The sequence below is a fragment of the Klebsiella sp. WP4-W18-ESBL-05 genome (assembly GCF_014169075.1).
Taxonomy (GTDB): Bacteria; Pseudomonadota; Gammaproteobacteria; order Enterobacterales; family Enterobacteriaceae; genus Kluyvera; species Kluyvera ascorbata_B.
The window spans coordinates 57,672-114,669 of sequence record NZ_AP022058.1; the positions used below are offsets into that span (position 1 = coordinate 57,672).

General features: G+C 51.7%; 49 protein-coding genes and 18 pseudogenes (1 of these 67 running past the window's edge). 34 read left to right on the forward strand and 33 right to left on the reverse strand.

The window, feature by feature from the left end:
* Positions 1–397 precede the first annotated feature (397 nt).
* Positions 398–1,312 carry a 4-hydroxybenzoate octaprenyltransferase gene (gene ubiA / locus H7R58_RS24090; RefSeq protein ID WP_035896705.1) on the forward strand — a complete coding sequence of 305 codons (915 nt, stop codon included), beginning with the start codon at positions 398–400 and terminating at the stop codon, positions 1,310–1,312.
* Between the two features lie 171 nt (positions 1,313–1,483).
* On the opposite strand, the gene H7R58_RS25395 is transcribed toward ubiA, so the two are convergent.
* The gene (locus H7R58_RS25395; RefSeq protein ID WP_115075009.1) at positions 1,484–1,708 is read right to left on the reverse strand and encodes a hypothetical protein; all 225 of its coding nucleotides are present in this window, start codon (positions 1,706–1,708) and stop codon (positions 1,484–1,486) included.
* A gap of 271 nt (positions 1,709–1,979) precedes the next feature.
* Between H7R58_RS25395 and H7R58_RS25400 the strand changes: the two are divergent.
* Positions 1,980–2,222 (forward strand): annotated as a pseudogene (locus H7R58_RS25400) (4-hydroxybenzoate octaprenyltransferase); the annotation flags it as partial.
* Positions 2,223–2,227: 5 nt separating this feature from the next.
* Here the strand turns inward: H7R58_RS25400 and H7R58_RS24095 are convergent.
* A protein-coding gene (locus H7R58_RS24095; protein ID WP_227675001.1) for an IS1 family transposase occupies positions 2,228–2,925 on the reverse strand; the annotation gives its coding sequence in 2 pieces (ribosomal slippage) (positions 2,228–2,676 and positions 2,676–2,925; 699 coding nt in all).
* Positions 2,926–3,180: 255 nt separating this feature from the next.
* Positions 3,181–3,327 (reverse strand): hypothetical protein, encoded by a 147-nt coding sequence (locus H7R58_RS24100; RefSeq protein ID WP_227675002.1) that lies wholly within the window; start codon positions 3,325–3,327, stop codon positions 3,181–3,183.
* A 574-nt stretch (positions 3,328–3,901) separates the two neighbouring features.
* Between H7R58_RS24100 and H7R58_RS24105 the strand changes: the two genes are divergently transcribed.
* Complete coding sequence (locus H7R58_RS24105; protein ID WP_035896700.1) at positions 3,902–4,168, forward strand: type II toxin-antitoxin system TacA family antitoxin; 267 nt, start codon at positions 3,902–3,904, stop codon at positions 4,166–4,168.
* The gene (locus H7R58_RS24110) at positions 4,156–4,638 is read left to right on the forward strand and encodes a GNAT family N-acetyltransferase (RefSeq protein ID WP_035896699.1); all 483 of its coding nucleotides are present in this window, start codon (positions 4,156–4,158) and stop codon (positions 4,636–4,638) included. The genes H7R58_RS24105 and H7R58_RS24110 overlap by 13 nt, the downstream gene beginning before the upstream one ends.
* 157 nt (positions 4,639–4,795) lie before the next feature.
* On the opposite strand, the pseudogene H7R58_RS24115 reads toward H7R58_RS24110, so the two are convergent.
* The 9 genes and pseudogenes from H7R58_RS24115 to H7R58_RS24150 form a co-directional block, all read right to left on the reverse strand.
* Positions 4,796–5,982 (reverse strand): annotated as a pseudogene (locus tag H7R58_RS24115) (IS3 family transposase); the annotation flags it as partial.
* 155 nt (positions 5,983–6,137) lie between these two features.
* Positions 6,138–7,100, reverse strand: a complete 963-nt coding sequence (locus H7R58_RS24120; RefSeq protein ID WP_051910814.1) for a zinc metalloprotease HtpX — start codon at positions 7,098–7,100, stop codon at positions 6,138–6,140.
* A complete protein-coding gene (locus H7R58_RS24125; RefSeq protein WP_035896696.1) occupies positions 7,087–7,575 on the reverse strand; it encodes a phosphate-starvation-inducible PsiE family protein in 489 nt (162 codons plus the stop codon). The genes H7R58_RS24120 and H7R58_RS24125 overlap by 14 nt, the downstream gene beginning before the upstream one ends.
* A gap of 114 nt (positions 7,576–7,689) precedes the next feature.
* Positions 7,690–7,836: pseudogene (locus H7R58_RS25405) on the reverse strand (diguanylate cyclase); the annotation flags it as partial.
* Positions 7,837–8,073: 237 nt separating this feature from the next.
* Positions 8,074–8,271, reverse strand: coding sequence for a hypothetical protein (locus H7R58_RS24130; protein WP_035896695.1), 198 nt, complete (start codon positions 8,269–8,271; stop codon positions 8,074–8,076).
* Entirely contained in the window at positions 8,271–11,066 is a 2,796-nt protein-coding gene (gene clpK / locus H7R58_RS24135) for a heat shock survival AAA family ATPase ClpK (RefSeq protein WP_115075007.1), read from the reverse strand. Before clpK ends, H7R58_RS24130 begins: the two co-directional genes overlap by 1 nt.
* Before the next feature lie 105 nt (positions 11,067–11,171).
* Positions 11,172–11,741 (reverse strand): small heat shock protein sHSP20, encoded by a 570-nt coding sequence (gene hsp20, locus H7R58_RS24140; protein WP_115075005.1) that lies wholly within the window; start codon positions 11,739–11,741, stop codon positions 11,172–11,174.
* Positions 11,742–11,775: 34 nt separating this feature from the next.
* Positions 11,776–12,057 carry a helix-turn-helix domain-containing protein gene (locus tag H7R58_RS24145; RefSeq protein WP_013307885.1) on the reverse strand — a complete coding sequence of 94 codons (282 nt, stop codon included), beginning with the start codon at positions 12,055–12,057 and terminating at the stop codon, positions 11,776–11,778.
* Between the two features lie 243 nt (positions 12,058–12,300).
* A complete protein-coding gene (locus H7R58_RS24150) occupies positions 12,301–12,564 on the reverse strand; it encodes a hypothetical protein (RefSeq protein ID WP_004118208.1) in 264 nt (87 codons plus the stop codon).
* 14 nt (positions 12,565–12,578) lie between these two features.
* On the opposite strand from H7R58_RS24150, the gene H7R58_RS24155 reads away from it, so the two are divergent.
* The 3 genes and pseudogenes from H7R58_RS24155 to H7R58_RS24165 all read left to right on the forward strand — a co-directional run bounded on the left by H7R58_RS24155 (position 12,579) and on the right by H7R58_RS24165 (position 13,788).
* Complete coding sequence (locus tag H7R58_RS24155) at positions 12,579–12,842, forward strand: transposase (protein WP_004118209.1); 264 nt, start codon at positions 12,579–12,581, stop codon at positions 12,840–12,842.
* Positions 12,799–12,903, forward strand: a pseudogene (locus H7R58_RS24160) (transposase domain-containing protein); the annotation flags it as partial. The gene H7R58_RS24155 and the pseudogene H7R58_RS24160, both read left to right, overlap by 44 nt.
* A gap of 187 nt (positions 12,904–13,090) precedes the next feature.
* Positions 13,091–13,788 (forward strand): IS1 family transposase gene (locus H7R58_RS24165; protein ID WP_227675003.1). Its coding sequence is split into 2 segments (ribosomal slippage): positions 13,091–13,340 and positions 13,340–13,788, totalling 699 coding nucleotides; the frame shifts between segments, so codons are not numbered across the junction.
* Positions 13,789–14,014: 226 nt separating this feature from the next.
* Here H7R58_RS24165 and H7R58_RS24170 read toward each other — a convergent pair.
* Entirely contained in the window at positions 14,015–15,358 is a 1,344-nt protein-coding gene (locus H7R58_RS24170; protein WP_032192047.1) for an APC family permease, read from the reverse strand.
* A complete protein-coding gene (locus H7R58_RS24175; RefSeq protein ID WP_032192052.1) occupies positions 15,355–16,266 on the reverse strand; it encodes an acetamidase/formamidase family protein in 912 nt (303 codons plus the stop codon). The genes H7R58_RS24170 and H7R58_RS24175 overlap by 4 nt, the downstream gene beginning before the upstream one ends.
* A gap of 413 nt (positions 16,267–16,679) precedes the next feature.
* On the opposite strand from H7R58_RS24175, the gene H7R58_RS24180 reads away from it, so the two are divergent.
* A protein-coding gene (locus tag H7R58_RS24180; RefSeq protein ID WP_115075003.1) for an IS3 family transposase occupies positions 16,680–17,791 on the forward strand; the annotation gives its coding sequence in 2 pieces (ribosomal slippage) (positions 16,680–16,941 and positions 16,941–17,791; 1,113 coding nt in all).
* Here the strand turns inward: H7R58_RS24180 and H7R58_RS24185 are convergent.
* Positions 17,771–18,709, reverse strand: coding sequence for an IS5 family transposase (locus tag H7R58_RS24185; protein ID WP_081918609.1), 939 nt, complete (start codon positions 18,707–18,709; stop codon positions 17,771–17,773). The genes H7R58_RS24180 and H7R58_RS24185 overlap by 21 nt on opposite strands.
* Before the next feature lie 109 nt (positions 18,710–18,818).
* Positions 18,819–18,983: pseudogene (gene relE / locus H7R58_RS24190) on the reverse strand (type II toxin-antitoxin system mRNA interferase RelE); the annotation flags it as partial.
* Positions 18,984–19,075: 92 nt separating this feature from the next.
* Between relE (H7R58_RS24190) and H7R58_RS24195 the strand changes: the two are divergent.
* Positions 19,076–20,304 (forward strand): IS3 family transposase gene (locus H7R58_RS24195; protein WP_094333936.1). Its coding sequence is split into 2 segments (ribosomal slippage): positions 19,076–19,391 and positions 19,391–20,304, totalling 1,230 coding nucleotides; the frame shifts between segments, so codons are not numbered across the junction.
* 11 nt (positions 20,305–20,315) lie between these two features.
* Here H7R58_RS24195 and relE (H7R58_RS24200) read toward each other — a convergent pair.
* Positions 20,316–20,441, reverse strand: a pseudogene (relE, locus tag H7R58_RS24200) (type II toxin-antitoxin system mRNA interferase RelE); the annotation flags it as partial.
* On the reverse strand, positions 20,441–20,680 hold the full coding sequence (relB, locus tag H7R58_RS24205) for a type II toxin-antitoxin system antitoxin RelB (RefSeq protein ID WP_000534858.1): 240 nt from the start codon (positions 20,678–20,680) through the stop codon (positions 20,441–20,443). The gene relB and the pseudogene relE (H7R58_RS24200), both read right to left, overlap by 1 nt.
* 24 nt (positions 20,681–20,704) lie before the next feature.
* Here relB and ydfV point away from each other — a divergent pair.
* Positions 20,705–20,800, forward strand: a pseudogene (gene ydfV / locus H7R58_RS25415) (protein YdfV); the annotation flags it as partial.
* 8 nt (positions 20,801–20,808) lie between these two features.
* Here ydfV and H7R58_RS24210 read toward each other — a convergent pair.
* A pseudogene (locus H7R58_RS24210) lies at positions 20,809–21,864 on the reverse strand (IS30 family transposase); the annotation flags it as partial.
* Between the two features lie 54 nt (positions 21,865–21,918).
* Here H7R58_RS24210 and H7R58_RS24215 point away from each other — a divergent pair.
* From H7R58_RS24215 to H7R58_RS24230, 4 genes and pseudogenes are all read left to right on the forward strand, one after another.
* Positions 21,919–22,616, forward strand: a protein-coding gene (locus tag H7R58_RS24215) for an IS1 family transposase (RefSeq protein WP_227675004.1) whose coding sequence is annotated in 2 segments (ribosomal slippage) — positions 21,919–22,168 and positions 22,168–22,616 — 699 coding nt in all. Because the reading frame shifts where the segments join, the coding sequence is not laid out codon by codon here.
* Positions 22,617–22,639: 23 nt separating this feature from the next.
* Positions 22,640–23,812, forward strand: a pseudogene (locus H7R58_RS24220) (autotransporter outer membrane beta-barrel domain-containing protein); the annotation flags it as partial.
* 262 nt (positions 23,813–24,074) lie between these two features.
* A protein-coding gene (locus tag H7R58_RS24225) for an IS1 family transposase (protein WP_227674953.1) occupies positions 24,075–24,772 on the forward strand; the annotation gives its coding sequence in 2 pieces (ribosomal slippage) (positions 24,075–24,324 and positions 24,324–24,772; 699 coding nt in all).
* A 419-nt stretch (positions 24,773–25,191) separates the two neighbouring features.
* Positions 25,192–25,932: a tyrosine-type recombinase/integrase gene (locus H7R58_RS24230; RefSeq protein WP_001515717.1), complete on the forward strand. Its 741-nt coding sequence runs from the start codon at positions 25,192–25,194 to the stop codon at positions 25,930–25,932.
* 697 nt (positions 25,933–26,629) lie between these two features.
* On the opposite strand, the gene H7R58_RS24235 is transcribed toward H7R58_RS24230, so the two are convergent.
* On the reverse strand, positions 26,630–27,640 hold the full coding sequence (locus H7R58_RS24235) for a RepB family plasmid replication initiator protein (protein WP_000200070.1): 1,011 nt from the start codon (positions 27,638–27,640) through the stop codon (positions 26,630–26,632).
* Positions 27,641–28,390: 750 nt separating this feature from the next.
* Here H7R58_RS24235 and sopA point away from each other — a divergent pair.
* Both sopA and H7R58_RS24245 read left to right on the forward strand, forming a co-directional pair.
* Positions 28,391–29,557: a plasmid-partitioning protein SopA gene (gene sopA / locus H7R58_RS24240; RefSeq protein WP_000523812.1), complete on the forward strand. Its 1,167-nt coding sequence runs from the start codon at positions 28,391–28,393 to the stop codon at positions 29,555–29,557.
* A complete protein-coding gene (locus H7R58_RS24245; RefSeq protein WP_035897591.1) occupies positions 29,557–30,528 on the forward strand; it encodes a ParB/RepB/Spo0J family plasmid partition protein in 972 nt (323 codons plus the stop codon). The genes sopA and H7R58_RS24245 overlap by 1 nt, the downstream gene beginning before the upstream one ends.
* 938 nt (positions 30,529–31,466) lie before the next feature.
* Here H7R58_RS24245 and H7R58_RS24250 read toward each other — a convergent pair.
* The 3 genes and pseudogenes from H7R58_RS24250 to umuC form a co-directional block, all read right to left on the reverse strand.
* Positions 31,467–31,772 (reverse strand): hypothetical protein, encoded by a 306-nt coding sequence (locus H7R58_RS24250; protein WP_016156495.1) that lies wholly within the window; start codon positions 31,770–31,772, stop codon positions 31,467–31,469.
* Positions 31,773–31,825: 53 nt separating this feature from the next.
* Positions 31,826–32,077: a type II toxin-antitoxin system Phd/YefM family antitoxin gene (locus H7R58_RS24255; RefSeq protein WP_004206783.1), complete on the reverse strand. Its 252-nt coding sequence runs from the start codon at positions 32,075–32,077 to the stop codon at positions 31,826–31,828.
* A gap of 78 nt (positions 32,078–32,155) precedes the next feature.
* Positions 32,156–33,196, reverse strand: a pseudogene (umuC, locus tag H7R58_RS24260) (translesion error-prone DNA polymerase V subunit UmuC); the annotation flags it as partial.
* A gap of 180 nt (positions 33,197–33,376) precedes the next feature.
* On the opposite strand from umuC, the pseudogene H7R58_RS24265 reads away from it, so the two are divergent.
* The 3 genes and pseudogenes from H7R58_RS24265 to H7R58_RS24275 all read left to right on the forward strand — a co-directional run.
* A pseudogene (locus H7R58_RS24265) lies at positions 33,377–34,062 on the forward strand (IS3 family transposase); the annotation flags it as partial.
* Positions 34,063–34,734: 672 nt separating this feature from the next.
* Complete coding sequence (gene ltrA / locus H7R58_RS24270; RefSeq protein ID WP_001189123.1) at positions 34,735–36,243, forward strand: group II intron reverse transcriptase/maturase; 1,509 nt, start codon at positions 34,735–34,737, stop codon at positions 36,241–36,243.
* Between the two features lie 80 nt (positions 36,244–36,323).
* Positions 36,324–36,782: pseudogene (locus tag H7R58_RS24275) on the forward strand (IS3 family transposase); the annotation flags it as partial.
* Positions 36,783–36,818: 36 nt separating this feature from the next.
* Here H7R58_RS24275 and H7R58_RS24280 read toward each other — a convergent pair.
* Positions 36,819–37,292 (reverse strand): annotated as a pseudogene (locus tag H7R58_RS24280) (DDE-type integrase/transposase/recombinase); the annotation flags it as partial.
* A 414-nt stretch (positions 37,293–37,706) separates the two neighbouring features.
* Positions 37,707–38,404, reverse strand: a protein-coding gene (locus tag H7R58_RS24285) for an IS1 family transposase (RefSeq protein WP_227674994.1) whose coding sequence is annotated in 2 segments (ribosomal slippage) — positions 37,707–38,155 and positions 38,155–38,404 — 699 coding nt in all. Because the reading frame shifts where the segments join, the coding sequence is not laid out codon by codon here.
* A 66-nt stretch (positions 38,405–38,470) separates the two neighbouring features.
* On the opposite strand from H7R58_RS24285, the gene H7R58_RS24290 reads away from it, so the two are divergent.
* Positions 38,471–38,650: a hypothetical protein gene (locus tag H7R58_RS24290; protein ID WP_072011460.1), complete on the forward strand. Its 180-nt coding sequence runs from the start codon at positions 38,471–38,473 to the stop codon at positions 38,648–38,650.
* Between the two features lie 25 nt (positions 38,651–38,675).
* Positions 38,676–39,497 carry a DUF932 domain-containing protein gene (locus H7R58_RS24295; protein ID WP_182934822.1) on the forward strand — a complete coding sequence of 274 codons (822 nt, stop codon included), beginning with the start codon at positions 38,676–38,678 and terminating at the stop codon, positions 39,495–39,497.
* A gap of 43 nt (positions 39,498–39,540) precedes the next feature.
* Here H7R58_RS24295 and H7R58_RS24300 read toward each other — a convergent pair whose 3' ends face one another.
* Positions 39,541–40,008 (reverse strand): lytic transglycosylase domain-containing protein, encoded by a 468-nt coding sequence (locus H7R58_RS24300; RefSeq protein ID WP_051910836.1) that lies wholly within the window; start codon positions 40,006–40,008, stop codon positions 39,541–39,543.
* 705 nt (positions 40,009–40,713) lie between these two features.
* Here H7R58_RS24300 and H7R58_RS24305 point away from each other — a divergent pair.
* The 3 genes and pseudogenes from H7R58_RS24305 to H7R58_RS25690 all read left to right on the forward strand — a co-directional run bounded on the left by H7R58_RS24305 (position 40,714) and on the right by H7R58_RS25690 (position 44,152).
* A complete protein-coding gene (locus H7R58_RS24305; RefSeq protein WP_072193960.1) occupies positions 40,714–41,682 on the forward strand; it encodes an IS5 family transposase in 969 nt (322 codons plus the stop codon).
* A 48-nt stretch (positions 41,683–41,730) separates the two neighbouring features.
* Positions 41,731–43,365 (forward strand): annotated as a pseudogene (gene mobF, locus H7R58_RS24310) (MobF family relaxase); the annotation flags it as partial.
* A 166-nt stretch (positions 43,366–43,531) separates the two neighbouring features.
* Positions 43,532–44,152, forward strand: coding sequence for a conjugative transfer relaxase/helicase TraI domain-containing protein (locus H7R58_RS25690; RefSeq protein ID WP_413774325.1), 621 nt, complete (start codon positions 43,532–43,534; stop codon positions 44,150–44,152).
* On the opposite strand, the pseudogene H7R58_RS24315 reads toward H7R58_RS25690, so the two are convergent.
* A pseudogene (locus tag H7R58_RS24315) lies at positions 44,109–44,981 on the reverse strand (hypothetical protein); the annotation flags it as partial. The gene H7R58_RS25690 and the pseudogene H7R58_RS24315 overlap by 44 nt on opposite strands.
* 231 nt (positions 44,982–45,212) lie before the next feature.
* Between H7R58_RS24315 and H7R58_RS24320 the strand changes: the two are divergent.
* Both H7R58_RS24320 and H7R58_RS24325 read left to right on the forward strand, forming a co-directional pair.
* The gene (locus H7R58_RS24320; RefSeq protein ID WP_008502208.1) at positions 45,213–45,839 is read left to right on the forward strand and encodes a ParA family plasmid-partitioning AAA ATPase; all 627 of its coding nucleotides are present in this window, start codon (positions 45,213–45,215) and stop codon (positions 45,837–45,839) included.
* Entirely contained in the window at positions 45,836–46,141 is a 306-nt protein-coding gene (locus tag H7R58_RS24325; protein WP_035894350.1) for a ribbon-helix-helix domain-containing protein, read from the forward strand. The genes H7R58_RS24320 and H7R58_RS24325 overlap by 4 nt, the downstream gene beginning before the upstream one ends.
* A 197-nt stretch (positions 46,142–46,338) precedes the next feature.
* Here H7R58_RS24325 and H7R58_RS24330 read toward each other — a convergent pair whose 3' ends face one another.
* The 4 genes and pseudogenes from H7R58_RS24330 to H7R58_RS24345 all read right to left on the reverse strand — a co-directional run bounded on the left by H7R58_RS24330 (position 46,339) and on the right by H7R58_RS24345 (position 48,815).
* A complete protein-coding gene (locus H7R58_RS24330; RefSeq protein WP_035894351.1) occupies positions 46,339–47,121 on the reverse strand; it encodes a site-specific integrase in 783 nt (260 codons plus the stop codon).
* 66 nt (positions 47,122–47,187) lie between these two features.
* Complete coding sequence (locus tag H7R58_RS24335) at positions 47,188–47,796, reverse strand: hypothetical protein (protein ID WP_035894352.1); 609 nt, start codon at positions 47,794–47,796, stop codon at positions 47,188–47,190.
* Between the two features lie 44 nt (positions 47,797–47,840).
* Positions 47,841–48,197 (reverse strand): hypothetical protein, encoded by a 357-nt coding sequence (locus H7R58_RS24340; protein ID WP_035894354.1) that lies wholly within the window; start codon positions 48,195–48,197, stop codon positions 47,841–47,843.
* Between the two features lie 157 nt (positions 48,198–48,354).
* Positions 48,355–48,815, reverse strand: a pseudogene (locus H7R58_RS24345) (hypothetical protein).
* Between H7R58_RS24345 and vapB the strand changes: the two are divergent.
* From vapB to H7R58_RS24370, 5 genes are all read left to right on the forward strand, one after another.
* On the forward strand, positions 48,772–49,002 hold the full coding sequence (gene vapB / locus H7R58_RS24350; RefSeq protein WP_001261282.1) for a type II toxin-antitoxin system VapB family antitoxin: 231 nt from the start codon (positions 48,772–48,774) through the stop codon (positions 49,000–49,002). The pseudogene H7R58_RS24345 and the gene vapB overlap by 44 nt on opposite strands.
* The gene (locus H7R58_RS24355; RefSeq protein ID WP_001044770.1) at positions 48,999–49,415 is read left to right on the forward strand and encodes a type II toxin-antitoxin system VapC family toxin; all 417 of its coding nucleotides are present in this window, start codon (positions 48,999–49,001) and stop codon (positions 49,413–49,415) included. Before vapB ends, H7R58_RS24355 begins: the two co-directional genes overlap by 4 nt.
* Before the next feature lie 73 nt (positions 49,416–49,488).
* Entirely contained in the window at positions 49,489–51,051 is a 1,563-nt protein-coding gene (locus H7R58_RS24360) for an ATP-dependent nuclease (RefSeq protein WP_182934823.1), read from the forward strand.
* Complete coding sequence (locus H7R58_RS24365) at positions 51,036–52,058, forward strand: helicase UvrD (protein WP_000361404.1); 1,023 nt, start codon at positions 51,036–51,038, stop codon at positions 52,056–52,058. Before H7R58_RS24360 ends, H7R58_RS24365 begins: the two co-directional genes overlap by 16 nt.
* Positions 52,059–52,601: 543 nt before the next feature.
* Positions 52,602–53,510: an HNH endonuclease gene (locus tag H7R58_RS24370; protein ID WP_080933653.1), complete on the forward strand. Its 909-nt coding sequence runs from the start codon at positions 52,602–52,604 to the stop codon at positions 53,508–53,510.
* A gap of 185 nt (positions 53,511–53,695) precedes the next feature.
* Here the strand turns inward: H7R58_RS24370 and H7R58_RS24375 are convergent, their stop codons facing one another.
* The gene (locus H7R58_RS24375; protein ID WP_004187110.1) at positions 53,696–54,046 is read right to left on the reverse strand and encodes a CopM family metallochaperone; all 351 of its coding nucleotides are present in this window, start codon (positions 54,044–54,046) and stop codon (positions 53,696–53,698) included.
* A 94-nt stretch (positions 54,047–54,140) separates the two neighbouring features.
* On the opposite strand from H7R58_RS24375, the gene H7R58_RS24380 reads away from it, so the two are divergent.
* The 3 genes and pseudogenes from H7R58_RS24380 to H7R58_RS24390 all read left to right on the forward strand — a co-directional run.
* Entirely contained in the window at positions 54,141–55,109 is a 969-nt protein-coding gene (locus H7R58_RS24380; RefSeq protein ID WP_077255787.1) for an IS5-like element IS903B family transposase, read from the forward strand.
* A gap of 300 nt (positions 55,110–55,409) precedes the next feature.
* A complete protein-coding gene (locus tag H7R58_RS24385; protein ID WP_022631502.1) occupies positions 55,410–55,610 on the forward strand; it encodes a hypothetical protein in 201 nt (66 codons plus the stop codon).
* Positions 55,611–56,172: 562 nt separating this feature from the next.
* A pseudogene (locus tag H7R58_RS24390) lies at positions 56,173–56,661 on the forward strand (substrate-binding domain-containing protein); the annotation flags it as partial.
* Between the two features lie 33 nt (positions 56,662–56,694).
* On the opposite strand, the pseudogene H7R58_RS24395 reads toward H7R58_RS24390, so the two are convergent.
* Positions 56,695–56,998, reverse strand: a pseudogene (locus tag H7R58_RS24395) (Tn3 family transposase); it runs 2,706 nt beyond the window's last position.

The window sequence follows — 56,998 nt, forward strand, 5'->3', positions numbered from 1 at the left end:
GCCACAAGTGGCCAGCCGTTCCCGGTCGCAAGCGACCGGCGCTAACTGCGCCCCCCCGGGGAGGCTTGGTTAGGACAGTTTTTTCTGGAAGTTCATTGAGGTCTGGCAGGGTGGGGGATGGGATTGGTGAAACCTATCAATACGTACCGGCTTCGCCGGGCATCGGCGATTCAGCTATTCACCCTTATTTTACACCTGAATATCGCCTTTTATGCCCTTCGGGCATGACTGACTGGCTGCGCACTGCTTGCCAGTCTAAAAAATTAACTGCAATATGGTCCGCTATGAGCGAGGAGCGGACATTCCGCCAGTGCACTTGAATGAAATCGTATGAGATTGGAAGCAGTAAACTATTGCATGTACAGTAACAGCTTTACGTCTACAAGGTATTAACAGTATGACTTCTCCAGGCTCTCCTGATTTGAGCGACATTAAACACGACGACTGGGTCGATCGTTGGTTTTCCCCTGTCTTCAGGCCTTACCTCAGACTGGCGCGTGTCGATCGCCCTGTAGGTATCTGGCTGGTATTATTCCCGTGTGTGGCAGCTTTGTTTCAGGCTTCGAACGGATGGCCTGCACTGAAAGAAACGCTTGTTTTTTGCCTAGGCGCTTTTCTGATGAGAAGCGCCGGCTCGACAGTCAATGATATTGCAGATCGTAACTTTGATGCGCATGTGGAAAGAACCCGTTACCGTCCTTTGGCAAGCGGACAGATTTCAACACGTAAAGCCCTGTTTTTCTTTGTATCGCAGTTGTTATGTGCCGCATCATTGCTGTATTTCCTGTCACCATTTACACGCATTTTTGCTTTGGCTGTCGTGCCGCTGGTTATCATTTACCCTTTCTGCAAGCGATTTACCTACTGGCCTCAGGCCGTTCTTGGCGCTGCTTTCAACTGGGGCATGCTGATGGCATGGGCAGAGATTCAGGGAGAAATACCTTTCGCCGCGGTTTTAATTTGGCTGGGCGCGGTAGCATGGCAGATCGGGTATGACACTGTCTATGCCTACGTTGATGCAAAAGATGATGTACGGATAGGCATTCGATCGACAGCGTTACTGTTTGGCCAGCACGGAAAAAGCATCATAATGTTTTTCTATGCGGCTACCGTTCTGCTGTGGACATATGGCGGCTGGCTAATGCACATGAAACTCCCTTATGCCTTCTTCATGATGTTGATCACGGTGCATCTGTTCTGGCAGACCTGGCGCCTTGATTTAAAGCAGCCTTCTCTCAGCTTCAATCTTTTTCTTCATAACATTCTTACAGGCGTTTTGCTCGCGGTTGCTGCAATCGCTGGCACAACCTGAAAACTAAGGATAGCAGGCTAAGCTGAACTCACCTTTGATGTATGACGTGTTTGCCTGCTTCTCATAACAATGATGTCTGCTTCTGGCACTCAGGTGACCTACATAACGGCAATCACCGATGCTCAACTGTACAGTAAGATGTTTTTGTCCAGTTATACCTGCCTGTGGCATTTATCTCAGTAATACCTGAATCAGCTGAACGAAGATATACACTGTCGCTGCCACTTGTATAGTCCGGAACCCCCATCTGAGATAGCGCCATTCATAGCGTTCTCTGGCATCAGCTGCTTCAATAGCGGGGTCAGAACATTTTCTTTTCCTGGCCCTGAATTCATCGATTACCCACAGGATGAGAATAAAGATAATGATGGTTTTCTGAAGGATGGGATTATCCACAAAGAGTGACTCCGGCCTGCCCGCTGATACAAGCAGAATAGATGAACCACCTTCACGTAGCCACCACTAAATGTAGGGGTGATATTCGTTTTCGTTCTGGTGGATTTTGCGGTGATTCTGTCCATGGCAGTTTGCTCCCCTGCTATCTGACCGGCAGCGATGAGCGAAGAGCGGACATTCCGCAAGTGAAATTGAATAAAATCATATGACATTGGAAGCAGTACGCTAATGAATGTACAGTCACTACTTTCGTCTATAAGGTATTAACAGCATGACTACTTCAGGCTCTCCTGATTTGAGTGACATTAAACACGACGACTGGGTCGATCGTTGGTTTTCACCCGTCTTCAGGCCTTACCTCAGGCTGGCACGCGTTGATCGCCCTGTAGGTATCTGGCTGGTATTATTCCCGTGTGTGGCAACTCTGTTTCAGGCTTCGAACGGATGGCCTCCCCTGAAAGAAACACTTATTTTTTGTGTCGGTGCTTTTCTGATGAGAAGCGCGGTAATGACTCCAACTTATTGATAGTGTTTTATGTTCAGATAATGCCCGATGACTTTGTCATGCAGCTCCACCGATTTTGAGAACGACAGTGACTTCCGTCCCAGCCTTGCCAGATGTTGTCTCAGATTCAGGTTATGTCGCTCAATGCGCTGAGTGTAACGCTTGCTGATAACGTGCAGCTTTCCCTTCAGGCGGGGTTCATACAGCGGCCAGCCATCCGTCATCCATACCACGACCTCAAAGGCCGACAGCAGGCTCAGAAGACGCTCCAGTGTGGCCAGAGTGCGTTCACCGAAGACGTGCGCAACAACCGTCTTCCGGAGCCTGTCATACGCGTAAAACAGCCAGCGCTGGCGCGATTTAGCCCCGACGTAGCCCCACTGTTCGTCCATTTCCGCGCAGACGATGACGTCACTGCCCGGCTGTACGCGCGAGGTTACCGACTGCGGCCTGAGTTTTTTAAGTGACGTAAAATCGTGTTGAGGCCAACGCCCATAATGCGTGCACTGGCGCGACATCCAACGCCATTCATGGCCATATCAATGATTTTCTGGTGCGTGCCGGGCTGAGAGGCGGTGTATGTGAACTGTAACTGCCATGTTTTACGGCAGTGAGAGCAGAGATAGCGCTGATGTCCGGCAGTGCTTTTGCCGTTACGCACCACCCCGTCAGTAGCTGAACAGGAGGGACAGCTGATAGAAACAGAAGCCACTGGAGCACCTCAAAAACACCATCATACACTAAATCAGTAAGTTGGCAGCATCACCTGGCGTAGCTTTGTTTTCACCTGCGGGCCATTGCAATTTATAAGTGCTTCACGGATAAGGTCTGGAATTGAATGTCAGTCAGTTACAACGGGCGCGGGCTAAGAGACATATTATCATCGGCCACGATGTTACCTGAACTACCTGACCCGCCCCCTTCCTTGCGGAAAGAGGCTTTTCACAATACCAGGACTTAGCGGGGTTCATGAACGGTCTTCTGCAGGACGTGAGGCGGTCCCGTTTGCTTTTCTCATCGCCAGGCTGTACTGCCAGGTGGAAACCAGACAGACCAGTAAAACCGGTATCATCATCAGACCCAGAAGCTTCCATCCCAGTAAAGCCAGTATCACGCCCGCTCCGGATGTGGCTATCGCGGAGAAAACAAAACGGCTGGGCTACGCCCGCCGATGGCGTTCCAGACAGAGGATATCGACTGGCTGGTAGGAGCGCTTGATAAAGTACTGATGGCTTGCACGGCGAATAAACAGCAAAGCTGACGTTCTGGAAAAACACTGAGGTCAAAGCCACGCTGGGCGCGGCTGGAACATCTTACTCCGCAGCTTAAACTGGTCGCTATCCAGATTTTGCTGAATCAGATTGACTGTGAAACGGCCGGAAAAAAACTGGCAGAATTAATAGAGCAATTCGAGTTTGATATCACCGCTGCCGAACTGTCAGCGTATCTTTTTAAACCGGGCCATGCCTGACGGCTTACCCGGTAGCGATAATAGTGGAGACCGACGGAGGACTTCACTTTGGCCGCGGGATCAGCGTCCTGCGGATGGTTTTCATCAGAAGTTTATTGATGCAAGTAACTGATATTTAACATTAAATGCGTTGTTGGCACTTTGATGTGTATATCATTTGCTATACATTCGTGTTGTGTTATTCTTGTATATCAATTGCTATACAAGAGAGGTGTGTATGAAATCAGATGTTCAACTCAACCTAAGAGCTAAAGAGTCTCAGAGGGCACTCATCGATGCCGCTGCAGAAATCCTTCATAAATCGCGAACCGACTTCATTCTTGAGATGGCCTGCAAGGCTGCGGAGAACGTGATCCTTGATCGTCGTGTTTTCAATTTTAACGACGAACAGTATGCAGAGTTCATCGATATGCTCGATGCACCAGTCGAGGATGAGCCTCCCATTAATAAACTACTGGCAAGGAAACCTCAGTGGGATGTATAACTGCGCCCGAGCCGTTATCCAGCGCCCATCAACTGGCAGAGTTCGTCAGTGGGGAAACGGTACTCGATGAATGGTTAAAACAGAGAGGTTTAAAAAATCAAGCTCTTGGCGCTGCACGAACTTTCGTTGTTTGCAAGACGGGTACGAAGCAAGTAGCTGGTTTTTACTCTTTGGCCACCGGTAGCGTTAACCATACGGAAGCGACAGGCAGTCTTCGGCGTAACATGCCAGATCCTATACCGGTGATTATACTCGCTCGCCTGGCGGTAGATGTTTCATTGCACGGAAAAGGGGTTGGCGCCGATTTACTTCACGATGCGGTTCTACGCTGTTATCGCGTAGCTGAGAATATTGGCGTTCGTGCGATAATGGTTCACGCGCTTACTGAAGAAGCCAAAGGTTTCTATGCTTACCATGGATTTAAGGCATCGCAAACTCATGAGCGGACTCTGTTCCTTAAACTTCCATGACTAGTTACTGGAGTGGGGAGGTGACTGATACCGACATAATATATTGATTATCATATTATTTATTTCAATATTTAACATAATCTTTGTTATGCGCACCTGTATTGTAACTCCCATATTCTAATGTCACTTTTGGGGCTGCGGATGTTTTCCTGGACTGTTATGTTGTGATCCCAAGATGCTGCCGGTACTTCACAGGACTCATTGCACCTAATGATAGCTTGATACGTTTCTCGTTATACCAGCGTATGTACCTGTCCAGGAAGCAGATAAATTTTTCCAGCGTGATACCCGCCCAGTCTCTGCCATAGAACATTTCGTTTTTGATACGCCCGAAGAAGCCTTCACACGCAGCATTATCCGACGAGCATCCTTTGCGCGACATGGACCTTATAAGTCCGGAGGTGTTGATACGCTCGAGCCAGCCCGGCCACCGGTAATGGCCACCACGATCGCTGTGTATCACTGGTTTATCATGTTCGTTGAGCGTATCGAGTGCGTCATCGAGCATCGTATTCACCAGCGTCGCGTCCGGGCGTGTTCCTATCGACCAGCTTACAACATGGCCATCAAAGCAGTCGATAACCGGCGACAGATAGACTTTTCCAGCCGGAAGCTGGAACTCCGTAATATCGGTCAGCCACTTCTCATTTGGCCTGCAGGAGCTAAAATCCCGGGCGAGTAAATTTTCCGGTGCCGGGCCGATTTCGCCACAGTAAGAGTTGTATCGTCGTCGCCTGGTGCGCTTGACAACGAGCTGCTCTTCTGCCATCAGTCTGCGGACAACCTTTTCAGAAATAACCCTGTTGTTACCGCGAAGCATCGCGTGAAGGCGCCGATAGCCGTAACAGCGGTAATTCTCCTCAAAGATATCGGCCATGATCACGCGTATTTCCGCATACTTATCGTACAGACGTTTTGGTAAAAATAACAGCTGCGGGCAAGTTGTAGAACGCTTAGCAACTCAGCAACGGGGTACTTTTTCTTAAGGGCATCAACTATCAGGGTTTTCTCCCTGTTTTTCAGTTTCAGAAAGCTGACGCCCAGATCTTTTTTTATCAGTTCATTCGCCTTTGTCAGTATGTCACGTTCGAGCTGCAGCTGATGAACCTGCTTCCTGAGACGCTGGATTTCACCGAGTAAAGCATCCTGATTTTTATCCTGAGGGGCTGACTTTCGTTTGCGCATGGATTGATAAGCCTCGTCACTGATAAGGTCTTTCTTCCATTTGTACAGGACCGGGACGCTGACGCCTATGCTTTGTGCAACTTTACGCGCGGTTCCACGTCGGTTACAGAGCTCCCGGACGGCCTGAGACCTCTCTTCCGGGCTGGAGCATTTGTTTCGTGGGGACTGAACCAGGCTTCGATGGCGGGCAGGAACTGCCACAGCAGCATGAGTGCGGCGATGCAGCCAGTGATGACGAGCCAGCGCCGGATGAATCGATCCGGCGCCGGGCGGCTGTAGGGGTCGGGTAGGTCACGTCATTCTCCATGTTGAAATCAGCGCCAAAGGCCGCCAGTGCGCCAGCGTGGCGGACGTGGTGATACGGTCACTTCGGGGTCGTAACGGGCCGATGGAAACGGCGGCATCGCGGGCGGCGGAGCAAGTTCCAGCAAGCGCTCAATGCGTTCAGCCGTCGCTGGATGCGTGCGCAACCAGGAGGGTTCCGGATTGCCCCATCCGGGCAGCAGCCAGGCGCGCCAGGAGCGGCTCACCCGCTCGATCTTGGCGAGCGCTGAGGCCAGCCCGTGCGGGTCGCCGGTCAATTCGGCAGCGAGCCGGTCGGCGTCGAATTCGCGCACCCTGGACAAGCCCAACTGAGCCAGCAAGGCCAGCTGTGGCGCGACCGCAAGTAGAAGCAACGCGGGCCAATTGACTTCCGTGACTCCAAGCAAGAGCGTTGGCAAGCTGAGCACGATCGCAAGCTGCCCCAACAAGGCCAGAAGATGGGTGAGCCGGCTGATGGAATCGGCCAAGCCCATGACACGCAAATCCTCGTTCGCAATATGCGCGATTTCGTGGCCGAGCACGCCGGTCAACTCGCGGGGCGTGAGGCTACGCAGCAGGCCGTCGGTCAGCGCGATGGCCGCGTGATGCTTCGAACCGGTGGCGAAGGCGTTGACGACCCCGCTGGGCACGTAGTGCGGTACCGGCACGGTAGGCAGCCCGGCCCGCGCCGCCAGTTCGCGCAACACAGCCCAAAGATCGGGCGCTTCATCCGGGTGCAAGGGGCGTGCGCCATACAGCCGCAAGGTCAGCCCGGAGGCGGCCGCCGGTTCAAGCAGCAGGGTGAACCCCGCAGCCGCAAGCGCCAGCCAAAGCCCGCCGTCACCCAACAGCAGGCTGCCAGCGACGGCGGCAATTCCGAGCAGGGTCAGCACCAACAGCACGGTTTGCAGGCGATTGTGCCAGCGATGCCGCGCGCCGACATTCTGCGCGTGGCGCAGATCACGACTGATCATCTGAGCTTTCCCCGGCTGTCCGGTCATCGCGCTCGCGCAGCAGCCAGTAAGTCGCCCCGAGGGCCAGTGTCGCGCCTGCAAGCGCCGCGACCTTGGCGGGGCCGGTCTCCGGGTCGAGGATCACGAATTTACGCGCCAGGGCGATCAGCCCGATCAGGATCACCGTCTTGACCTGGATGATGCTGTCGCGCCGCAAGGCCACCCTCACGATGGAATGCTTGAACTCCATGGCAATGAGCAGCGTCATGATCATGCCGAACACGGTCTGGAAGACCTTGTGATCGAGCGGATTGAATGCATCAATGATCAGCAGGCTGAAGACGATCGAGATCAGCTGCAGCAGCGAGACCACGATGATAACGGCAATGATTGCGGACAGCGCGAGCGCGATCGCCTGTTCAAAGCGCTCGTAGAACGTCATCACTGCCCATTGGGCGCGAAATGTTTTGATCGGGTCTGCTTGCTTTTCCTTCATCGCCACTCCTCTCAATTCTGAAATACTTGTGCGCCCACAACTTGGTTGCACCCTTGTCTTTTTTGCCTGGTAGAGCGCGCTGTCCGCCTGCAGCATCACCTGCTCGACAGAGTGCAAACGGGGGTCAAGGAGAGCCACCCCCATGCTGGCGCTATAGCTGATCGACACCTCTCCACACACCACCGCTGTCGCCGCAGTGTCCTGACGAAATCGCTCCGCCCATACTTGGGCGCCTTCTATCGATGCCGCTTCCAACAACACAGCGAATTCCTCCCCCCAATCCGGGCAGCCATGTCGGTTGCGCGAACATGTTCCCTCAACCGTGAAGCAAAGGGGTCGGTGATCACCATACGCAGCAACTGCTGCTCTATTTCCTTGCGAGAAGAGATGTCGAACAGAGTACCGACTATCAGTTGCCTGCCCGCGTCACCCAGCCATGGGCCTTGTTCCTCGAAAGTCGAGTTGCCAGAGGAGCAGGTGAACAGATGGGCCGCGCCGTCACGCGAACGGATGGCCAGCGAGCGGGAGGGCAGTGCCGCCGCTGATGAGCAGTCCCCACGGCGTGGCCGACTGCGGATCACGCTTGTAGACGCCCGCGTGACCTGCGGCCACGACCGCCACCGCGATCGAGGCCAGGGAGGCTGCCCATGCCAGTGCCAGGCCGATGGGGTCGGACACGGCAGCCTCGCCCGCCATCAAGATGCGTCGCTCGCCTTCGCGGCATCCGGCTGCTCCGGCTCGGCCGGGGTCTGCGGTGGCTCTTTGCGTTCGAACACCACGCGTTCGGCCTTGTCGTCCCAGCGTGCGCTGACGTGATCGCCCTTGCCGATGCCGCCGCCGAGCATCTCGCGCGCCAGCGCAGTTTCCAGCTCGCTGCGGATCAGGCGCTTGAGTTCACGCGCACCGAACTCGGGCTTGTAGCCTTCTTCCGCGAAATGGTCGATCAGCGTCTGATCGAAAGTGAGTGTCACGCCCTGGCTGGCGGCGCTGCGCGCCACGCGATCGAGCTGCAGGCCGACGATGTGGCGGATCTCCTCCTTGCCCAGCGCATGGAAGACGATGATCTCGTCGATGCGGTTGAGGAACTCGGGCCGGAAATGGCCGCGCAGCACGTCCATGACTCCGGCCTTGGTCTTTTCGTACTCCTCGCCGGCCGCCCCGCGCGCCTTCAGCCGTCGCTGGATGATGTCCGAACCCAGGTTGGACGTGGCGATGATGATGGTGTTGGTGAAATCCACCACCCGGCCCTTGCCGTCGGTGAGGCGACCGTCGTCGAACACTTGCAGCAGGATGTTGTATACGTCAGGGTGTGCCTTCTCGATCTCGTCGAGCAGCAGCACGCTGTAGGGCTTGCGCCGCACCTTCTCGGTGAGCTGACCGCCTTCGTCGTAACCGACATAGCCCGGAGGCGCGCCCACCAATCGCGCCACGGTATGGCGTTCGCCATATTCCGACATGTCGATGCGCAACAGGGCGTGCTCATCGCCGTAGATCGATTCGGCCAATGCCTTGGCGAGCTCGGTCTTGCCCACCCCGGTCGGGCCCAGAAACAGGAAGGTAGCCACCGGTTTGCTGCCTTCACGCAGGCCGGCGCGGGACAGCCGCACGGCATCGGCCACGGCACGGACCGCCTCGTCTTGTCCCACCAGGCGCTCGTGCAGCCGTTGTTCCAAGTGCAGCAGCTTTTCGCGCTCTTCCACCGTCAACTCGTTGACCGGGATGCCGGTCAGGCGCGAGACGATCTGCGCCACGTGTTCCGCCTTGACCTCGGCACTGCCGGAGGCCCGCTCCCGCTCCCAGTCCTCGACGAGCTTCTTGAGCTCGGCCTCCTTGGCTTCGATGCGCTTCCCGAGCTCGGCGGCCTGGTCGTACTGCTTGCGCGCGGCCACGTAATCCTGTTCACGCCGCAGCTGGTGCAGTTCGGACTCCAGCTCCTGCACGGCCACCGGCCGGGCCGTGGCCGACAGCTTCACGCGCGCGGCCGCCTGGTCGAGCAAATCGATCGCCTTGTCCGGCAGGAAGCGCGCCGTGATGTAGCGGTCGGACAACTCGGCCGCCGCGATGATCGCGTCCTCGGAGATGCTGACCTTGTGGTGCGCCTCGAAGGTGTCGCGCAGGCCGCGCAGAATCATGATGGCCTGGGCCACCGTCGGCTCGGGTACCGTCACCGGCTGGAAGCGCCGCTCCAGTGCGGCATCCTTCTCGATGTATTTCTGGTACTCGTTCAGCGTCGTGGCGCCGATCAGGTTGAGTTCACCGCGCGCCATCATCGGTTTGAACACGTTGGCCACGTCCAGCCCGCCTTCGCCACCGCCCTGGCCGGCACCGACGATGGTGTGCACCTCGTCGATGAACAAAATCAGCTCGCCCTGGTGCTCGGTCACCTCCTTCAGCACCTTCTGCACGCGCTCCTCGAACTCGCCGCGATATTTGGCGCCGGCCACCATGGCGTTGATGTTGAGTTCCACCAGGCGCTTGTCGCGCAAGGTCTCGGGCACTTCACCCGCCACCATGCGCTGCGCCAGCCCTTCGACGATGGCGGTCTTGCCCACACCCGGCTCGCCGATCAGCACCGGGTTGTTCTTCTTGCGCCGGGCCAGCACCTCGATGGTGGTTTCGATCTCCTGCGCGCGGCCGATCACCGGGTCGAGCTTGCCGTCGCGCGCCATCTTGGTCAGGTCGCGCGAGTACTTGTCGAGTTCTGGCGTGTTGGTCGGCGTCTCAGCGCGGCCATCCTCGGCGCCCTTGCCGACCACCTTGCTGACCTGTTGGCGCAGCGCCTGCGGCGTCAGGCCGTAGCGGCGCAGCAGGTTGGCGGCCAGCCCTTCGCCTTCCTCAGCCAGACCGATCAGGAAATGCTCTGGACCGACATAAGAATGGCCGAGTTCATTGGAGGCCACGAAGGCGCGGCTGAGCGCATCCTTCACGCGCGGCGACACGCCGATCTCGCCCTCGAAGGGCTTGTCCCCGCGCTTGGCCTCAGACTCGATCTGCCGCTTGAGGTCATCGACCTTGATCTTGAACTGACCCAGGATGGTCTTGACCACGTCGCTGTCGGCCAGCGCCAGCAGCAGATGTTCGGTATCCACCTCGGAGCGGCCAAATTCGGCAGCGTGTTTGGCGGCCTCCTGCAGCAAGGCTTCCGACTGTTCGCTGATGCGGCTGGCCAGCCCACTGCCGCGACGGCGCGGCGCACCCGAACCTGCGGCGGCGGGCTCGCCAAACGAGGCATCGACCACGTCATCGGTATCGGCGGCAACTGGCGTCGCGTCGTCGCCGATGCGGAAGAAGTCACTGCCGAGGAAGTCCTCGAACAGGCCGCTGCGCGAGCCGAACAAGGCTTCCAGCGGCGAAACGGTGCGCTTTTGCTGGCGCACTAATTGCCGGTAATGGTCGTCGCACAACAGCATGGTGCTGTGACGACCGTTGAGATTGGCTTCCACCCGCACGGTGGCGGGTTGGCCGCAGACCTGGCATTGTTTTCTGGCCATGCTGATGCTCCTGAGAAGGTTGACAAGGTTGAGGCGACGAGGCATCGCGAACCGCGACTCCTCGTCTCGTGCCGGGTTTTTCTTGTGACGAACGAGCCGGCGACGTCAGCCGTTGATCGGGATCGAGCGTCCCTGCTTCGGCGCGCTGACCTCGCGCTTGTCGATCGTGACCGTGAGCACCCCGTTCTTGAACGATGCTTTGATCGAATCCTGGTTGGCGTCGTCAGGCAGGTTCAAGGCACGCTGAAAGCTGCCGTAGGAGCGCTCCACACGGTGGAAGCCACCTTCCTTCTTCTCCTGTTCCTGGCGCTTCTCGCCACGCACCATCAGCACGTCGTTGTCGAGAGTGATCTGGATGTCCTTCTCCTCGACACCGGGCACTTCCAGGGCAATCTTGTACTGCTTGTCGGTTTCCTGGATGTCCAGGGCCGGCTTCAGCATGCCCGACCAATCGGATGGCCACTGCGGCATGTTCGACGCCGGAAAACCGAAGCCCCGGAATGCGTCATCGAACAGCCGGTCGATTTCCCGATGCAGTTGCAGGATCGGGCTGACTGGCCCGCTCGCCGCTGGCAGGTCATTGCGCTGCACCGGCAGGGAAGAGACGGTCTGCTGCTCTTGCTGCTCGTTCTTGAACCAGTTCCAGGGAGCCAACTTCTTGAAATCGATGTCCATGTCATACCTCCAGAAAAATTGGAAAACGAGTTACTCAAGCCCTTTGCCTGCTGTGACGGGCAGTGCGCCCAGGCGACACGGGCTGCTCGGATGACTTCTGCTGTTCACGCTTGCGCATCACCTCCTTCTTTGCTCCGGCTCGGGTCTGATCATTGATCCACTGATCGATTTCACTTTGAGGAAACCGCCACGTCCCGCCCACCTTGAAAGCCGGAATTTCCCCGTGCGCGGCGAGCCGATAAAGCGTCCGCTTGCCGACTTTCAAGTACGCAGCCAATTCATCGAGCGTGAAAATCACCTGTAGGTGCGCTTTCATCCCTGTAGGTGCGCTTTCATCTCACCCTCTCCAATCGCGTCGCTTTGCGGTTCCGGCCAAGGAAATCCTTGTAATACTTTGTAAGATATTACGCTTACCATGACAGCCTTCAAGAGTCAATGTACAGCGTTCTCCCGCCCCATTGATGCAGGTCAACTGCTCAGGCAAGGCGCAGCGGGGCGGTCTGATCAGGCAATGGACAGCGCCTGGCTCGTCAGCCTGCGTGTACCACTGGCGCCTCGATCAAACACCGATCCTCACGTTGTAGCCGAGTGCCCGCAGCCCCTTGCTCGTCTGCATGTTCCTTGGCGGAAACTCGTCTGGGCGCGCCCAGACGACGATTTCCCCGAGGCTGCTCAGGCTAACGTGCGGAATTGCCCAGTCGTCGCTGCGGATCGCGTTCCAGAGTCGGGCCGAAACACTTCCGTTGCCCCAGACAACGTAGTTCAACAGTATCCGTCCGGCCAGCACACCTTCCCGACACCGCCGCCGAAGGCCATGGCCCATCAAGCGGATTTTCCATGCGCCCTCAGCGCCGTACCTACAGCAAATCTTTCAAGGCTCAGGTCATTCAGGAGTGTTCTGAACCCGGTGCCTCCATCGCAAACATCGCCTTGGGCTACAGCCTCAATGCCAACCTCGACCACAAATGGATTCGGCTGCCTACCCAGAAAACCACGGCTATCCAGCCAGCGTTCATCCCGTTGCCTTCTCAAATGCTCGGCGTGGGTTCGCATACTCAAGCGCGCTGCTGCGATCATGAGTTTGATCCAGTCGGCCCGTAATAATGGGCACGATCCGTATGCCTATCTCAAGGATGTGCTGACACGGTTGCCGTCCCTGTAACAGCCTGAAGTTGACCTGGGTAATCAAATACCGGTGTAGTGATTAGGAAACAGGGCTCGGATAACATCATGGCGCAGGTCACCCTGATCTTGACCCTCCATCTCCGAACAGCTTTTGTATCTTAAGTTAACGATGTCCGCTGCCGCCGGTATTCCCTCGGGGAGTGATATCCCAGCGCGCTGTGCGGGTGGCTTCCATTTCCATCAGATGTCCTTCCTGCTCCGCTACTGAAGGCGTGGTGCGTAACGGCAAAAGCACTGCCGGACATCAGCGCTATCTCTGCTCTCACTGCCGTAAAACATGGCAACTACAGTTCACTTACACCGCCTCTCAGCCCGGTACGCACCAGAAAATCATTGATATGGCCATGAATGGCGTTGGATGCCGGGCAACCGCCCGCATTATGGGCGTTGGCCTCAACACGATTTTACGTCACTTAAAAAACTCAGACCGCAGTCGGTAACCTCACGCATACAACCGGGCAGTGACGTCATTGTTTGCGCGGAAATGGACGAACAGTGGGGTTATGTCGGCGCTAAATCACGCCAGCGCTGGTTGTTTTACGCGTATGACAGGATACGGAGGACGGTTGTGGCGCACGTATTCGGTGAATGCACGTTGTCCATGCTGGAGCGTCTTCTGGGCCTGCTGTCGGCCTTTGAGGTCGTGGTATGGATGACGGATGGCTGGCCGCTTTATGAATCACGCCTGAAGGGAGAACTGCACGTTATCAGCAAGCGATATACGCAGCGCATTGAGCGGCATAACCTGAATCTGAGGCAGCATCTGTCAAGGCTGGGCAGGAAGTCACTGTCGTTCTCAAAATCGGTGGAGCTGCATGACAAAGTCATCGGGCATTATCTGAACATAAAACACTATCAGTAAGTTGGAGTCATTACCGAATGTTTAGCGTGGGCAAAGAAATGGCAGAGGCGGAAGATATAAGCGTTTCCCATCAGTTCAAAACATAAGCGAGTGGGTCGTTGATCGTTTGATATCAGAAATTATCACAGAGGGTAGAGATGACTGATATCACCGAACTGACACAGTATGAAATAAACTGTCCGGGCGTCGGGCTTGCAAATAGCGGCGAGCCCGACGCCCGGTGGTGTCAACCTTCCAGATTCAGCTCCACGCTGCGCTTAAGCACCAGGCGCATAATGGCGTAATAAACCATGCCGACGGCAAGCCAGCTCAGGCCGAGCACTTTGGCTTCAATATCCATTTCATAAATGACAAAGCCGATAATGCACAAACCAATCACTGGGAAGAGCAGATGCATCACCAGATTGCGCGATTTTTGACGGATCAGATAGTGGTTGATAACCGCCACGTGCAGCACAAGGAAGCCCATAAGCGCGCCGAAGTTAACCAGCCTGCTGAGGTTGTCGATATCGCCGTAGAACCAGAGACCGGAAACCAGTGAAATCAGTGCGACTAATAATGTACTGACATACGGTGTTTTCAGGCGTGGATGAACCTTCGCAAGCAACTGCGGGAGTTGCTTATCACGAGCCATCGCAAACAGGATGCGTGAAACCGCCGCCTGGGCAACCAGCGCGTTTGCGATCCCCCAGGAAATCACCGTGGACCACATGGTGACGTATTTCAGCCATTGGCCGCCGGCCAGATTGGCAGTATCGTAGAACGCGGTATCGAGGCTGCCAAATTTCATTCCTTGCGCAAGGTCCGCCGCAATCCAGGTTTGGAGAATGAACAGCGTACCGACCAGCATCAGGGCGCCCAACGAGGCCTTACCCACGGTATCGACGCCGCCTTTGGTTTCTTCGGACAGCGTCGATATTCCATCGAAGCCGAGGAAAGAGAGCACGGCAATTGAGACTGCGCCCATGACCAGAGGCAGGCTGAATTTATCGGCATTATACAAGGGGGCGAGCGTCAGATGGCCTGCCCCGGCTCCGGAATAAAGCGCAATCAATCCCAGTACCACAAAAATTGCGAGCACCACGATTTCAGCCACCAAAATGGTATTATTCGCCCGTGCGGTAAAGGTAATGCCGCGTAAGTTAATCAGGCTGTTAAGCGCGATAAAGCCGATAATCCAGACCCAGCCCGGAACGCCCGGTAACATCGGCCCCACCGCCGCCGCGCTGACAATATACAGTAGCGATGGCACCAGAATGTAATCCAGCAATATCAGCCAGCCAGCAAAAAAACCTACGATAGGGTGTATTCCGCGCTGAGCGTATGCGTATACCGAACCTGAAACGGGGAACGCGCGTGACATCGACCAGTAGCTCATGGCGGTGAAAAACATTGCCACCATGCCGATCAGATAAGCCAGCGCCACCATGCCCTGCGCGCCATCCCAGACGTAGCCGAAGACACCGAAAGGGGCTATGGGTACCATAAAAATCATGCCGTAAACCAGCAGATCGCGAAAGGTCAATGCTCGATGGAGCTCCTGTTTATAACCGAACTGTTCGATGCTCATGCCTGCTTCCCTTCAATACTCAGCGAAAGCTGCGCCGCCACCGATTTGGGTAACGCGTAGCGGCAAGTTTTCAGCGGGTCGACCACCTGACAGATTTGCAGGTCGCCAGCGATACTCAGTATATTGATAGCTTCCGCCAGCATCAGGGAAGTATTATCGGCGATAAAATGTGCCATATTACGTGCCGCAAGGGCTGCCGCATCGTCGAGGGTAACGGCAGAAGCGAGGGTGAAAATCGTTTCGTTGTTTTCCAGCATCGGCAAGGGTAGCTGACGGTTTTTAACAACGGTTAACTCAACGAGGACTTCGCCCGGCACTTCCAGGCCGCAAACTGAGACTTCGCCATCACCCATCGCGGCGTGTAAATCTCCCAGCGCGAAAAGCGCACCAGGTACGTTGACCGGTAGCCAGAGGGTGCTGCCTGCGGTGATCATTTTGCAGTCCATATTACCGCCGTGGCTATCCGGCGTGCCGCAGGAGATAGCCTTTCCGGCAGGCGCGACGCCGATAACGCCAACCATCGGATTAAGCGGCACACGTACATTGCCAGGCATGATCGCATGGCCCTGTTCAATGGGCACTATGGTCACTTTTGGAGCACTAAGTTCGTCGCCAATCACCCCGAGTTGCGGGGCGGTGACCATCACCGCCTGCTGGCTCGTCAGGGTAATTTTCTTGATGGTGACTTTAAGCGCATCGCCCGGTTCGGCGCCTACAATGTAGACCGGCCCGGTGGCCGGGTTAATACGCTGCCAGTCCAACTCGTTGAACACGGTCTCGGCAGAGGTGATTTGGTCGGAGAAGCAGTCGCAGGTTTCAAATAACACTTCACTTCCACTGTTGACGGTGGCGACAGGAACGTTATCGCGCGACATGGCGTAAACCATCCGATCTTTGGGTATTTTCATTAGATTCATCCCGGTAATATTGTTGTGTTTTTTTTGGTGTTTCCCGTAGGGGAAAGGGTGAATGTATCGGGAATTTTGCAGAAAGGCAATTATGAGTACCCTAAGAGGGTTTACGGTGATTATTATTTAAAATCAAAATTTTATAGTTAGTAGTGTTTAATGGCTTTGTTGAATAAATCGAACTTTTGCTGAGTTGAAGGATCAGATCGGCTTTGTTGAATAAATAAGATTTCGTGCGAACGACTCTGTAGCTGGCTGGATTTTCAGGCAATACGCACGCTTTCTGGCATCCCAGCCTTTGTCATCCTGTTCAACGCACGCACCATGGCCATAGTGTAAGTATCCCGGCAAAACGAACCACTCACTTTTAGAGATCTTCCGACATACTGATTATGTCCCCTGAGGAGATCGCTATGCGTAAGATCCGATTCACTGAACACCAGATCATCGCCGTATTGAAGTCCGTCGAAGCCGGACGTACCGTCAAGGATGTGTGCCGTGAGGCCGCTATTTCGGAAGCCAGTTATTACAACTGGAAGGCAAAATATGGCGGGATGGAAGCGGCCGATATTAAAAAAATCAAAGACCTTGAGGATGAGAATCGACGTCTGAAACAGATGTTTGCTGATCTCAGCCTTGAGTGCCGGGCACTGAAAGACGTCATCGAAAAAAAGCTTTAAAACCAGCGATAAAGCGTGAACTCGTCAGCTATCTGACGGCACAATTTGCCATGAGTTTACGCCAGGCCTGCAGGACGTTATCGCTGAGCAGGACGGTCTATTTTTACCAGCCCGATACCCGACGTGATGAACCGGTGATCTGTGCGCTGACTGAACTGGCAGAACGCTATCCGCGCTACGGTTTTAAGAAGTTGTTCCAGCTGCTGCGCAGGCAGGGCAATACCTGGAACCACAAACGTGTTCACCGGATTTACTGCCTGCTGAAACTGAATTTTCGTCGCAAGGGAAAACAGCGGCTGCCAGTGCGTAATCCAGCACCACTGGCGACACCGCAAGCATTAAACCAGAGCTGGTCCATCGATTTTATGCACGACGCCCTGGTCTGCGGCAGACGCTTCCGGACCTTCAATGTGGTGGATGATTTTAACCGCGAAGCACTGGCGATAGAAATCGACCTGAATATCCCGGCTCAGCGAGTCATCCGGGTGCTGGACAGGATCGCGGCAAACCGCGGCTACCCGCTGAAGATGCGGATGGACAACGGGCCAGAGCTGGTCTCACTGGCGCTGGCACAATGGGCCGAAGAGCATGGCGTGATGCTCGAATTTATCAAACCGGGTAAGCCGACGCAAAATGCGTTTATCGAACGGTTTAACCGGACGTACCGGACAGAAATCCTGGATTTTTACCTGTTCAGAACACTGAATGAGGCACGGGAAATCACCGGACGCTGGCTAATGGAATATAACAACGAGCGCCCTCACGAATCCCTGAACAACCTGACGCCGGAAGAGTACCGGCTGATGGCTGAAAAACCGGAACTCTCAAAAAGTGCGTGGAACTAAAACAGGTGTGCTTACAATAGCTTCCGCTACCTGACCATCGTAGTCACGCAGCGTCAGTGAATCTCCCAACAACAGCTTCATTCTGTACATTGCCGTTTCCGCTATCGAGCGACGGTTATATTCCGTTGTCCATTTCCACCGTGCATTGCTTCCGCTCAGCCGCTGATTATCAACGGCACGGTTGCGGTCTGCGTACTCACCGGGCCAGTAACCTGCTCCTTTTCGGGGAGGAATAAGCGCGCTGATTTTTTTGCGGCGCAGTTCATCGTGACAAAGCCGGGTATCGTAAGCCCCGTCTGCCGCGGCTGCCCTGATTTTTCTGTGAGTCTGCCGGATAAGGCCCGGGAAGGCTTCTGAGTCCGTGACGTTATTCAGCGACAGGTCTGCACAGACAACTTCATGTGTGTTGCTGTCAACAGCAAGATGCAACTTTCGCCAGATACGACGGCGCTCTTTGCCGTGCTTTCTGACTTTCCATTCGCCTTCACCAAAGACCTTCAGCCCGGTGGAATCAATCACCAGGTGTGCGATTTCACCCCGGGTGGACGTTTTGAAACTGACATTAACCGACTTTGCCCGCTTACTGACACTGGTGTAATCCGGGCAGCGCAACGGAACGTTCATCAGGGCAAAAATGGAATCAATAAAACCCTGCGCAGCCCGCAGGGTCAGCCGGAATACGCGTTTAATCACCAGAACGGTGGTGATGGCGAGATCAGAATAGCGCTGGGGCCTTCCTCGTGATGAAGGCGTTGCCGACTCATACCAGGCCTGAATCGCCTCATCATCCAGCCAGAAAGTGAGGGAGCCACGGTTGATGAGAGCTTTGTTGTAGGTGGACCAGTTGGTGATTCTGAACTTTTGCTTTGCCACGGAATGGTCTGTGTTGTCGGGAGGATGCGTGATCTGATCCTTCAACTCAGCAAAAGTTCGATTTATTCAACAAAGCCCCGCCTGGATAACACCGAATGTCAACGCAAAGCAGAAGTGTCACCTTCGGTGCGAAACAGAGATGTCATGCTTTGGTTCAGAGAATGCGTTTGACCGCCTCGCTATATACTTCCGAGCGTTCTCTTTTCCCAACAGAAATCACGAAAACGACAACTTTCTCGTCTATAACCTGGTATACAAGGCGATAGCCTGAAGACCGGAGCTTAATCTTGTAACAATCAGGCATACCACGGAGCTTGTTTGTAGACTGGCCCCATGAATCTCCAGACAGTTGGTATCACTTAAATTAGTGATAGTCTTAATACTAGTTTTAGACTAGTCGTTGGAGTCCGAATGATTGATGTTCTAGGTCCAGAGAAGCGCAGACGGCGCAGCGTTCAGGAAAAAATCGCCATTGTTCAGCAGAGCTTTGAGCCCGGCATGACCGTGTCGCTGGTCGCCCGTCAGCATGGCGTTGCTGCCAGTCAGCTGTTCCTGTGGCGTAAGCAATATCAGGAAGGCAGTCTCACTGCGGTTGCCGCAGGTGAACAGGTTGTACCCGCGTCGGAGCTGGCATCTGCAATGAAGCAAATTAAAGAGTTACAGCGCCTGCTGGGCAAAAAAACCATGGAAAACGAGCTGCTGAAAGAAGCCGTTGAATATGGCCGACAAAAAAAGTGGATAGCGCACGTGCCCTTGTTGCCGGAGGATGGCGAATAAGCCTTGTCAGTCGTTGCCTCCGGGTCTCACGTGCGCAACTGCATGCCATGGCCCGTCGGTCGAAGGGCTGGCAGGATCGTCGGTGCAAGCGCAAGCCTGATGATACTGAAGCGCTGGCTCGTATCCATACCGTTATCGACGATCTGCCCACCTATGGTTATCGTCGTGTATGGGCACTGCTGCGCAGACAATCAGAAACTGACGACATGGCGGTGATCAATGCCAAACGCGTATACCGCATCATGCGTCAGAATGCGCTGCTGCTTGAGCGTAAACCGGCAATACCGCCCTCGAAGCGGGCGCATAGAGGGAAAGTGGCCGTTGGAGAAAGTAACCAGCGGTGGTGCTCCGACGGCTTCGAGTTCAGCTGTGATAACGGTGAAAAACTGCGGGTCACGTTCGCGCTGGACTGTTGCGATCGCGAGGCACTTCACTGGGCGGCAAGTACCGGTGGATATGACAGTGAAACCGTGCAGGACGTCATGCTGGGTGCAGTAGAGCGTCGCTTCGGTAACAGGCTGCCGACATCCCCCGTTGAGTGGCTGACAGACAACGGTTCAGCCTACCGTTCTCATCAGACGCGTCAGTTCGCCAGAATGGTAGGACTGGAGCCAAAACATACGGCGGTACGTAGTCCAGAAAGCAACGGAATGGCGGAGAGCTTCGTGAAAACGATGAAGCGCGACTACATCAGCATCATGCCAAAACCTGACGGGTTAACAGCGGCAAAGAACCTTGCGGAGGCCTTCGAACATTACAACGAATGGCATCCGCACAGTGCACTGGGATATCGTTCGCCACGGGAATATCTGCGGCGGCGAACCAGTAATGGGTTAAGCGATAAAAAGTGTCTGGAAATATAGGGGCCAATCCAGTTTGCTTCAATCCGGGGTGACTCAAGTACTTCAACCAGCTTCTTTTTCAACTGTTCACGTACCGTCGAGCCCAGCTTTCGCCATTCCTTTAGTGCCCGCTCGTCAAAATCCAGAAAATACGCCATCAGAGTTCATCCAGCGTCACACGTACTGGCTTAGGATTACGAAGCCGTTCTTTCACTATCTCCACAAGTTCAGCATCTTCATCACTCAGGAGTGTCTGTTTGAACGGCAAGCGTTCATTGTCAGCGATATACTCGAGCATGAGACGAAGCGCTTCAGAAGGAGTTACGCCCATTTTTTCAAGCGCGGCGTAAGAACGCGCTTTAAGTTCATCGTCAATACGCAGGTTAATGCTACCCATGTCTTACACCTCTTGTAATTACAAATGTCATTACAAGTATCGCACTACAACATGCTTAGGGCAAGTCACGAAGGAAGTCAGAAAGTAGTCGTAAGAACGGTGATCACTGTCCGCTTTGTGCTGTGAGTTCAACCGATGGATGCAACACATTGATTGAACCGCTCTGCGGGTGATTCATAGTCTAGCGTTTTTCTCGGCCTCTCGTTGAGCTGTCTGGCAACACTGTTTAGTCTTTGCTGGCTGTGAACCGATAAGTCAGTTCCTTTTGGAAAATACTGTCTGAGTAATCTGTTTGTATTTTCATTTGAGCCGCGTTGCCAGGGAGATTGAGGATCGCAGAAGTAAACCTGAATATCTGTAGCTACGGTAAACCGGGTATGGCTGGTCATTTCAGCACCCCGGTCCCATGTTAATGTTTTATAAAGCTCAGCAGGTAATTCACGGGCTTGTTTGATGAGTGCAGATATAACCGTTATGGTCTTGTTGTCCCTGACTTTGGCCAACATAACAAAACGGGAATGACGCTCTACGAGGGTGACGATATAGGAGTTTTTAGAGCCCTGGATCAGATCACCTTCCCAGTGACCTGGTATGGCTCTGTCAGCTGCTTCAGGTGGCCTTTCGCTGATAGAGATCGTATCCGGGATTGACCCTAATCCTTTCCCTTTAAGCGATGATGTTCTGGATCTACGCACGACTCTTCCGCTTCTGAGGCATTGCTGCAGTTCTTTTTTTAATGCACCCCGGGTTTGTATAAAAAGCGTTTTATATATCGTTTCGTGTGACACATGCATTTCCTGACTATCCGGATAACAGCGTTTCAGCCAGCCGGCGATCTGTTCCGGCGACCAGTCCTGATGCATCTTCTCTGCAATGATTTTACACAATGCGGGGCTTTGAATTAGCTTGCAAGGTTTTGGTCTCAGAGCATTTTCCCACGCAGCAGTATCGGCTTTTGCTGCACGGTATTGTTTTGCACCACCGTGTCTCCTAATCTCGCGGCTAATCGTTGAAGGAGCTCTTGATAATTTGGCAGCGATGTCCCTGATGCTGCGTTTTGCTACCAATCCTCTGGATATTTCCTCTCTTTCATCAAGCGAGAGCGCTAACCGGTGCCGCCTTCTCACGGGAGGACGGTAGCCACCTGTCTGGTGGATTGTAGGCATAATAGAAGAGTGAAATCGGTGATGCTGCCAACTTACTGATTTAGTGTATGATGGTGTTTTTGAGGTGCTCCAGTGGCTTCTGTTTCTATCAGCTGTCCCTCCTGTTCAGCTACTGACGGGGTGGTGCGTAACGGCAAAAGCACCGCCGGACATCAGCGCTATCTCTGCTCTCACTGCCGTAAAACATGGCAACTGCAGTTCACTTACACCGCCTCTCAGCCCGGTACGCACCAGAAAATCATTGATATGGCCATGAATGGCGTCGGATGTCGCGCCAGTGCACGCATTATGGGCGTTGGCCTCAACACGGTTTTACGTCACTTAAAAAACTCAGGCCGCAGTCGGTACCCTCGCGCATACAACCGGGCAGTGATGTGATTGTCTGCGCTGAAATGGACGAACAGTGGGGCTACGTCGGTGCTAAATCACGTCAGCGCTGGCTGTTTTACGCGTATGACAGGATACGGAGGACGGTTGTGGCGCACGTCTTCGGTGAACGCACTCTGGCCACACTGGAGCGTCTTCTGAGCCTGCTGTCGGCCTTTGAGGTCGTGGTATGGATGACGGATGGCTGGCCGCTGTATGAACCCCGCCTGAAGGGAAAGCTGCACGTTATCAGCAAGCGTTACACTCAGCGCATTGAGCGACATAACCTGAATCTGAGACAACATCTGGCAAGGCTGGGACGGAAGTCACTGTCGTTCTCAAAATCGGTGGAGCTGCATGACAAAGTCATCGGGCATTATCTGAACATAAAACACTATCAGTAAGTTGGAGTCATTACCGTGGTAATGCTATGGGTACAACCTCCGTAGTTGTGAATAATGCAGGTGGAACTGGGGCACATACCATTGATGGTATTGAACTCATCCAGGTAAATGGTACGTCAACTGATACTGCATTTACTCAGGCAGGACGTATAGTCGCGGGAGCATATGACTATAAACTCGTAAAAGGTAATGCATCAGGAACCAATACTCAAAGCTGGTTCCTGACAAATCCTGATCCTTACAACCCTGACAACCCAACCATTCGTCCAGAAGCTGGAAGTTATATGGCCAACATAGATACGGCCAGAAAGATATTTAATTCACGCCTGGAGGGCCGCGAAAGACGGTCAGAAAATTCAAGTATGTGGTTACGTCAGCAAGGAACAAGAACCACCTTTTATGACACTTCTGGACAGTCCTACAGCGCTACAAACACATATGTGGTACAGGGTGGCGGAGAATTATTCAGTGCAAACTTCAGCGATTTGGATCGCCTTGGGATTGGCATGATGCTGGCCTATGGTAACTCAAGTAACAATACTGGCTCTAATCGTACAGGGTATCATTCCAAAGGATCCGTAGATGGTTACAGTGCCGGTTTATACGCCACCTGGTATCAGGATGCTGGCACTTTGAATGGAATATATATTGATACCTGGTTACAGTACAGCTGGTTAAATGGGATGGTAAAGGGAGATCAATTATCTAATGAAAACTACAAGATAGATGGTCTAAGTGCTTCAGTCGAGACTGGATATCGCAAATTAATCTATCAGGGAGCTAACGGAAATGTTTTTCTCATTCCGCAAGGACAGTTTATTTTCAGCGGTGTTGAGGCAGATGATGTGAAGGAATTTAATGGAACTCATGTAACCACTTCAGGCAATAACAATATACAGAGTCGATTAGGTGTAAAGTTATCTCGTGAAGGTACAAGTAAGATCGACAAAGGAAAAGATAAGCTGTTTACTGTTTATGCAGAAGCGAACTGGCTGAACAACAGCCGGCAGGTGGGGGCTGAAATGAATGGCGTCAGTATTAAACAAGCGGGTAACAAAAATGTTGCTGAGCTTAAACTGGGCACTGAAGGGAAATTTAATAAGAATATGAATTTATGGACCAACGTTGCTCAACAAATAGGTGCTAAAGGCTATAGTGATACAACTATGACAATAGGTTTTAAATATAGTTTTTAATCAGCGACAGGGGCATGGTGGCTCGTAGCATCCACCATGCCAATTCTGCCAGGCTGTAGATACACGCTAATTTTCAGTTTCTGGGTATTTCTCACCTGAGATAATTGTATAAAAGTGAAATAGTGATTATGAATATAAAAATCAGTGTTCTTTTAGAAAACAGATTAAATACAGGCTCAGCAGATAAATTAATTGCTAAGCGGGACTGGTAATGCTGCCAACTTACTGATTTAGTGTATGATGGTGATTTTAAGGTGCTTGCGTGGCTTCCATTTCCATCAGATGTCCTTCCTGCTCCACTACTGAAGGCGTGGTGCGTAACGGCAAAAGCACTGCCGGACATCATCGCTATCTCTGCTCTCATTGCCGTAAAACATGGCAACTACAGTTCACTTACACCGTCTCTCAGCCCGGTACACACCAGAAAATCATTGATATGGCCATGAATGGCGTCGGATGTCGCGCCAGTGCACGCATTATGGGCGTTGGCCTCAACACGGTTTTACGTCACTTAAAAAACTCAGGCCGCAGTCGGTAACCTCGCGCATACAACCGGGCAGTGATGTGATTGTCTGCGCTGAAATGGACGAACAGTGGGGCTACGTCGGTGCTAAATCACGTCAGCGCTGGCTGTTTTACGCGTATGACAGGATACGGAGGACGGTTGTGGCGCACGTCTTCGGTGAACGCACTCTGGCCACACTGGAGCGTCTTCTGAGCCTGCTGTCGGCCTTTGAGGTCGTGGTATGGATGACGGATGGCTGGCCGCTGTATGAACCCCGCCTGAAGGGAAAGCTGCACGTTATCAGCAAGCGTTACACTCAGCGCATTGAGCGACATAACCTGAATCTGAGACAACATCTGGCAAGGCTGGGACGGAAGTCACTGTCGTTCTCAAAATCGGTGGAGCTGCATGACAAGGTCATCGGGCATTATCTGAACATAAAACACTATCAGTAAGTTGGAGTCATTACCAGCATCAGGATGCCGGCCGTCATCTCAACTGGCAGTAGTCAGCAACCACATTGCGCTGCGTGAATTCTGACAGGGTCACAGGGGTGTACCAAGTCAGAATTCACGTAGCGCGCCTTCCTTTCCCCTTCCTGTCCCCCTGTCTTTTGCCCTGATCCTGTCTGTCCTGGCATTACCCCAATTCTCCCAAAATGCCCATACTGGCCTGCAGAGCGCGCCATTACAGGGTTTCATAGGTAAAATGGGTGAAAAACGATCCTTTACTAATTTGGTTTTACCCGCAATAATGCTGGTTATACAAACAAAAGGATCCGCGCGCTGCGATTTATTGTCATGGCAGGATCGGCCCGTCAGGTGCAAAATACCTGTATCCATAAACAGTGCGTGCGCTACGTGAAAAATAACTCATGAACAGCATCATTCCCTTGCAGAATTCACCAGAACGCGTCTCCCTGCTGCCGATCGCCCCGGGCGTTGATTTTGCGACCGCGGTGGCACTCCGGCGGATGGCCACCTCAACAGGTGCCACGCCGGCTTACCTCCTGGCGCCGGAAGTGAGCGCCCTCCTCTGGTATATGCCTGACCAGCGTCACCACATGTTGTTCGCCACCATGTGGAATACCGGGATCCGTATCGGTGAAGCCCGGACGCTCACCCCGGAATCGTTCGACCTGGATGGTCTGCGCCCTTTTGTTCGGGTGCTGTCGGAAAAAGTGCGGGCACGTCGTGGCCGGCCGCCAAAAGATGAAGTGCGTCTGGTACCGCTGACGGATGCCAGTTTTGTGCGTCAGATGGAAAGCTGGATGGTCACCACCCGCCCCCGCCGGCGTGAGCCGTTATGGCCGGTCACGGATGAGACAATGCGCAACTGGCTGAAACAGGCGGTGAAGCGGGCTGAAGCTGACGGCGTGCATTTTTCGATCCCAGTGACGCCGCATACTTTCCGTCACAGCTATATTATGCACATGCTTTATCACCGGCAGCCCAGGAAGGTCATCCAGGCACTGGCCGGGCATAAGGATCCGCGCTCGATGGAAGTCTATACCCGGGTATTTGCGCTGGACATGGCTGCCACCCTGGCCGTTCCCTTTACCGGTGATGGGCGAGATGCCGCGGAGATCCTTCGCTCCCTGCCCCCGGCCGGCTGAGATTGACGGCCCTGGCATGACGTCCTGTATTCCGCTAATACGAAATACAGGAGCAGAGCGCATTCAGTGCCCCTCCCTGCTCCAGCACACCAGGACATCATTCGGATGACTGAACAGCCGTGGTCTTGCACGGTGACCTGCAAGCCTGCAGGCATCGACATACCGCAGACAAGACAGGACACAGGCCGTTCATCCCACAGTGTATTGTTTCCTGAAAGTCCAGTGAATCATCCCGTTAATTGCGAAAGTCATTCACCCCTGTGGCTCACTCCCTTCTGCCATCGGTCTCCTGTTCGCATTTAGCAGTGTGAAGCTGGCGCCGGGTTATACAGACAGCTGCAGTCTCATCCTGCCGGGCTAAACCTGCAATACACAGGGGAACGGATACCGTCAGGTAACATGACCGTCTCAGCATCCGATTGAGATTTTCGTAAGGGGTATAGAGCTTTACTGAAAAATTGACTGTGGCATGTTAACACGTGTGGAGCAGTGCACAGACCTGGGAATATCGCCGTTAAACCCGCATACCGTAGTCAATATCTGCGTATCACGGCCTGAAATCACATATGACAGTCAATATTGTTCGATCATGGCAGACATGATGGAGAACACATATTGACTGCGGTATGCGTGATGCATATCACAGTCAATGGAATGTCCTTAGCGGCATCCGGCAGTCATGTTATGCATATCGCAGTCAATTTTCTGGCTTCATCGCTGAGAGAGCTTCGGCCAGTTTAAGGGGATCGATGCCAGCAGCCTTCAGCGCCTTAATGACTTCGTCATAATTTTGCTCTGGCGCCTTCTCTTCTTCCTCTTTGCGCGGAACCTTCACAGGACCACTGATGAGTTTGGGGTTGCGATAATGCACGCTGAAATAGGTGGCTCGGCCACGTTTAAACTCAGTGTAATCCAGATAACCAATATCCCGTAGCTGCTCCATCGCCTTACGCACCGTGTGGTTCTGCGTATAGACATTTGAGGTGAGATTCAGCCGGTCACGCATCCGTTTCATGGAAATAGGTGCAGGATTCTGGGGAAGACTTTCGATGTAGGTATAAAGCGCCTGGGCTGATTCCTTGCGCTGCAGGGCGTCAATGGCTTTCAGCCGCAGCAGTACCCTTCTGTCCATGTGGTAAAGCTCAAACAGCTTAGGTTCAGCCTTGATCTCAACGATATCCTCGTTGATGTCATAATAGGCTGACTGCACCAGATGGGTGGTCCATCCTTTGGTCTCGCTCTGGAACTTCAGCGTAACCGAGGCGAGTTTAAACAGGGAATTACTGATGCGATCGCGCATTTTTTTGTTTGAACGACGGGAGTCAAATCCGCACATCTTAACGAATTCGACGAACGACAGTTCCAGGGTGTCACTTTTTACCCCATACTCCGACATGGAGCGAATTATCCCCAGCCAGACTTTAAAATCCGTGTCCATATCAAGACGCGAACCGGTGATCTTAACGTCAGTGTATCCTTCGCTTTTGGCAATGGACAGCTGTACAAGCTCCTCAGTCGCGTCTGTAACGTTTTTCCGGTTCGCCTTGCTCTTCCCTGTTGATTTCAGAGTTGGGACGAAGAGACCGAGTCTCATGAGCGCTACTGGCTGCACGGTACTGGTGCTGTTGACATCCAGCTTAACAACTTCACCGGTTGTCTTATCAACCTCCTGAAGGTTCAGAAGTAAGCTGTTATTTTCGCTCGTCATCTTGATCCTCAACGGTTATCCACAAAAGGATGTAGTAATACGTATCGCAGTCAACGGATATACATACCTCAGTAAATACCGTTGCATATCACAGTATTAGATTATGCATATAACAGTCAACATTTTACATTCCACAGTCGATCCAGACAGACGTTAAAGCCAGTTACAGCGCATGCTGGAGCGATCCGGGGATCTCTTTTGGATCTCATTATGATCTCCTTGGGATCAATTATTGGATCGAGACCATGAATAACCCAGATACAAGCCCGGAAGCGCCACACCAAATATCCAGAACCCTGGCCTTATTTTCCTGAATACGCTCTGGAAGATTGAGATCTACAGGTACAACAATGAAACATTGACTGCGGTATGCTGAGTCGTTTTTCCTCTTCCTCGACACAGATGCGGTAAGCATCATACCATAGTCAATATATTACATACCGCAGTCAATTTCATTATAACTGGCTGATCCCGAGCCATCTTTAGCAACCCGACGTACGTGCAATCTGTGAATTCTGTGATTTTCCGCTTCCTCGCCGCTTTCTCACTGTGTGAGATCGCTTACTGCGGCGAGCGGCAGTGATTAATATTGACTGCGGTATGTACTCTTTTGTAATCCCCTGCGTTCTTTCATTACCCAATGTGGTTCACTTTGCACTTTTTCGTGCACTTTGCGATTTTATTGTTGCTTTGCAATAAATTCCAAGATTTAATAAAATAATGCAAAGTGATGATTAAAGGATGTTCAGTATGGGACTCATGGATACACTCAACCAGTGCATAAGTGCTGGTCATGAAATGACGAAAGCAATCGCCATTGCACAGTTTAATGATGACAGTCCGGAAGCCCGGAAAATAACCCGGCGCTGGAGGATTGGTGAAGCGGCAGATTTAGTTGGCGTGTCATCTCAGGCTATCAGGGATGCCGAGAAAGCTGGCCGGCTGCCGCACCCTGATATGGAAACCCGTGGGAGAGTTGAGCAACGCGTTGGTTATACCATCGAACAAATCAATCACATGCGGGATGTATTTGGTACACGACTGCGCCGTGCTGAAGATGCGTTTCCGCCGGTGATTGGCGTTGCAGCTCACAAAGGTGGTGTTTACAAAACCTCAGTATCCGTTCACCTGGCTCAGGATCTTGCTCTGAAAGGACTCCGTGTTCTGCTTGTTGAAGGCAATGACCCACAGGGAACTGCTTCTATGTATCACGGATGGGTGCCCGATCTTCATATTCATGCTGAGGACACTCTCCTGCCCTTTTATCTTGGGGAAAAGGATGACGCCAGCTACGCTATAAAGCCCACCTGCTGGCCTGGCCTTGATATCATCCCGTCCTGTCTGGCACTGCACCGCATTGAAACCGAGCTGATGGGGAAATTTGACGAAGGCAAATTACCTGCTGACCCGCACCTGATGCTCCGTCTGGCTATTGAAACTGTCGCTCATGATTATGACGTGATAGTTATCGACAGCGCCCCCAACCTTGGTATCGGTACGATAAATGTTGTATGCGCTGCTGATGTTCTGATTGTCCCTACTCCGGCAGAGCTGTTCGACTACACCTCCGCACTGCAGTTTTTCGATATGCTTCGTGACCTGCTTAAGAACGTGGATCTTAAAGGCTTCGAGCCAGATGTCCGTATTCTGCTTACCAAATACAGTAATAATAATGGCTCGCAGTCCCCGTGGATGGAAGAACAAATTCGGGATGCCTGGGGAAGCATGGTCCTTAAAAATGTTGTGCGCGAAACGGATGAAGTCGGCAAAGGTCAGATCCGTATGAGAACCGTTTTTGAACAGGCTATTGATCAACGTTCTTCAACCGGTGCCTGGCGTAATGCACTCTCTATCTGGGAGCCTGTTTGCAATGAGATTTTTGATCGTCTGATTAAACCACGCTGGGAGATTAGATAATGAAGCGTGCTCCTGTCATTCCAAGACATACCACACATACTCAATCGACTGAAGATACTTCATCACCGGCGCCGGCCGCGCCGATGGTGGATTCATTAATTGCGCGCGTGGGTGCTATGGCCCGCGGTAATGCAATCTCTCTTCCGGTAAGTGGACGGGAAGTAAAATTTACCCTTGAGGTGCTCCGGGGAGACTCTGTTGAGAGCGCTTCACGCGTATGGTCAGGCAATGAGCGCGATCAGGAACTACTTACCGAAGATGCTCTGGATGATCTCATTCCTTCATTTTTACTGACCGGTCAGCAGACTCCAGCTTTCGGCCGCCGGGTTTCTGATGTCATAGAAATTGCAGACGGCAGCCGTCGCCGTAAAGCCGCAATCCTGACGGAAAGTGATTATCGCGTTCTGGTTGGTGAACTGGACGATGAGCAGATGGCTGCATTGTCCCGACTGGGTAACGATTATCGGCCGACGAGTGCTTATGAACGTGGCCTGCGTTATACAAGCCGGCTGCAGAATGAGTTTGCAGGAAATATTTCTGCGCTTGCCGATGCGGAAAACATTTCTCGTAAGATCATTACCCGCTGTATTAATACGGCCAAACTGCCTAAATCCGTTGTTGCCCTGTTTGCACATCCTGGAGAACTGTCTGCCCGGTCAGGTGAAGCCATTCAGAAGGCTTTTGCAGATAAAGAAGAATTACTGAAGCAGCAGGCTGAGACTCTCCACGATCAGAAGAAAGCGGGACTAATCTTTGAAGCTGAAGAGGTCATTAGTCTTTTAACATCCGTACTGAAACAATCTCCCGCATCAAGAGTTAATCTGAGCTCACGTCATCAGTTTGCTCCAGGGGCAACAGCATTGTATAAGGGCGATAAAATGGTGCTTAACCTGGATAAGTCCCGCATTCCTGCGGAGTGTATAGAGAAAATAGAAGCCATTCTTAAGGAGCTTGAGAAACCAGGAGTCTGATGCGGACACGCTTTAGTCTACGGTGATCTCCCTTTACTTCATTTCCTTTCTCACAGGCCAGAAAACATAACTGGCCTGAATATTCTCTCTGGGACCACGGTCCCACCTGCGTCATCGGTCAGCTTATCTGTCTGGGGCCACGGTCCCACCTGCATCGCCGGTCAGGTAATCTGTCTGGGACCACGGTCCCACCTGCGTCATCGGTCAGGTAATCTGCCTGGGACCACGGTCCCACCTGCGTCATCGGTCAGCTTATCTGCCTGGGACCACGGTCCCACCTGCGTCGTCGGTCAGGTAATCTGCCTGGGACCACGGTCCCACCTGCATCGTCGGTCAGGTAATCTGCCTGGGACCACGGTCCCACCTGCATCGTCGGTCAGGTAATCTGCCTGGGACCACGGTCCCACCTGCATCGTCGGTCAGGTAATCTGCCTGGGACCACGGTCCCACCTGCATCGTCGGCACATTATTAGTTTGGGACAACGGTTAAGCAATGCCTGTCACGAACAGGTATTGGCTTGTCGCCAGCAACCTGTTGAGCGGAGTAATCACGCAGCAGGGCGGCTATTACAGGTGATGGTGAAAGCTCTGTTGGGATCTGAACGAAGCATGTTGAGTGAAATTTGCAAAATTTCGCGGGGTGTGCGGCTTAATTTTAAATTTCCGCCAGCATTTTTAAAACCAGCTGCCGCCGCTGCGCGTTGGCCGGTCCTTCGTCCGGCCGGTAACCAGTCCCGGCCGTTCTTACGACCCTGGATGAACATGGTCCCGTCATCAGCGTCTCCAGTGTGATGTCGTTTGTCACGCCGTCCGAGGGGATATCAGGGACACAACATATGGTAGAAAAAGCAGCTGTCTGAGACACAATATATTGATTATCCACAGTAACGGGGGATAACCGTGTGGGTAACATATTGAAAGTCCAACACGTTATCTGATTAACTGACTTTGTAAACGCCGCTGAACCATGAAAAAAATCCGGGGGAATCATCACAGCGCATAAACATACCGTTTTGTTTTTGGGTGACGGCAAGGAGGCCCCTGTTATCACCACATACCTTGTCAAAGGTTTCCATTCCTATCCTTATCAGGCTCTTTTCGTTATTTTCGGGAGAGATCCGGAGATGTTTTGTCAGCCAGACAGGATAGGTATCAGCGTTACGCCAGTACTGCAATTCAATCACTGAAGCCATTCCCCAGACAGTGAAGAATAAGAAAACCACACCTGCGATTTTGCTACCCATATTGTTCCTTAACATTGATTTAATACATTCCTTGCTCCTCGCACCGGAGCACATCACAGATACTGATTGAGATCCACTTCACGCAGCGGCTGGTTTTGACGTTCTGTGATCAATTGCACCAGGTCTTTTTCGTCCAGCGCATCGAGCATTTGTTCATACAGAGCCGCGGGCACACAATAAAAAACAGGGCGGTTGCGGTCAATAATCGCGACCGGGTAGCCGCCGCCGGCACTGGCGGTGGCCACCGGATCGTTTTTAAGTTCGCTGACGCTGGCAGTCACATCACACAGAATGATGTTTGTCATGGTTCCCCCCTGAGACAAGTCATCTGTATGATCGGTAAAGTAAGCTCTGGCGGCAAGTCCCTTCTGTCATTTCAACGGTCAGAAACGGGCAACCGGCAGCTCCTTCCAGCGGGTGGTATATGCCGGTGACAGCATCTCCCGTTTCATCTGCCAGTCCGGCGCAATACCCCGTCCGGCAAACCAGACTTTCCCGAGTCCTGAATGATTAATACCGTCGAGCACCTTCATCAGCGCATCGCTGTGCGGCCGTGGCTGCACGTCATCGAACAGATTCAGCTGTGCAACGCCGTTCGGGCTGAAATCATTGAGCATTATCCCCGCTTTTGCGTAGCGGTGGCCATCGAGCCAGGTCCTGCCCAGAGACCTGACCGCTGCCGCTATAATGTCCCGGGTGTCACGGGTAGGGGTGTTCAGTTTCTCAGTGGCCACGTTACCGTAGTACGGTTCATTAACCGCAAAAGGGGAGGTTTTGATGAAGATGCTGATATGCCGGCAGTACTGCCGCTCACCTCGCAACTTTTCTGCTGCGCGCTCGGCGTACTGGCAGACGGCCTGGCGCATTTCTTCATAGGTGGTGATCCGCTGCCCGAAGCTGCGACTGCAGACAATCTGCTGTTTCGGCGGCGGCGCTTCCTCCAGTGAAATGCAACTCTCGCCGTTCAGCTCACGTACCGTGCGCTCCAGCACTACGTTGAAGTTTTTGCGGATAAACGCGGGGTTCGTCAGCGACAGCTGCAGGGCGGTGGTGATCCCCATAACGTGCAGCTTTTTCGCTATCCGGTTCCCCACGCCCCAGATTTCTTCCACCGCCTGCAGGCTGAGTAATTTTGCCGTCCTGCGTGGATTATCGGGCGACAGCGCCAGCACCCCCCTGAATTGTGGCCATTCCTTTGACGCCCACTGCGCCGATTTGGCCAGTGTTTTTGTGGCGCCGCAGCCGACACCGATCGTCAGTCCGGTTCCACTGAGAACGTGCCCACGCAGCTGCCTGCCAAAATCCTCCAGATCCATACATTGGCCAATTCCCCGGGCATCCAGGAAACATTCGTCTATCGAGTATTGTTCGACGCGGGGAGACAGCTCCTCCAGCAGGGCGACCACGCGGTTACTCAGGCTAGCGTTTATGTGGAATAGAAAATCTACATAAATAATTCATGCTTTAAATAGTTGCTATAAACGCAAAGCAGGTGTCAGAAATTGTTCCCATATACCAAGATAAACGACTAACAATTTCGTATATTGGACTGACCCCACCACGGTAGACGATCCTGCCCTATAGTTTGAGCATAGGAGGAGCGTATGGGCACACCACGATTTACACCTGAATTTAAGGAAGAAGCCGTCCGTCAGATAACGGAACGCGGTTATTCCGTGGCCGAAGTTTCTGACCGTCTGGGCGTTTCCGCACACAGTCTCTATAAGTGGTTACGGGCGATTAAACCTGATAACAGCGAGCAGCATGCCCGGGATTTACTGGAAGCTAAAAGCGAGATCCTGAAACTCCGGGCGCAGCTAAAACGCACCGAAGAAGAACGGGATATCCTGAAAAAGGCCGCGCGGTACTTTGCAAGGGAGCCCGACTGAAGTACCGCTTTATCAATGAGCACCGCACTGTATGGGGTGTGATGACGATGTGTCGGGTACTGAATGTCGCCCGGGCCGGGTTCTATGCGTGGCTGCATAACCCTGTCTCAGCGCGTGATAAAGATAACCAACGCCTGCTGATGCTTATCCGCGACTCATATTCCCTGAGCGGAGGCGTATACGGTTACCGGCGGGTTCATGGCGATCTGAATGAAATCGGGGAAACCTGCGGTAAAAATCGGGTGGGTCGGATCATGCAACTGAACCGGATTAAAGCTGTGCGCGGCTATAAAGCACCACGTCGTATCTCTGGCAGGCCTTCAGTCGTTGCTCCTAATCGCGTGCAGCGGCAGTTCACCGTTGTCCGGGCCAACCAGGTCTGGGTCACCGATATTACTTATAGTGTGCCCGGAGTTCAGGGCGGGCATGGATGCTTAAATGAACCGCGAGTCTGTCTGGAATATTGAACCGGTAACTCACGATGAGAAACCCAACAATCCCACCGGGTGTGACGGTGGAGAACCTGAGCGGCAGTGACCTGCGGCATGCCCGCAGGGTGATGTAACCCGCTGACAACGGGGATTGAGGCGAGATCACTAAGCCGAGATGATCCTCAAGGTTAAGTACTGAAAGGCTGAAGAACATGAACCCGTTAATCCGCCTCTGTGGGTTGAAAACGTCACCACGGCCTACGTGATCTGACAGGCCGTGCAGGAGGAACTGGCAGTGATACGTAAGCACTGCCGGTCGAAGGTGTTTTGACATGTATGCGAAACACCGGGGCAGCAGCGTCTATCACGCTTGCGTTGCTGACCTCTGCCAACTTGCGGCAAGCAAGGATAAAGAGTGCGACGGGCAGCCTCCTCAGTATGCCTGAGTCCAGGCAGGTAAACCGGGGAAGGTCAGCGACGGATGTTAAGGGGGCATGGCTCCGATGACGCGCTGGCTGGCGGAGCTTCCGTAGTAGTCCGCGATGGGGAAAGCCCATTACATGGCGAAGGGAAGCAGTTTGAATGTGTTTGCGACGTGAATTAACTGACCTAACGAGGTGAAGACCTTTGATAATCAGCGAAATGCAACGCAAGCTTGCCACATGGGCAGTCACCGATCCGTCCCTACGGATTCAACGGCTGCTGCGTCTGATAACACAACCAGAATGGCTGGCTGAAGCGGCGCGGATCACGCTTTCATCAAAGGGGGCCCATACCCCCGGCGTTGATGGCGTGAACAAAACAATGCTACAGGCCAGACTGGCTGTTGAGCTGCAAATCCTCAGGGATGAATTACTCTCAGGCCACTACCAGCCCTTGCCCGCCAGACGGGTTTACATCCCTAAAAGCAACGGCAAACTGCGACCACTGGGTATCCCCGCGTTGCGGGATCGTATTGTTCAGCGGGCCATGCTGATGGCGATGGAGCCGATATGGGAGAGTGATTTTCATACGCTCTCATATGGCTTCCGGCCTGAGCGCAGTGTCCACCACGCGATCCGCACGGTGAAATTACAGCTCACAGACTGTGGTGAAACCCGGGGACGCTGGGTGATTGAAGGCGACCTGTCCAGTTACTTCGACACCGTACATCATCGACTGCTGATGAAGGCTGTACGCCGCAGGATCAGTGACGCACGTTTCATGACTCTGCTGTGGAAAACCATCAAGGCGGGACATATCGATGTCGGTCTCTTTCGGGCGGCCAGTGAAGGTGTGCCACAGGGCGGTGTTATATCGCCGCTATTATCGAACATCATGCTGAATGAGTTCGATCAATACCTGCATGAGCGCTACCTGAGCGGGAAAGCCAGAAAAGATCGGTGGTACTGGAATAACAGTATCCAACGGGGCCGAAGTACGGCGGTCAGAGAAAACTGGCAGTGGAAACCCGCGGTGGCGTACTGCCGCTATGCCGATGATTTTGTCCTCATCGTCAAAGGCACCAAAGCACAGGCGGAAGCCATCAGGGAGGAGTGTCGGGGTGTGCTCGAAGGCAGTCTGAAACTCAGGCTGAACATGGATAAGACTAAAATCACCCATGTTAATGACGGCTTTATCTTTCTGGGGCACAGGATCATTCGCAAACGCAGTCGTTATGGCGAGATGCGAGTGGTCTCAACGATCCCGCAGGAGAAAGCCAGAAACTTCGCCGCATCGCTGACAGCACTGTTATCAGGCAACTACAGTGAAAGCAAAGTCGATATGGCTGAACAACTCAACCGAAAACTGAAAGGCTGGGCCATGTTCTATCAGTTCGTTGATTTTAAGGCCAAAGTCTTCAGTTATATCGACCGTGTCGTGTTCTGGAAGCTGGCTCACTGGCTGGCCCGCAAATACCGTACAGGTATCGCTTCCCTGATGAGGTGGTGGTGTAAATCACCGAAACCGGGTCAGAGCAAAACGTGGGTTTTATTTGGTAAAACCAATCACGGCAAGCTCAGCGGCGAAATACTGTACCGGTTGGTGGGGCAAGGCAAGAAGCTGTTCCGCTGGCGGCTACCCGAAGGTAATCCCTATCTGAGGACGGAGACCAGAAACACGTATACATCGCGCTTTACAGAAGTGGCAATGGCGTTCGCCAGCATTTAAATGGAGAGCCGGATGCGCTGAAAGGTGCACGTCCGGTTCGGGGAGGAGAGGCAGGGAAATAGTCCGACTACGCCCTGCCTCTTACTCTACTCCGCACCTGGCAGGGCTGGCTGTATCTGGCGGTGGTTATCGATCTCTTTGCCCGTAATGTGGTCGGCTGGTCGATGAAACCCACGCTCTCACGCGAACTGGCGCCCGACGCGCTGATGATGGCGGTCTGGCGACGTAAACCCGACGGCGAGGTTATCGTTCACTCAGACCAGGGCAGCCAGTACGGCAGTGACGACTGGCAGCGCTTCTGCCGGGCCAATAATCTGGCCCCAAGCATGAGCCGGCGTGGCAACTGCTGGGATAATGCGGTGGCCGAATCGTTCTTCAGTTCACTGAAAAAAGAACGCATCAGAAAACGTATCTATAAAACCCGGGATCTGGCCCGGGCGGATATCTTCGATTACATTGAAGTGTTCTACAACCGGGCCCGGCGCCACAGTCATCTCGGCGGCGTCAGTCCTGAGGCCTTTGAACAGGCCTCGTCGTGAGGACAGAATTTGTCTACGGACGTGGGGTCAGTCCACTTTGGCGAACCTCCGCGTTTCATGCGCGGTATATGCTGAACCGTTGTCTGTCAGCCACTGCACCGCTGTGTCGGGCAGCCTGTCGCCGAAGCGCTTTTCCACCGACCTCAGCATCACATCCTGCACGGTCGAACTGTCATAGCCTCCCGTGCTTGCTGCCCAGTCTATGGCCTCACGGTCGCAGCAGTCCAGCGCGAACGTTACCCGCAGTTTTTCGCCGTTGTCGCAGCCGAACTCGAAGCCATCTGAACACCAGCGCATATCGCTTTCTGCCACCGCTATCTTGCCCTTATGTTCACGCTTCGGTCGCTCTGGTTTGTGATGCAACAACAACAGGTTATGCTCGCTCATTATCCTGTAAAGCCGTTTGGCATTCACAGGTGGCTGTCCCTCTGTGCGACGTTGCTTGCGCAGGATGCCCCACACGCGTCGATAACCATAACTCGGCATATCGCTGATGATGTTGAGGATAACCGCGCTGGCGTCGCCGTCGCTCTGAGTGCGCCACGCCGTTCCGACGTGTCGGGTGTGTGCATCCTGTTCGCTATCGATGGCCATCACCCTGACCGTCCTCACGCGGAGGGCTGTTCGTAGCACCGGCGACGCGTTCCACAAGGGGTAAATGAACGCTGCCATAAACTTTTTGCGAGCAAAAACTTTCCGTCATCGCCCCTTGCGTCCCGCTTACCGCCGTTGCTCCTTTGCCCTTTGCCGCGAGAGAACTCACCAGGGAGATGGATTAACCATCGAGAGGAGACAACCAGGATGAACACACAAAACGTCAACGTCAGAACCGCCGCTCAGGAATCTTCCAGGAAGATGGGGGACGAACTGACTGTGGATCAATTTACGGATCTGTTCTGCTGGGTTTTAGGTAATGACTCCAACTTACTGATAGTGTTTTATGTTCAGATAATGCCCGATGACTTTGTCATGCAGCTCCACCGATTTTGAGAACGACAGTGACTTCCGTCCCAGCCTTGCCAGATGTTGTCTCAGATTCAGGTTATGCCGCTCAATGCGCTGCGTATATCGCTTGCTGATAACGTGCAGTTCTCCCTTCAGGCGTGATTCATAAAACGGCCAGCCATCCGTCATCCATACCACGACCTCAAAGGCCGAGAGCAGGCCCGGAAGACGCTCCAGCGTGGCCAGAGTGCGTTCACCGAATACGTGCGCCACAACCGTCCTCCGTATCCTGTCATACGCGTAAAACAACCAGCGCTGGCGTGATTTAGCGCCGACGTAGCCCCACTGTTCATCCATTTCAGCGCAGACAATGACGTCACTGCCCGGTTGTATGCATGAGTTTACCGACTGCGGCCTGAGTTTTTTAAGTGTCGTAAAATCGTGTTGAGGCCAACGCCCATAATGCGTGCACTGGCGCGACATCCGACGCCATTCATGGCCATATCAATGATTTTCTGATGCGTACCGGGTTGAGAGGCGGTGTAAGTGAACTGCAGTTGCCATGTTTTACGGCAGTGAGAGCAGAGATAGCGCTGATGTCCGGCGGTGCTTTTGCCGTTACGCACCACCCCGTCAGTAGCTGAACAGGAGGGACAGCTGATAGAAACAGAAGCCACTGGAGCACCTCAAAAACACCATCATACACTAAATCAGTAAGTTGGCACCATTACCGGGTTTTACGAGTGACTGAAGGTGTCACTCAACCGATGGAATTTACTCCGCCGGAAAATAGTCTGGAATTAACACTGCTGAATGATAACTGTGCAGATTATGTTTCTGTATGGGTTGTCGATGGATATCCGGTGGCCGCCGGTGCTCCTATGGATCATTTCTTTCGCGTAATTAATCCATCAATTAACTGATATTTTAACTGAAGAGGAAACCAATATGGTCAGCTTTGCATCCCGTTATCGTACTCCAAACTCAATCCGTCAGAATCGCCCACTGACTAATGATGAACTGGCGCGCATTGTCCCGAGTGCCTTCTCAGAAGATAAACACGACTCGCGTTCAGAACGTTATACATACATTCCGACAATTAACATTCTCGACCGTTTACGCGGTGAAGGTTTTCAACCTTACTTTGCAACACAATCTCGGACACGCGATATTGATAAGCGAGATTTTACTAAGCACTTAATTCGTCTGCGTCGCCATGACCAGCTGAACGGAAAAGAAGTACCAGAAATTATTCTGCTGAATAGCCATGATGGTTCAAGCAGCTACAAGATGATTCCGGGGATGTTTCGGCAGATTTGCACGAATGGACTGGTCGCTTGGAAGAACTTCGGTGAAATAAGCGTACCGCATAAAGGTGATATCGTTGGGCAGGTAATCGAAGGTGCTTATGAAGTTCTGAAAACTTTCGATAATGTTGAAAGCAGTATCGATATGATGCGAGGCGTTATGTTGTCAGAACGCGAGCAACTTATCCTGGGTGAAGCTGTGCTCGAGTATAAATACAATGGCGAGCATTCACCCATTACCGCTCAGCAGGTTATTCATCCTCGACGCTGGGAAGATAATCATTCCGATTTATGGACGATTTTTAACCGCGTGCAGGAGAATGTTATTCGTGGTGGTATTCGCGGAAAGTCAGCAAAGGGAAAGATGACCAGAACGCGGGAGGTGACCGGAATTGATGGTGACATCAAATTAAATCAGGCTTTATGGAAACTTGCTGAAGAGTTTGCAAAGCTCAAATCATAAAAATAAAAATGCCGCTCATCTGAGCGGCTTTTTTATACCTTGATCACTGAGTGATTTCTGGCACGCCATCGTGGTCTTTTGTGAGAACCCCAGCGGTCTTTTCTGTCGGCTGTTTATCCAGAAGAATTTTTCTGGCCTGAAGTATACGGTATATACTTTTGATTTTTTCAGCATATGCCCGACGTTGAACAATCAGCTTCTTCGATGGCCCCGTGTTATACATCCCTACGCTATCCCAGTTTTTACCGTATGACCTGAAGTTATGCGCCAGCACCCAGGCACCCGTGTAAACGCATATGCAAGGGTCATTCATCAATCGTTGCCGTGTAATATTAAATCCGGCGAGCTTTTTATAATGTGAGCTGTTGATCTGCATTCCGCAGACATCTTCTGTGCCGTTCCGATTTGCGCTGTTGGTTGCATTAGCAATCAGGCGGCTTTCCTGAATTGAGATCGACATTAAAAGTAACGGGTCAATATTGTAATCCTTTCCGGCCTGGTCGAAGCACATTTGGGGTGCACCTGAGGTAGGGAACACTATTGCGAACAGCAATGGTGCAAGAAAATTTATTTTCATAATATGCACTCACATAATCTACAGGATGCACTACAGACCGATTTTTTTAAAAATACCCGCGCCGATCATTTTAATCAAGGTAATTCACTACAAACGCGCGTGAGGCGCTTCCTGCCAGGCTTTTACTGACATCCTGGAATAGAAGAAGCTAACGCAATTTTCCTATTTTCAGGCCGCTCTACTCTTACTGATAAAACATCACACCCCACGCAAGGCTTCGCCTTGCAGATTTAATCTTTAAAATCATGGTGATAACTTTGAAAAGTTACGATTTTTGCAAGTATTGCCCCAAAAGGTGTGGCAACCCACACACACAACAGTGCCTGATTAACACACCTGTTGGTGCCTGATACGGCACTGTTGTGTGTGTTATTTGTGTGTACTGTTATAAAACAGCAGGTAAAGTATGAACAGTGCCGTATTGACACACATAGACAGTGCCGCTATAACACACCTGTATAAGCCTGGACCAGACGAGAAGCGAACAGATTGCATACAGACATCAGTCACCTCTTTCAGGGCCATATTGATGAGAATAGTGCCGTAGGCAGCACTGTCTTAAACTTCGGGAAAAATACCATGTCACGTAAAAACATATATTTCAAAGGGCTTTGTTGAATAAATCGAACTTTTGCTGAGTTGAAGGATCAGATCACGCATCCTCCCGACAACACAGACCATTCCGTGGCAAAGCAAAAGTTCAGAATCACCAACTGGTCCACCTACAACAAAGCTCTCATCAACCGTGGCTCCCTCACTTTCTGGCTGGATGATGGGGCGATTCAGGCCTGGTATGAGTCGGCAACGCCTTCATCACGGGGAAGGCCCCAGCGCTATTCTGATCTCGCCATCACCACCGTTCTGGTGATTAAACGCGTATTCCGGCTGACCCTGCGGGCTGCGCAGGGTTTTATTGATTCCATTTTTGCCCTGATGAACGTTCCGTTGCGCTGCCCGGATTACACCAGTGTCAGTAAGCGGGCAAAGTCGGTTAATGTCAGTTTCAAAACGTCCACTCGGGGTGAAATCGCACACCTGGTGATTGATTCCACCGGGCTGAAGGTCTTTGGTGAAGGCGAATGGAAAGTCAGAAAGCACGGCAAAGAGCGCCGTCGTATCTGGCGAAAGTTGCATCTTGCTGTTGACAGCAACACACATGAAGTTGTCTGTGCAGACCTGTCGCTGAATAACGTCACGGACTCAGAAGCCTTCCCGGGCCTTATCCGGCAGACTCACAGAAAAATCAGGGCAGCCGCGGCAGACGGGGCTTACGATACCCGGCTCTGTCACGATGAACTGCGCCGCAAAAAAATCAGCGCGCTTATTCCTCCCCGAAAAGGAGCAGGTTACTGGCCCGGTGAGTACGCAGACCGCAACCGTGCCGTTGCTAATCAGCGGCTGAGCGGAAGCAATGCACGGTGGAAATGGACAACGGAATATAACCGTCGCTCGATAGCGGAAACGGCAATGTACAGAATGAAGCAGTTGTTGGGAGATTCACTGACGCTGCGTGACTACGATGGTCAGGTAGCGGAAGCTATGGCCATGGTGCGTGCGTTGAACAGGATGACAAAGGCCGGGATGCCAGAAAGCGTGCGTATTGCCTGAAAATCCAGCCAGCTACAGGGTCGTTCGCACGAAATCTTATTTATTCAACAAAGCCTCTGGATTGGTGAAGGAGCGAAAGCCCTTGGACTTGAAGGCGATGTTAGGGGTGATAATTTTACCGCCGTCCTGAAGGGCTATCTGAATAATGGCGAACGACTTGGCCGCGAAATTGACGGAAATCATGTCCACCGTGCCGGGCATGATCTGACGTTCTCAGCCCCAAAAAGCGTTTCCGTTTTGGCCCTGATTGGTAATGATAAGGGGATGCTTGAAGCCCATAACCAGGCTGTTCAGATCGCGGCTGGTTACGTAGAAAAACTCGTATCCGCACGGGATACCCATGATGGCATCACGTCCATCGTTCCCACCGGCAAAATGGTTGCTGCAGCCTTCACGCATGATACATCCCGCAATCTTGATCCTCAGCTGCACACCCATCTCATTGTGGCCAATATGACGGAATCCCAAGGGAAGTGGAAGGCGTTGGCCACAGATTACATCCATAACGCAGGCTTCATTGAAACCGTCATGAAGATGCAGGTTACGTTAGGGAAAATTTACCGTAACGCCCTCCGGGAGCGCGTGGAAGCTCTGGGCCATGAGGTTGAAGAGGTCGGCCCACATGGAATGTGGGAAATTAAGGGCGTCCCAGAAGAGGTCCGGGAGGAATTTTCTTCCCGAGGTAAGGAAATTGAGGGGGCTGTCGGCGCGGAAGCAACGCTGCGAAGCCGGGATGTGGCCGCAAAAGATACCCGGCAAGCTAAAGTCGATCCATCGCGCATGCGTCTGATGGAACGCTGGACACGCCAGATGGCAGAAAAGGGCTTCGACATTGCCGGGTATATGGACACTGCAGCCGAACGAGCCGAGACACTTAATTCGGCAGATAGGGAACCCCAAAGCACACTAATCATCGAAGGTGCCGAACGTCTGGGGTTAAAAGAAACTCTGGTTCTCCTCGGTGAAGCGCGTGAAAAGGATGCCCAGCTTATCTTCCTGGATAGCGCCGGTCGTCAGGCGAATGGTAATGCGATGTCGGTTCTTGAGTCTGCCGGCGTTAACCGTACCCGATACAACGTCCAGACAACAGGGCTTGAAACCACGGTAAATAGTATTGCAGATAAGCGGACGCGTTATGACGCTCTTGCCAGTCGATATGCCGAACTCAGTGGCGGTCAGGAAACCGTAACGGCAGTGGTGGTCGGACAGCGCGAGCAAAAACATCTGACCAGCTTGATCCGCGACGCATTGCAGAATTCCGGACAACTTGAACGTGACGGTGTCACGGTAGAGGCCCGGGTTCCAGTCTGGCTCGACAGTAAAACCCGGAGGATGACGGGGTCATTTAAACCTGGTCAGGTACTCGAGGACCGAAGCGACAAAAAAGAAACCCGTCACTTTGTGATTGACCGGGTACACGAAGACACCCGAGTACTTTCACTCATCGATCAGGATGGTGTACTGGTCCGGCAGAAGCTGAATGAACTGACTTCTGACTGGAGGCTATTTAACCGGGAGGAAATCAATATCAGTGCCGGGGAAAAACTGATTGCTGTTGCGACCGACAAATCTGCAGGGTTTAAAGCAAAGGACCGTCTGACGGTTTCAGCTGTATCTGATTCGGGACTGACCGTTGAGCATAAGGGGAAATTTATCGACATAAAGGCTGGCCAACCCCTCTACAGGTTATGGGGCTCAGGGTACCAGCCGTGATTACGTTATATCACTGGAAGGTACTCAGGAAGGACGGCGAGGTCTGGCGACATTACGTGCATTTTACATTACGGCATCCCGAGCAAAGGAACATGTTCAAATCTATAGCGACGGTGTGGGGAAATGGCTTGATGCCGTGAAGTCTCCTGATCGTGAAATTAAAACGGCACATGATGCCCTTAAACCTGAAACTCAGCGGCAGCAAGCAAAGGTTATCTGGGCTATGGGACAACCGGCAGGACGTACAGCAATCGGACGGACATGGATTAAGCATCAGGGACTCCCCGCCGATACGCTCAACGTGAAAATTATCCCGGCGACTCGCCGGCATCCTGAACCAGCTGCTGCTATTCGATTGTTTGATCAGAACGGGAAGAATGCAGGGCTGGCGCTAGTTTCTCTAATTGCATCGAGCAATGGGCGACTAACGCAGGGCGAAACCCGGATGGTTGCTACGGAAGGTGTGCAGGGGGCCATCCTGCAACGAAGCAGCAGCGGCGAAACACACGTGGCCAGATCACTGGAGGATGCACTCGATGCTGTTCGACGACATCCCAAAGATGGGGTTGTCTGGCAAACGGGGGAGGTTCGTCCGTCAGCCTCTTTGTTGAAACTTACCCGTGGGACCGTCATTCCGAACGAAGAAAAAGTGGCTGCTGGTATTGCTGGCATCGAGACGGAAATCAGGATTCCTGATCTCACCGTCAAAGCAGATATGGGGCCCGACTGCCAGTGTTGTAGGTGCTTTCTCCATTGATACTGACTCGGGCTTCAGGCCTATGGATAAAAGTATTACTACGAACGCTAAAGGTTACTTCTTCCCGATTGGCATCGGTCGCAATACCAATGATATACACGCATGCCTCCTTATCACTGCTATCAGTCTGCAGTGAAATTTCCAGCTGAGTCAGCATGTCGTTAATCCGTTCGAGGGACAGCCAGGGCGCGCAACTGAACAGCATATTAAGCTGTCTTCCATTGCCCATTGTATGTTCATCCAGAACTTCTTTTATTCTATTGACCGAACCGACTAACCCCGGACTTTTATATTCAGGTACTAGTTCAAGTTGGTTCAGGCCAGCTGCCTGAATGAGAGTCAGCAATTTTCGGCCCAGAGCCGGAATGGGTTTAAGAGTTTTGCGTCGACGCTTACGGGGCACTACCGGCCCTTCCACAGCGTTGATTTTGTTGTCTTTCTTCTTGTCAGGTAACCAATCATTCCCGCCAACCGGATTTAATGGGCTGGTTTTTCCTTCAGTGATAGTGTTATCAGCATCCTTACTTTTCTTTAGCCTGAACAAAGGGCACTGTTCATCATGCTGTCTTGTCGTCTTGACGTGGCGTAACCTGGCAACGTTAACCTCGCAGTTAAAAGGACCTTCAATGTTCGGGTCATGTTCGACGCAATCACATTTTAACCACAGCTTACGGCGGTCCATTTCTTCAAGCACAGAATTTGCTATACGTAAATCAGCCTGAGCGGGTTTTCGACTGTTGCTGAAAACATGCAGCAATGCCTCTCTCTCTGCCAGATTCAGTTTCCTTTCAAGCCTTCCCCTTGGATTTTTTTTCCACACAAGGTCCATTGATTTACTCCTTCACTCAAAAGTGTGATTATGATATCAAGATAATATCTTGATATCATAACATCTTATTAAGATAGCAAAGCGTTTAAACTTAATAATATCTTCTTGAATTACATTACCTTATTAACATAACAAGTTAACATGATAGCAAGATGCAAGCGGCGGATATATTGAAAATTATTTTTTAATATCCTATTATCTTAATAAGATAACAAACAAGGTGTGCGGAATATGATCATTGTTCTTGGTAGTCAAAAAGGTGGAGTAGGTAAAAGTACGCTCGCAGTTTCTATCGCTGCATATCTTATGGCGCTAGGAAAGCGAGTTCTCATTGTAGATGCCGACGATCAAAAATCAGTACTGACCTGGTATAACAATCGACCAGAGAACTTGCCTCATATGCCTGTGACTGGAGCGTCCGGCAACATCAAAGCCATGCTAAAAGAGCATGAAAAATCTTATGACTTTGTAATCGCCGATTGTGCTGGCCGTGACAGTGCAGAGATGCGAAGCGGATTAATGGCTGCAGATGTGTTTATTTCTCCTTTACGACCGTCCCAAATGGATTTGGATGTCGTACCACATACATGCTCTGTTTTTACTGCAGCTAAAGATTTCAACGAGTCTGTACGTGGGTATTTAGTGTTGAATATGACACCAACTAACATGTTCGTTAATGAAGCTAATCAGGCAGCGGATGTTCTCAAAGACTTTCCGGAAATGAATCTGTCTAATGCTCGCGTGTGTGACAGAAAAGCTCACAGGGATGCCTGGGCCGAATCAATGACTATTTTTGAAACACAGAACATCAAAGCCCAAGAAGAAATTGAAGCTCTGGTTAAGGAGATCATTCTATGAGGAATAGAGCACATACACCGCCAAGAGACGAAGCTTCGTTTATAAACGGAGGCACAGCTGGCCTCACTGCAAAAAATCCAGATGAACCAAGTAACAAATCTGCGACTAGTAAAGCAAAACCAGTCAGTATCTCTCTTGCTGAAGAGAATCTTAACTCAATCGATAATGTCATTAAGGAAGAGATATTATCAGGGAACAGGAGAGTAAATAGATCCGATGTAGTTAGAGCTGCAGTGATGGCATTAGAAAATTTATCACGAGAAGAAATCTCTCAACTGATTGAAAAATCGAGATTAAAGTAATATTAACTTATTAACTTATTAACTTATTAACTTATTAACTTATTAACTTATTAACTTATTAATTTGTGAAGTTGGTAGTTAAAGGTGGCATGGTTACTAAGTTAATCAGATAATAAGATAGCAAGATAGCAAGATAGCAAGATGGCAAGATAGTAAGATAGTAAGATAGTAACTTACCATCTTGTTACCTTGCTATCTTAGCCACCTGTTTTTTTAAGCAACGCCACCGCCTCATCGCCCGGCATCTGGAACTGCACCCGGTGCCGTGCTGCCACATCCAGCGCAAACACCTTCGTATACACCTCCGTCGAGCTGATGCTCTTATGTCCCATTAAACTCTGCAGCACCTTCAGCGGTATGCCTGCGTACAGCATGTGCATCGCGTAGGAATGGCGGAATGTGTGCGGGGTCACCGGCACGGAGAACGTCACCCCATCGGCCGCAGCCGTTTCAACCGCTTCGCTGAGCCAGGTGCGGACCGTCCGATCGGTAATCTCCCAGATACGTGCCTTCTCGGTTCTGCCGCTTCGCTTGTTACGACGTTCAAGAGGTATTTTCAGAGTGGCCACCATCATCTCCAGCTGGCTGACATAGCTCGCATCAGAAAGCGGAACCAGGCGATGCGTCTGACTGCCTGCAGGCGAACGGCCGGCAGTTCGGGCCGCTTTTTCCGCCCGCTGCTTGAGTGTGGCCAATTGCACGAACGGGTAGGGCGGCGCCAGCGAAAAATCCCCTCGAGTAAGCGCCAGTGCCTCGTTAATGCGGGCGCCCGTATTCCAGAGGGTGGCCAGCAGCATCTTACGGTGCAGATCGGGCACATAGTGGAGCAGGGCGCTCACTTCCGGCGCCAGCAGGTATTTAGGTAGTTCGTCCTGAACGAGCGCCATCTGCCGTAAGGCCAGTGCCGCGGGATAGTCGATGGTCACTGGCAGGGCGGCCATTGAGCCCTGAGAAGTAGCTGAAGGTATGAGGCCAGTCATGATCGGTATCTCAGTATCATTAGTTGTTCAGGTAAGTCTGATGGTTTTTCGCGCCGTTTCTGGCTGTCAGAAGCTGTCCAGAATTTGATTCCATTCGGCCTTACAGTCCAGCAAGTACCGGAGGCCGTTGTCGACCCCGTCAAGTAAATCGGAAGCCTCTCCCATTTTTTCCCCAAAGCGGCGGGTGTTGACGTAATGAATTCCTTCAAGGCTCCGGGTGCCGTCATTTCTCCTGGCATATCGGAAATCTGTCGCTCGTTCGTCAGCCTGATGAAGAGCTTTAACCACCTCTTTGACGATTTTTAAATCGGAAGTTCGGTAGCTACCATCAACCTCCAGGATCAGCTTTTGTGCCAGCGGCCATAAGGTATTCAGGTTATGGTTATCTTTTTTGTACTGGTATTTATCTGGCTCTTCTGCCAGTGCCAGAGCCAATCCGATAATCTGTTTGATAAGGAGTTCGATGTGATGCCTGTAGAGAAACAACACCGGATAAACCAGAAAATCCTGGTCCCGCCCGGATTCATCAATGTGTTTAATCAGAATGTCAGCAGCCCGCCTGTAACCTTCCGTGTAAGCTGTGCCGTGATCACGCATGTAATTCAAACATGCGTTGTTGTGCCAGTCGCTGTCGCTTGCCAGTAACCCCGGTTCTGACGTTTTTTTCTTTTTCATAGCTTTTTCTTTTCCGATGATCTGCTGTGAAATCCCGCCCTTAGTTACCGTTGTTCAGTTGCAGCAGCTTTGGCGATCTCATCCACCGCTTCTCTGACCGAAAAGGACAGTCTATCCTTTGGTGAAAACTGGACCCAGTAGCACAGATATGAGCCATAGTTCTGGTTGGTATGACGGGGGTCATAATCTACGCAGAAGGCGTAAATCTCCCGGTTACCTAGCTCCCATTTTGTAAGCTCACAATAGCGGGTATAGAGCTCTCTGAGATCTTCAAATAAATCCCCTTCGCGGATCGGGCCAGATTCCTTCACGACCCCGCACTGATCCATAAAATGACTGACGGCGGCTTTTTTTGATTTGAATTCCTTCTGACCAATCTTCACCGGTATTGAACGTCCCATCCTGATCTCCTTTCTGGTTTGCTGGCAAATAGTCACTCAGAGTAATTATGATGGGCGGCAGATCTGTCTGCGCACAACCCTGCGTCTGTCACCCGGATTATTTTACCCTGTTGTTATCATTTGCATGATGATAATAAGCAGCCATATAGCCACGCCGTTAAATTACCGGACGGCCGTTCCGGTTGGATCCGACTTTTCGCACTTTATGAAGTTTCCGGAAGTGTACCACGCACACGAAATAAGCAAAGCGGCAATATCTGCCCCTGCGCGACGGGTCACGGGGAAGGGGATAAACACTATATATAGAAGAAAACGCAGCTGACCGCGTGGCACATCTTGTGTTTCTGCGCCGCTGCGCCCCGGAGGCTGGGAAGAAGATCCGGAACTAGCTTTTTTCGGATCTGACCGGGAAAAGAGAGAATACAACATAGGTTCAACATATCCATATGCCGGGCATCTGCATAGGTGTGGCATACGCATATACTTACCATCTGCATATGCTATGACTATACATATGCTTTGCATCTGCATATACTGAACATAGTCATACAGGCCGGTCGGCCAGGAGGAAATGATGAGAACTGTATCCATTTTTAAAAACGGCAATAACCGCGCCATTCGTCTGCCCCGCGATCTGGATTTTGAGGGAGTGAGCGAGCTGGAGATCGTCCGGGAAGGGGACAGCATTATTTTGCGTCCCGTCCGGCCGACCTGGGGCTCGTTCGCGCAGTTCGAGAAGGCAGACCCGGACTTTATGGCGGAGCGCGAGGACGTTGTCAGCGACGAAGGACGATTTAACCTGTGAACAAGACCTATATGCTCGACACCTGTATCTGCTCGTTCATCATGCGCGAGCAGCCGGAAGCCGTCCTGAAGCGCCTGGAGCAGGCGGTGCTGCGCGGCCAGCGCATCGTTGTCTCGGCCATCACTTATTCTGAAATGCGCTTCGGGGCCACCGGCCCGAAGGCCTCCCCGCGCCACGTCGAGCTGGTCGACGCGTTCTGCGCCCGCCTCGATGCCATCCTGCCCTGGGATCGCGCTGCGGTGGACGCCACCACGGAGATTAAGGTGGCGCTGCGAATGGCCGGGACGCCGATCGGCCCGAACGACACGGCCATTGCCGGGCACGCCATCGCCGCCGGTGCCGTGCTGGTGACGAATAATACGCGGGAATTTGAGCGGGTACCGGGTCTTGTGCTGGAAGACTGGGTAAGATAACGCTGTAAAACAAAACAGGCGGTCTGGCGCAGCCGGACACTCTTTCAGTCAGCGGTATATAAAGGAATAAAAGATGCCTCTGATCACGCGGCTTATGCTGCAAAACTTTAAAAAGTTTCCGGAACTGGACCTGCGCTTCACTCATGACCGTAACATTCTGGTCGGGGACAATGAGTCCGGGAAAAGCACGATTCTGCTGGCCCTTGACCTTGTGCTGAGTGACAGCCGGCACCGGGTCGAGGCATTGGGTGTGGAATCGCTCCTGTCCCAGTCAGCAGTAAGGCAGTTTCAGGAAGGTGAGCGCCGCGCCGATCAGTTACCCGTGCTGACAGCTGACGTTTTCCTGAGTAATGGGGGAGATCCTGACCTGAACGGCAGGCAAAATCTGGCGGGTATCAATGCGGATGGTCTCAGAATGCGTATTGCACCAATGACGGAGGAATACGGCCAGGATATTCACAATGTACTACAGCAGGATCCCGATAATTTTCCCTATGAATACTATTCCGTGCGGTTCAGCACCTTCTCCGGTGGTCATTTCGCCAGCTTCAGACGCTATCTGCGCCATCTGCTCTTAGACAGTGCACGCATCGATAACGAGCACGCCGCACAGGAATATACGCGCACAGTTTACAGCGTCAATGTGCCGGTGGCCGATCGGTACCGGCTTGAAAACAGTTACCGGCAACAGAAAATGCACTTCTGCACCCGGCATCTGTCAGCCATAAACGACACGCTGGAAACGTATCAGTTTGGCGTGCGTTCCGGTGCTAAATCAGGGCTTGAGGCGAATCTAGACATTACCGAGGACGGTATTTCCATTCGTCACCGTGGAAAAGGAAGGCAGTGCTTCATCAAAACGGAGTTTGCGCTGCAGCGGCATCAGCAGCAGGGAGAGCTCCACGTACTGTTGCTTGAGGAGCCGGAAAATCATCTCAGCCATGTCAGTATGAAGAGGCTGGTTAATCAGCTTGCCACTGAACGGCAGACGCAGGTGTTTATTGCCACACACAGCAGCCATATCTCCTCCCGCCTCGATCTGCGTAAGGCAATCCTCCTCGGGTCTGCCCGGCCGGTACTGATGAATGAACTTTCCGCTGAGACTGCCGCCTTCTTCATGAAAGCACCGGATAATAACGTACTGGAATTTGCGCTGGCCAGACGTGTGCTGCTCGTGGAGGGGGATGCTGAGTTTATTCTGATCGAGGCCTTTTATCGCCGCCTGTATGGCAGGGCACCGGAGGAAGACGGAGTTCACATCATCGCTATCGGCGGAACGAGTTTCCGTCGTTATCTTGAACTGGCCCGTCTTCTGGAAAATCGCGTCGCGGCCCTTCGTGATAATGACGGCAACTATCAGCAAAACTGCGATGAACGCTATGCTGACGTGATTTGTTCCCGCTCCCGGGTATTTGCTGATCGCGATAACACCCGATCCACATTTGAAATCAGCATGTATCAGGATAACGCTGATCTGTGTGATACGCTTTTCCGCGGACCCCGCCGGACACTCACGGTGCAGGAATACATGCTGGCCAATAAGGCAGAAGCAGCATTCCGGCTGTTACAGCTGCACGCCGGAGAGCTGACCGTACCTGATTATATTCAGGAGGCACTGGCATGGATAAGAGAGTGATATTTGCGGTTGCCGGCTCGGGCAAGACCACGCTGCTGATACGACGGTTGAGTGAGGACAGGAGGACGCTGCTCCTGACCTTCACCGTGAATAATGAAGCGCATCTGCGGGCACAGATTATCAGACGTTTTGGCTTTATCCCGGAAGGGATCAGGGTGATGACCTGGTTTGAGTTTCTGCACGGTTTTTGCTTCCGGCCTTTCCTGCAGGAGCAGCTGGCATCGCGTGGCCTGAGCTTCGACCAGCCCCCACCCAGAATACCGCGCACGAATGCCCGGCATTATCAGGATCCCGCCGGACGGCTGTATCACCGGAGGCTCGCACATTTACTGACAGCCCGGGGGTTGCTGCCGGATATCCGTATCCGGCTTGCCCGTTACTATGATGAACTGCTTGTCGATGAAGTCCAGGACTTTGCCGGACATGACTTTAATTTTCTGCTGGAGCTCTGCCGCGCGGAAATCACTGTGCTCTGTTGCGGCGATTTTTATCAGCATACCTTTGATACAAGCCATGACGGCAACGTTAATTCAACGCTGCACGACGACATCACGCGATATGAGGCCCGCTTCGACGCAGCAGGTTTCGCGGTTGACCGGGACACGCTCAACCGGACATGGCGTTGCTCAGCTTCAGTGTGCGAGTTTATCACCGGGCAACTGAACATCCGTATCGCTGCCCATGGGATACATGCCTCCCTGATTGAAACGATCGCAGATACAGAGCGCTCAGCCACCCTGCACGCCGATAATACGGTGATTAAGCTCTTCTATCGTGAACATCACCGTTACGGCTGCTATTCCATGAACTGGGGCGCCAGTAAAGGGCTCGATCACTTTCAGGATGTCTGCATTGTGATGGGATCCTCCCACTGGAAGCTTCTGACCCGTCAGGAACTGGCAACCCTTCCACCGTCGTCCCGTAACAGGCTGTACGTGGCATGCTCACGGGCGCGCGGCAACATTTATTTTGTTCCCGAAACTCATCTGCGCCGATTCCGAAACTGAGTTACCGACTTCTCAGTCGGGCACAAATCAGTAAAAAGCGAGGGTCATCGACGGGAATACCGGCTGGACAGGTGCGGTTCCGGTTCTCGCTTTCCGGAACCTGGCTAACAATATGTAACATTATCATTAAATACAATTATGCCAGTTATTTTTATTCGCAAAATGCTAATAATGTGGCATACACGCCAGTATGAAAACATTGTTAACTTTTTAAGTTCTGAATGGTATGTCGCTTGTGCAGTTAAAAGTGCAGATCATTGAAAGTATTGTACGGTTTTGTTGACCGGAGACTGTTTCATCGTCGCGGATAATGAGCAGAATTATCTGTCCACTATATCTGGGGCAGGCTGAAAACATGGAATGGTTGGTTATGGATGCTGAGATCCTGTCATTTATGAAACAATTTCATTTGTGGTACTGTAAAAATAGTTTTTCTGATTTACCTGAGCTGTGAATATGGCATACTGCAGATGTTACCCGGCCGCACTCATACCGGGTAACGAACTGTGTATTGTGATGATTTTTTATTACAGGGGGATGATCGTGATCAATAAGATTTGCCAGGTAATTGACGGGGAGTACGTCTGCGACATTGATATCAGTGTGGAAGAATGGAAAGCTCTGTTAATGAATGAAAAGGTTTTTGACTCTAAAAGTATTGAGGTGTTAAAAAAATGGTATATTGAACCAAATCATTCCTGCACATGTTTCGATATAGGCAAAAAGTACGAACAGCACAGTATGAGTGCTAATGGCGTTATTAACGGGCTCGGTGGTAGAGTTCAAAAAGAGCTTGGCAGATTTGAAGTTAAAGGGATCGGCAATATAGCACCTGGCACAAAATTCATTACAGTCATGAAGAGTAAAGAAACCGGTGAAAAACCAAAAAGATACTTATGGACTATTCGTGATGAACTTGTTCAGGCAATTAAAGAACTGGATTTTTTTGGGTCGAAAGAAATAACCACCAATGAGTATTACTCAGACGATGAGTTGATCAACGCCATGGAGGCGAATAATACATTTGATGTCGCGCAGACATTTGAATATACAGGGGAAGCTAAACCAAAGAAACATGCAACAGAAGTAAAAAATGGCGTCTCGTACCCAAGAAGTAAAGGGGTTTCAAAAAATGCACTGAACAAAGCAGGTTACAGATGTGAAGTCGATGGCGAACACCCAACCTTCAGAAGGCGTAACTCTCCCCTGAATTATACTGAACCTCATCACATTGTACCTATGTCCAGGCAGGATGACTTTAACACTTCGCTTGACGTCGAAGAAAATATAATATCGCTGTGTTGCAATTGCCATAAGCAAATTCACCTCGGACAGGGATATGAAGAAATGCTTGAGAAAATATATAATGAGAGAAAGGAGTTGTTAAAACAGGTAGCTATCGATATATCTCTGGAGGATTTGATTCGCTATTATAAAGGACAGAACAGGTGAATGTTATTCAATAGTAATGCTTTTACCTTACTTACAGAGAATGTCATTATTTCCTGGCAGTTACCGATTTGGCGCGTAAAAATACAAAACCCGAAATTAATCGGGTTTGTATTATTTAACGATTAACAGACTCCTGTGTCCAGGAATGATGTAAAACCACGCTTATCGTGACATTTCTGCAAATTTTACTTTTGAGTATCAAGCCATTTATTCATCTGCTCAATTTCACCTTTTTGAGCTTTAATGATGTCCTGCGCGAGCTTTCTCATTTCGGGATCTTTTCCGTATTTTAGCTCAGTCTCAGCCATTGCTATTGCCCCTTCATGGTGTGCTACCATGCCTTTCGCAAAAGCCTTGTCGGGATCGGATTCATTTACAGCAGTCATCATTTTGTCATGCATGTCTTTCATGCCAGCCATATATTCCTGTGACGAAGCTGAGGTAGACATATCAGTCATTTTCATTTCTGAATGTTCTGCTGAAATCGCTGGCAGGGATAACATTAATACTGCAAATAAAGTGTTTCTGGCTTTCATAAAAAATATCCTTTTAGCGTTGATACCCGTTAACTGTAGCAGAATCTGGTGATGCTACCAACGGCTTTGTTGAATAAATCGAACTTTTGCTGAGTTGAAGGATCAGATCACGCATCTTCCCGACAACGCAGACCGTTCCGTGGCAAAGCAAAAGTTCAAAATCACCAACTGGCCCACCTACAATAAAGCCCTCATCAACCGTGGCTCCATAACTTTCTGGCTGGATGATGAAGCTATTCAGGCCTGGTATGAGTCAGCAACACCTTCTTCACGAGGCAGACCTCAGCGCTATTCTGACCTTGCCATCACGACTGTGCTGGTCATTAAACGCGTATTCAGGCTGACCCTGCGCGCTGCGCAGGGCTTTATTGATTCCATTTTTTCTCTGATGAACGTTCCGCTACGCTGCCCGGATTACAGCTGTGTCAGCAGGCGGGCAAAGTCGGTTAATGTCAGTTTCAAAACGCCCACCCGGGGTGAAATCGCACACCTGGTAATTGATTCCACCGGGCTGAAGGTCTTCGGTGAAGGCGAGTGGAAAGTCAAAAAGCATGGCCAGGAACGCCGCCGTATCTGGCGTAAGCTGCATCTCGCCGTTGACAGTAAAACACATGAAATCATCTGCGCTGACCTGTCGCTGAACAATGTGACGGACTCAGAGGCCTTCCCGGGTCTTATCCGGCAGACTCACAGAAAAATCAGGGCAGCATCGGCAGACGGCGCTTACGACACCCGGCTCTGTCACGATGAACTGCGCCGCAAAAAAATCAGCGCGCTTATCCCGCCCCGAAAAGGCGCGGGTTACTGGCCCGGTGAATATGCAGACCGTAACCGTGCTGTTGCGAATCAGCGGCTGACCGGGAGTAATGCGCGGTGGAAATGGACAACAGACTACAACCGTCGCTCGATAGCGGAAACGGCGATGTACCGGGTAAAACAGCTGTTCGGGGGTTCACTGACGCTGCGTGACTACGATGGTCAGGTTGCGGAGGCTATGGCCCTGGTACGAGCGCTGAACAAAATGACGAAAGCAGGTATGCCTGAAAGCGTGCGTATTGCCTGAAAACACAACCCGCTACGGGGGAGACTTACCCGAAATCTGATTTATTCAACAAAGCCATAAAAAAATAAAACATACGCCTGATGACAGCTCAATCATTCTGGGTTGCAACTTCATGGCAGCATTTACCTCCACCAGACGGCCTGACAGGCGGATTGCGGCGGCAGGAAACGCCCTAAAGTACAAAATCTGCGGCTGGCCTCACAGTTTTCGCGACTCTGCAGGAGAATATCGAGAGGCTGGGCCATACTGAAAATAGCAGAGCATAAACCTTACTCTTCATGGCGATTAAAAGGGAGGAATATGCAGGCAATACACCACGTAGAAAAGTTTCATCCAAAAGATTTTGATTTTATTGCATTAAGTCTGGCCCAGATGAACTCACAAGGGCGGAAAGTGGACGTTGAACAGGTCACCGGCAGTATGAATGATGCATGTAAATCCCGGTTCCTCGACAGCTACCGCTACCATCTCAATCTATTTGTCGAAAAATCACCAAGTTGACACAACAGGCCGGATAGCATAATCCGGCCTGTTCATTATTGTGTTCCGGCAACATCTCTGTGAAGGCAGATAACACCCCCAGATGGGGTTCACGACTTTGCAGAAAAAGTATTTTTCCACCCTGCTCCTCATTACCAGTAAGAGACGTTGTCAGTCGCTGATGCACGTATCGGTGTATACCCCTGCAAATCACATATCTTTTTTCCGCATGCTGGTTCCCCGGTCAGCAGACTTATCTATGGTGATAAAAATTACTAATGAGACATGCGAAATAAAAAATTAATTTTATGACTTAAATTCGCTGTATTCGGGCATCACCTAAAACCCCTGAAATGTTATCAAATGGTTAAATAATATGATTTAAAACCACCATTAATTAACATTTTATTTTGTCTTCCCCCATCAATCCCTCATGATTTAACACAAAATCAACATAAAAAATCATGAATTTTAACATTAATGTGCATAACTCACAATTACGTAATCCTGACTTCCTGAGCTATTCCCTTTACCGGTAATCTTTCCATGACATCCACCCCCTACAGTTCAGAAAGGCAAAAATATGAAACTTAAAATTGCATTGCTTAGCGTAGCTATGTCTTCAGCATATATTTTTTCCGGTTCAGTATTCGCAGCAGAGAAATATGAAATTGCCTTGGTTGCAAAAGTCAATGGTATCCCATGGTTTAACCGGATGGGGGTTGGCGTAAAGGAAGCTGCCGATAAACTCAATGTTAATGCCTATCAGACAGGGCCAGCAACCCCGGATCCGGCTCAACAAGTTAAAGTCATTGAGGACCTTATTGCTAAAAATGTTAATGCAATTATCGTTGTACCAAATGATGCAACGGTTCTGGAGCCTGTATTAAAAAAAGCCCGGGATAAAGGTATTGTTGTGTTGTCTCATGAGTCCCCTGATAAGCAGATAGCTCAATGGGATGTGGAAACTATTGATAGCGAAAAATATGCTCAGGCCAATATAGATGAACTTGCAAAAGATATGGGTGGAAAAGGTGGATATGTGATTTACGTTGGTTCACTGACTGTACCAGGGGTTTGAGGGCCAATGGAACGAAAACGTACGCTAAGAAGGTAATTCATTGTTTAAATTGAAATTTAATGCTCTCAGTTCCCCCCTTCAAAATATCCTCCGGTAGCGTGAACGTATAATGCCCCAGCATATTGATATGTCCGTGCATCAGTGGGGATAACCTGGCGATATCTTCACCACCGGTTTCCTCTCCATTACTGCGCATCCAGCTCAGGGCTTCCTGCATATAAAGTGTGTTCCACAGCACCACTGCGTTAGTGGCCAGGCCCAGAGCACCCAGTTGATCTTCCTGACCTTCACGATAGCGCTTTCTGATCTCACCGCGCTGCCCGTAGCA

Bases quoted from the DNA above. Each gene is read 5' to 3' on its own strand.
- ubiA (WP_035896705.1), top strand. From the start codon at position 398: ATGACTTCTCCAGGCTCTCCTGATTTGAGCGACATTAAACACGACGAC.
- H7R58_RS24105 (WP_035896700.1), top strand. From the start codon at position 3,902: ATGAAATCAGATGTTCAACTCAACCTAAGAGCTAAAGAGTCTCAGAGG.
- H7R58_RS24120 (WP_051910814.1), bottom strand. From the start codon at position 7,100: ATGATCAGTCGTGATCTGCGCCACGCGCAGAATGTCGGCGCGCGGCAT.
- H7R58_RS24125 (WP_035896696.1), bottom strand. From the start codon at position 7,575: ATGAAGGAAAAGCAAGCAGACCCGATCAAAACATTTCGCGCCCAATGG.
- H7R58_RS24130 (WP_035896695.1), bottom strand. From the start codon at position 8,271: ATGGCGGGCGAGGCTGCCGTGTCCGACCCCATCGGCCTGGCACTGGCA.
- clpK (WP_115075007.1), bottom strand. From the start codon at position 11,066: ATGGCCAGAAAACAATGCCAGGTCTGCGGCCAACCCGCCACCGTGCGG.
- hsp20 (WP_115075005.1), bottom strand. From the start codon at position 11,741: ATGGACATCGATTTCAAGAAGTTGGCTCCCTGGAACTGGTTCAAGAAC.
- H7R58_RS24145 (WP_013307885.1), bottom strand. From the start codon at position 12,057: ATGAAAGCGCACCTACAGGTGATTTTCACGCTCGATGAATTGGCTGCG.
- H7R58_RS24150 (WP_004118208.1), bottom strand. From the start codon at position 12,564: ATGGGCCATGGCCTTCGGCGGCGGTGTCGGGAAGGTGTGCTGGCCGGA.
- H7R58_RS24155 (WP_004118209.1), top strand. From the start codon at position 12,579: ATGCGCCCTCAGCGCCGTACCTACAGCAAATCTTTCAAGGCTCAGGTC.
- H7R58_RS24170 (WP_032192047.1), bottom strand. From the start codon at position 15,358: ATGAGCATCGAACAGTTCGGTTATAAACAGGAGCTCCATCGAGCATTG.
- H7R58_RS24175 (WP_032192052.1), bottom strand. From the start codon at position 16,266: ATGAAAATACCCAAAGATCGGATGGTTTACGCCATGTCGCGCGATAAC.
- relB (WP_000534858.1), bottom strand. From the start codon at position 20,680: ATGGGTAGCATTAACCTGCGTATTGACGATGAACTTAAAGCGCGTTCT.
- H7R58_RS24230 (WP_001515717.1), top strand. From the start codon at position 25,192: ATGAACAGCATCATTCCCTTGCAGAATTCACCAGAACGCGTCTCCCTG.
- H7R58_RS24235 (WP_000200070.1), bottom strand. From the start codon at position 27,640: ATGACGAGCGAAAATAACAGCTTACTTCTGAACCTTCAGGAGGTTGAT.
- sopA (WP_000523812.1), top strand. From the start codon at position 28,391: ATGGGACTCATGGATACACTCAACCAGTGCATAAGTGCTGGTCATGAA.
- H7R58_RS24245 (WP_035897591.1), top strand. From the start codon at position 29,557: ATGAAGCGTGCTCCTGTCATTCCAAGACATACCACACATACTCAATCG.
- H7R58_RS24250 (WP_016156495.1), bottom strand. From the start codon at position 31,772: ATGGGTAGCAAAATCGCAGGTGTGGTTTTCTTATTCTTCACTGTCTGG.
- H7R58_RS24255 (WP_004206783.1), bottom strand. From the start codon at position 32,077: ATGACAAACATCATTCTGTGTGATGTGACTGCCAGCGTCAGCGAACTT.
- ltrA (WP_001189123.1), top strand. From the start codon at position 34,735: ATGCAACGCAAGCTTGCCACATGGGCAGTCACCGATCCGTCCCTACGG.
- H7R58_RS24295 (WP_182934822.1), top strand. From the start codon at position 38,676: ATGGTCAGCTTTGCATCCCGTTATCGTACTCCAAACTCAATCCGTCAG.
- H7R58_RS24300 (WP_051910836.1), bottom strand. From the start codon at position 40,008: ATGTGCTTCGACCAGGCCGGAAAGGATTACAATATTGACCCGTTACTT.
- H7R58_RS24320 (WP_008502208.1), top strand. From the start codon at position 45,213: ATGATCATTGTTCTTGGTAGTCAAAAAGGTGGAGTAGGTAAAAGTACG.
- H7R58_RS24325 (WP_035894350.1), top strand. From the start codon at position 45,836: ATGAGGAATAGAGCACATACACCGCCAAGAGACGAAGCTTCGTTTATA.
- H7R58_RS24330 (WP_035894351.1), bottom strand. From the start codon at position 47,121: ATGACTGGCCTCATACCTTCAGCTACTTCTCAGGGCTCAATGGCCGCC.
- H7R58_RS24335 (WP_035894352.1), bottom strand. From the start codon at position 47,796: ATGAAAAAGAAAAAAACGTCAGAACCGGGGTTACTGGCAAGCGACAGC.
- H7R58_RS24340 (WP_035894354.1), bottom strand. From the start codon at position 48,197: ATGGGACGTTCAATACCGGTGAAGATTGGTCAGAAGGAATTCAAATCA.
- vapB (WP_001261282.1), top strand. From the start codon at position 48,772: ATGAGAACTGTATCCATTTTTAAAAACGGCAATAACCGCGCCATTCGT.
- H7R58_RS24360 (WP_182934823.1), top strand. From the start codon at position 49,489: ATGCCTCTGATCACGCGGCTTATGCTGCAAAACTTTAAAAAGTTTCCG.
- H7R58_RS24365 (WP_000361404.1), top strand. From the start codon at position 51,036: ATGGATAAGAGAGTGATATTTGCGGTTGCCGGCTCGGGCAAGACCACG.
- H7R58_RS24375 (WP_004187110.1), bottom strand. From the start codon at position 54,046: ATGAAAGCCAGAAACACTTTATTTGCAGTATTAATGTTATCCCTGCCA.
- H7R58_RS24385 (WP_022631502.1), top strand. From the start codon at position 55,410: ATGCAGGCAATACACCACGTAGAAAAGTTTCATCCAAAAGATTTTGAT.